This window comes from Paraburkholderia sp. BCC1886, from assembly GCF_900996245.1.
Classification (GTDB): Bacteria; Pseudomonadota; Gammaproteobacteria; order Burkholderiales; family Burkholderiaceae; genus Paraburkholderia.
In genome coordinates this window covers 115344-169967 of the sequence record NZ_CAAJGK010000042.1, presented here as the reverse complement: position 1 = coordinate 169967, position 54624 = coordinate 115344, and the positions used below count along the sequence as shown (strand labels likewise).

Here is a 54624-nt window from a genome sequence, read left to right as displayed (position 1 = left end):
TCAGCGTAGCGGAATCTTCCTCGCTGATCGGCCTGAAGATGTTGCCGATCGGCGCCGCGCCAAAACCCATCACCGTCGTTTCCAAGCCTGAACGCGGCCATTTCCGCTTTGCTACCGGATCCATCCCACTCTCCTTATAACCGTTGGATTGCGCGCCACCCAAACCATCACTTCACTTTCGCCGCGGCGGCAAGCTTGCGTACGCCTTCTTTCGCGTCTTCACTGGAGTTCATGAAATTGGTGACGACATCGCTGATCGCGCCAGCGGTCACCGAAGACTGCAGTTCACCGAAAGCAAGCGACGGCAAAAAGCCACCCGATTTGATCGTAGCCTGCTCGTCTGCCCGCGATTTTTTGGCGCAGCTATCGAACTTGTCCATCGGCACGTCAAGCCGCACCGGAATCGAACCCTTGTAGAGGCTGAACTGCTCCTGGAAGTCGGGCGACATGATCGTCTTCGCGAGCGCAAGCTGACCCGGCGTCGCGTCCTTCTTGCCGTTCTGCTGGAAGAACACGAACGCGTCCGCGGTGTACGTATAGGCGTTTGCCGTACCGGGTGCGGCTGCGCAGACGTAGTCGACATCGGCCTTCCTGTTCGCGTTCGCGAACTCGCCTTTCGCCCAGTCACCCATGAACTGCATGCCACCCGAGCCGGAAATCACCATCGCCGTCGCGAGATTCCAGTCGCGGCCGTGATAGCCCTTGTCGAAGTACGTGCGGATCTTCTGCACCGTTTCGAACACCTGCACCATTTGCGGCGAGGTCAGCGTTTTCTGATCGAGATCGACCAGCGCCTTGCGATAGAAGTCCGCACCCTGCGAGAGCACGACGGTCTCCCAGATCGTCATGTCCTGCCACGGCTGGCCACCGTGCGCGACCGCGGTGATGCCTGCCGCGCGAAACTTGTCGGCCAGCGCGAAGAACTCGGGCCACGTCGTGGGCGGTTTGCCGCCGACCTTGTCGAGGTCCGCCTTGTTGATCCACAACCAGTTGATCCGATGCACCGAGAACGGCGCGGCGACGTAGTGGCCGCCGGCCTTCATCGCCTGATCGATTTGCGCGGGCGTATGCGCTTTCCAGTCGCTGGCGGACTGGTCGATCGTCACCAGCGAGCCCTGCTCGGCCCAGTCCTGAATCAGAGGCCCCTTGATTTGCGCTGCCGAAGGCGCATTGCCTGAGATGACCTGGGTCTTCAGCGCGGTCATGGCCGCTGCGCCAGCGCCGCCCGCAATCGCGAAGTCCTTCCACTCGTAGCCCTGCTTGCTCATGTCGTCCTTGAGCACGCGAACCGCTTTCGATTCGCCGCCCGAGGTCCACCAGTGCAATACCGAAAGCTGTTCGGCGGCAACGGCGCCGTGCAGGCCGGTGACGAGCAGCGTGACAGCCGCCGCAACCGATGTCAGTGATCGTTTCATTGCAGTCTCCGTATTTTTCATTTTGGATAGAGCGACGCATGCGCGACCTGTGCAGTCGTGCATGCGCGCGGTGCTTCACACTACAGATTGAACCCGAGTTGCGACTTGCCAAGCGGCGTCAGGTCGTCGGCGGTCGCACGGCCCTTGAAATCGACTTCGAAATGGTCGAGCGGAAAATCGGGTGGGCTTTCGCCTTTCAGGAAGCTCGGCAACTGACGCTTGAGGTAGGCGTCGTTCTTGGCGCACGCAGGGGCCGAAGAGATGTACATCACGTTGCTGTAGCCCGCGCCCTTGTGCTCGTCTTCGACCGCATGGATGACATCGCTGTGCCAGAAGACCGTGTCGCCCGCTTCCATTTTGGGAATCGACGACAACGCCTCGAACAAAGGCGCATGGAACTCCGGCTTGATCGAGAGCGCGCGGCCGGGCATGGCGCCGCAGAGGTCGTCGTCGGCCACGTCGTCCTGAAGGGCTCGCAACAGGATGTAGACCATCGAGTTTGCGATAGGCACCAGTTGCAGCGTGCCGTCGCCTGGACCTTGCGGTGTCAGTGCCGTCCAGCCCTGAAAGGTGCGGAACATCGAACAGACGGCCGGCGATGCAATCTCTTCCACGTCGGGGCGGAAAGCGGCGTCGAAGGCATCGTATTCGCGCCAGTTCCCGGCGAACACATGGCGATAGACTTTGCGGAAATTGCCCTCGATCCAGCGCTCGACCGAGCCGCCGTCACAATGCGCCGACAGCCCCAGCGATGCCGAACGCGGCGGACGGCGACGCAGACGGTCGGCATAAACCGGCACGTTTTCCGGGTCGAAGTGAACACGGCCGTCGCTCTCGTTGCGCCACAGTTTGTTCAGGAACACGCGCGCCCTCGTGAGCGATTCCGACTGCCGCGCGAGCACCTGCGGCTTCGACCAGTACACACCATAAATTTGCGGCTTGCTGGAAGCCAGCTGGCCGAAGTACTTGTCTTCGGCCCGGTTCTCGAGGCGCCGGTCGAGATCGTTGGTCTCGACATAATGGGCGATATCTTCATCCCAGCCTTGCACGAGCGCGCGGGGAAACACCTGCCGAATCACGCAGGCGCCGCGTGCCTTGACGAGTGCAATCTGCTCGGCCGTGACACGTTGATCCGTGATGTCCGAAAACTGAAGTTCGGGTATGACGTTTTCGCCGCGATCGCGCTGCGCTGCAATCCGCTTCGCTTCGTCGACGATCGTTGCTTCGACTTCGGCGAACACTTCCCGATAGTTCGGCAACGCCGCACGCAACTCTTTTTTCGCTTGCCGGATGGCTCCCGGCAAGTCGGTAATGTTCAACGCCATGACTGTCTCCGTGAAGAAATTCTTATGCGCAAGCATAAGACGCGTCGTCATGACGTGGTGATACTATCCGGGCAATTCATTTGCTTTTTCGGCCATGAAACCAGCCTACGAGCACGTCGAGTTTGGCGAGGACTGTTCCGTTCGGGTTTACCACCGGCGGCTTCCGCGCATTCCGTTCGAGTGGCATCACCATCCCGAATACGAGTTAACACTGACGATGAATAGCCACGGCAAGCGCTACATCGGCGACTCGGTCGAAAACTATGAAGCGGAAGATCTTGTGCTCGTGCCACCGGATCTGCCGCATACGTGGGCCTCCAACCGGTCGATCGAGCCGTCGGCGCCGCAGGTCGCCATCGTGATCTGGTTCGACGGCGACTGGGCGCGGCGCATGGCCGACTGTTGCCGCGAATACGAACCGCTGCGCAAGCTTTTGCGCCGGGCGGCGAGCGGGTTGGCGTTCGATCCGGCTTCCGGTGAATGGATGCGCGGCCGCTGCGACGCGTTGCTCTCGAGCGTGCCGCGCGAGCGCCTGAGTGTTGCGCTCGATATTCTCTGCACGCTCGCCGATGCACCGGGACAACCGCTCGCGTCGCCGAGCGCTTTCAACGAGGCCAGTACCGGGCCGTCCGGTCATGAGCCCGAGCAGATCAACCGGGTGCTGTCGCTGATCGACGCGCGCTTTGCCGAGCCCTTGCGGCTGCCCGATCTTTGCGCGGCCGCCAGTCTGTCGGAGCGCACGCTCACCCGTTATTTCGTCCAGCACATCGGAGAAAGCGTGGGCCGCTACATCACCCGTGTTCGCATTGGGCACGCGTGCCGCATGCTCGCCGATACGTCGCTGCCGGTGGCGGTCGTCGCTGCGCGCTCCGGGTTTGCGAATGTCGCTAACTTCAATCGTCAGTTCAAGGCGGCGAGGCAGATTACGCCGGTTGAATTTCGTCGGGCGTATGCGGCTGCGGACCCGCTGGTCCAGCAGGATGCGGAGCCGAGTTTGACGGAGCGGTCCCCGTCGCTGCAAAGAGCGCGGAGATCGTCGGGGAAGGTATCGCTATAGCGATGAGTGTTGTTCCGCGTCGGCGCCGATCAGCGCACGCATCTGCGTGCCCATCACTGTCATGCGCGCAATCATCAGTTCGGTGAATATCGTGAGTCCGGCGATTGCCTGGTCTTTGCTTCCGGTGTCGAGCGGCACCGATTGTCGTGCGCGGGTTAGCGGTAGCGCTTCTCCGACCCACGCATGGGCCCGCGCGAGCGTGCGCTCGTGCTCTGCGCGCAACCGGCCCGCGTGCTGCGCATCCCGCAGCGAAGCGTAGACCAAAGCCATGAAACCCGGCCAGTGACACAGATGACGGTAAAGGCTGCCAACCGCGTCGCTCCCATCCACGCGACCGAAACGATCGAGTTCACGCACGAGCGTTTGTAAAGCAGGCGACAACTCGTGCATGGCCGGCAACGGCACCGTTTGCTGCACGGCACGCCGGGCCGTCGCGGCTTCAGGCGTGAGCGCACTCAAATCGAGTGTGTCGCCATTCAGCAGCCGTCGAGCCGCGAGCAATCCGAGCAGGTTCAGCGCGTTGGCGCGGTTGTATTCGTCCAGTAGCGTGGCAATTGCGCGTCGCGCCTTCACGTCCAACCTTGCCGCATCAAACACGTACTCAGGCAAAGGCACATCGCACGGTACCGCGATGCCTGCCCGAAGCTCATCGGCTGCGACGCTTAGATTCGTCGACAGATACAGCGGTTTTACCGATTGCCAGATAAACGGCAGCGCGTCCGGAATCGTCGCGAGATGTCGCCAGATCAGATTGACGAACGGCACTTTTAGCGTCGCGCGCAGCTCCGCGAACAGGGCTGCGGTTTCGCCAGTGGCGTCGCGCTCCGGCACGGCGTCGATCAGATCGGTCGCGTTCATCTCGCGCAACCGCTTATACCTGGGACGGCTGGTTCAACTCGCCCAGCACGTCCGCATTGTCTTCGCCGAGCGATGCGCACACGCGTTGCGGCAGCCGCGCGCCGTTGATTTTCAGCGGATTGGACAGCATCCGGAAATCCGCGCGTTCGGGATGGCCGACGGCGTTGATCATCCGGTTCGCCACGACGAACGGATTGTTCAACGCCTGATCGATCGTCAGAACCGGGGCGACCGGCAACAGTCCCTGCAACTTCGCGAGCCAGTGCCGCGTCGACTGCGTGCGGAACACTTCGTCGAGCGTCCCGCTCAACTCGCTGCGATGCGCGATGCGCGCGCCCGCCGTCGAAAAACGCGGGTCGTCCGCGAGCGAAGGCCGCTCGATCGCGCCGATCATCGCCGCCCAGAACTTCTCGGTCATGCACATCACGAAGATCCAGCCATCCGAGGTCGGGAAGGTCTGGACCGGCGCGATCGAGAAATGCGCGCTGCGCGGCTGCCGCGTCACCGCATGATTTTCGTTGAGATTCCAGATCGCGGCGTAGCCCAGTTGATGCAGCGCCACGTCGAACAGACAGGTGTCGACATCGCAGCCCTTCCCGCTCGCGCGTGCCTGGATGATCGCGGCGAGCAGGCCTACCGCGCCGGTTAGCCCCGTCATCTGGTCGATCATCGACGGTGCACCGAGACGCGAAGGCGGGCCGTCCGGCTCGCCCGTGAGATCCATCAGCCCGGATTCGGCCTGCATCAGGTAGTCGTAGCCAGGCCAGGACTTGCGCTCGTTGTCGCGACCGTAGGCCGAGATATGCAGGCAGACGATGGCGGGATTGGCCTTCGACAGCGTCGCGTAATCGAGTCCCATCTTCGCCGACAGATCGCCGCGCAGGTTGTTCACGACGGCGTCGGCGGTGTGGATCAGGTGAGTCAGCGTTTCCTTGCCTTCGTTCGATCGCAGATCGAGCGTCACGCTGCGCTTGTTGGCGTTCCAGGTCTGGAAGTACTGGCTATCCGCCTCACCCAGACGATGCGGCCCGGTATAGCGTGCCGGGTCGCCGCCAATCGCGCTGTTTTCCACCTTGATGACCTCGGCGCCCAGATCGGCGAGAAACATCGAGCCATACGGCGCGGCGCCGAACTGCTCGACCGATACGATACGCATCCCGTGGAGGGGTTTCATGTCGATTGCGTCCTGTGCTGTGAACGGTTGTTGATCGCTTGCCAAGTGGATTCGCGCATCTGTCAGCCAGCCTGCGCGTGCTGATGCGAATCCGAGTGCGAATCCAGGTGCGAATGCGCGGAGGCCATGATGTCGCGACGTGTGCCCGAGTGCGCGACGTGGCTGCGCGGCTCGATATCGAGCCATCCTGCGATATCGCGTGCGGCGTCCTTCACCGCATCGGTATCGATGCCGGTTTCGACGCCTGCATCGTTGAGTAACTGGACGATGTCCTCGGTCGGCAGATTGCCGACCGCACCGAGCTTCGACGGCAGGGTCATGCCGCCGCCGATGCCGCAGATCGATCCCTCCACGCTGCTCGCGCCGCCATCGAGCGCGGCCAGCAGATTCGCGGTGCCGGCGCCGGACAGGTTATGCACGTGATAGCCGATCTCGATGTCCGGCCAACGATCGCGGATCCCACTGAACAGGCCATTGACGTGCCGCGGGTCTTCCATGCCCACGCTGCCCGCGAGATAGAAACGCGCGATGCCGAACGCCCGGAAACGCGTCAGCAGGTCGAACACCTGCTGCTCCGGGATGCGGCCTTCATACGCGCACCAGAACGACATGCCGAGCGCCATCACGAAACCAATGCCGGCTTTATCGGCGATACGGAACGCGAGGCCCGCCTGCTCGACGGCCTGATCGATCGTCATGTTCTGGTTCTTCTGCGTGTACGTGGCGCTCACGGTGATGAGACCGAGAATCTCGTCCGCGCGAGCCGCGACGGCACGCTCCGCGCCCTTCGCATTTGGCGCGAGCGCGCGATAGACGGTGCCCGGGCGGCGTGTGATACGCGCCATCACTTCTTCGGCGTCACGCAGCGTCGGGATCGCACGGGGATGCGCAAAATTGGTCGCCTCGATCACGGGCAATCCCGCATCGCTCAGCCGATCGATCATGCGGACCTTGACGTCGGTATCGATCCAGCGATGAAAGCTCTGCAAACCGTCGCGCGGACCCACTTCGATCACTTTTGTCTGGCGGGGAAAGTTGATCACGTTGATTCCTCAATGTTGTCGGGAGCATCCAGTCCGGCTACGCCTTACTCGCGCCTTCAATCGTGACGGGCTGCGCCGATCGATCCATGACGGCCGCATTGTCTTCGAGCGACGTGGCGCCGGCTTCGATTCGCGCGAAGTAGACGCCCAGGCCGAGGATCAGCAACAGGCCTTCGACCATCGCGAGCACACCCGGCAGACCGAAGTGCTGATAAAGCGCGACCACCGCATACGGCGACACGATCGCGGCGCCGCGACCGCAACTGCCGGCAAAGCCCGCGCCACGCAAGCGCAGGTTGGTCGGGAACATCTCCGGCACGTACGCATACACGCCCATCGCCACCATCGTGTAGATGCTCGTCACGAGAACGAAGCCGACGATCACGATCGCGACATCGGTATGCACGAACGCGTAGCACAGTCCCAACGCCATCACGCTGACGACGCAGCCGAGCATCGCCTTGCGGCGTCCGAGCCGGTCGCCCAGCACGTAACCGATCACGCCGCCCAGCGGCCCGCCGACCGACATCAGCGTGCTGAAGCCGAGCGACTTCACGACCGAATAGCCTTCCTTCACCATGAAGCTGGGCAGCCATGCCACGAAGCTGAAAATCGTGACGAGGATCACCACCATCACGAGCGAAGCGAGCCAGGTGCGGCGGCGCACGCCGGGCGCGAAGAGCGCGGAGAACGGCACGCGTTCGGTACGCAGGTTTTCGTGACGCTCGACCGGCGGCAGCGTGCCATGGCGAGCGGTGACGCTGCGCTCGATTTCGGCCAGCGTCGCCTCGGCCTCGGCCGTGCGTCCGACGGACTCCAACCAGCGCGGCGACTCCGGCATGTTTTTACGGGCGATCCACACGACGAGCGCGCCGACTCCCGCGATGCCGAACATCCAGCGCCAGCCCAGCGTCGGAATCACGATATAACTCGCCGCCGTCGCCGCGAGATACCCCAGATTGATCACGATGGTAAGCAGCGACGCCCAGCGTCCCCGATGCGACGGCGGAATGAATTCGCACAGCGCGCCCGCGGCAACGACGAGTTCGGCGCCGAGCCCGAGACCCATCACGAAGCGCAGTGCCGACAGCGCCTGGATGTTCGGCGCGAACGCGCCCGCGAGCGACGCGACGCCGAAAATCAGCAGGTTGGTCTGATACGAAAAGCGGCGACCGTAACGATCGCCGAGAAAGCCGGCGAGAATCGCGCCAATGAGCATGCCTAAAAATCCCACCGACATGAACGTGGCGTTCCACGAGACCGTCGAGAACCCGTCGGAGTCCATCTTCGCCATGACGCCGCTGGCAAGATAGAGGTCGAACGCATCGACCAGCGACCCGGCACCGATCAGCCACAGCATCTTCCAGTGAAAACCGGAGATCGGCAGGCGGTCGAGGCGGGCCCCGGAATTCACTGCTCCGTTGAGGTTCATCTTGCGTCTCCTGTGCGCTCATGCGCATCGTTGCGGCCGCTCGATGCCGGCCGTCCGGCTCGGTGCTAGTCGTTGCTGTCGAGACCTATGTCGAGGTCCAGAAGCGGCGCATGCTGCTGCGCGCCATATACATCCGTGTCGAAGCGCGCGCCCGACGGTTGCGGACGACGGATCGAAAATTTGACGGCGCGCGCAAACGGGTAGTACGCGAAGTCGATCACCGCATCGGGCTCGATGCCATAGCGCGCCGCGACGCTCTCACGCGTGATCGCTTCGCTGCGGCGCACGCGCTCCAGCGTGGCAGCGTCGGAAAAGATGATGTCGAAGGTCACCAGATACGGACCGGCATTCTTGCTGCGCACGACCTTGGCGAGGCGGGACAGTTGCATCAGAAGGTCTCCAGTCGGAAGGGAAAGGCGGCGGCTGGGTCGTCGAGTTCCATCAGGTGATAGATGTTGAACTCATACACCTCGCCCGCAGCGAAGTCCGCCGGCGAGAACGGCACGGCGAGATTGCCCGCGGTTGCAATGCGCCCTTCGTAACCCCAATGCAGGGTCAGGCTGCGCGCCATCGCGCACACCGTCTCCGCAATCTGCGGCGTGTCGCCCACGACGTCGATGATCAGACCGATCTCATGCGGGCGCGCCTTCACCGGTTCGAGCGCGCCCATCACGCCATCGATACCGTAGCGGCGGAAATTCACCGAGAACGAGGTCGGGGCAATCGCACTGCCCTGCAGATTCGCGTGCAGCCGCTGCGTGACCCCTTCGCCGATCGCGTCGATCTGCGCGATGGCGAGCGGATCGCGCATCCCCGCAATCGTCACATGCCGGTGGCCGATAAAACGCGCGCCTTCCAGCTTCACTGTCTTGACCGGTTCACGATGAAAGCGGCTGCCGGTAACCCGGACGCGCGTCGCGTCGATCTGCTCGAACGAGGACTCGCGCAGATCGACGATCCCGCCAGGCCCGGGTAGCCACACCGGGTTGCTCTTCTCGTAAAGCGTATGCGCGGAGACAGATTCGATCGTGCAAGCCTTGTTGGCGTGCGGCGTCTCGACAATGAAATAGTCCGCGCCGAGGCGTCCTATCAGCAGATCCGAACCTTCGACCGGCAACGCGGCCTGACCGCCGCATTCGAGAATCTTGCCCAGATGCATCGACAGGCCTTCGGGATAGCCGAGCATGACCGGTAGCGCCGCGACGTTGCTCACGTCCCATGCACGACCGGCAATGACGATGCGCGCCGGACTGTGGAGCGCGGCGATCATCGGATCCAGTCCGATCTGCGCCACGATATGCGTGGATTCGTCGATGTCGTGTTCGCTTAGCGCTACGCCGGTTTCGAAAGTGCGGATACGTCCCGCGCGCAGGGCGTCCTTGAGGGTCGATTTGTCGAGCTCGCTGTCGATGATGGCGACTGGCGTACCCGTGCGACCTTGTCGCGCCAGCACCTTGCGCACGATGTCCGTGACGAATTCGAGTTGAGCGCGGGTGCCGGCGCCGCCCGCCGAGCCGATCACCATGCGCGCGTCCGCACGGAACGCAGCGTCGATCAGCAGATCGAGATCGCGCTCGACCATCGTGCTGCTCACGAACGGTTTGCCGCTGCCGAGGTAATACGGACCGGGGTCGGTGCTGCCGGCATCGACGGCAATCAGCTTGAAACCGCGGCGCACCGCTTCGTCGAGCGACGCTTTGGGAAACCCATAACCCAGCATGCCGTGCGACACGATACCGAATTCATTCGAACTCACGAGAATTGTCCTCCAAGGCAGGAACGAGTCCATTCTAGGAATTCTGTCGACTGTCCTACAACTCACGTATACCCGGAAACTCTTCTATGCGGCGACGCAATATAAAGAGTGAATTGCTCTTTCTAAGGAATTCTTGAGTGAATATCTAGCGCAAGCCCTTCGGGCGCATCGATCTTGAGAATGCGGTAACTGCTTTCGAGAATGGTGTTCCGGAACATCGCTTCCGCTTCGTCAGGCGAGCCCTCGCGCAACACCGCAAGCATCTTTTCCTGGTTCGAAATGACGCGCGCCGGGTCATGCTCGAACGCGACATGCTGCCGGAGAAATACGCGGATCAGGTTGCTGATGCCCGACCACGCGCTCAGCAGAAAATCGTTTTGAGCGCTGCGGCAAACGGTTTCGTGGAAGAGCCATACGAGTGTGCGCATCTCGTCGGCGAGACCCGCTTGCGAGGCGGCCAGCAGCTTGCCATGCGTCTCTTCGAGCAGCGCGATGACCTGCGGCGAACGTGTTCTCACGACCAGTCGCGCAGCCATGCCTTCGAGCGTGGCGCGCACCACCATCATCTGCGAAATCTGCGCGGGGGAAATGTTCGCGACAAAGGTGCCGCGCGATCGCTGCGACTCGACGACCTGGGCCGCTTCGAGCATCTTCAACGCTTCGCGCAACGGTCCGCGACTGACGCCCAGTTTTTTAGCCAGTTGCACTTCGACGATGCGCTCGCCGGGCTTGAGTTCGCCATGCCGTATCGCGTCGATGACCCGCTCGGCCAGGATATCCGGCAGCGATCGTTGTGCGGGCAACGCCCAGGTGTCTTCATCGGCAGTTGGCAAGGTCATAGGGCTCCTGTTCGAAATCGCGAACAAGTATACGCTGCGACCTGCTTCCTCAATGCGTCGATGCGAACCTGCGGCGCAGTCGATCCGCCGAGAGCCACAACGCGGAAATCAGGAAATAGATCGCGCCGATGCTGGCGTAGCCGGCGAGCTTGACGATTGCGGGCGGCATCGCGGCATGAGCCTGCGCGATGAAAAACACACCCGCGACCGCCGACTGGGCGCCGCTCAGAATCATGGCCCATTGCGCACCGAAACGCTTTTTGCGGCGGATGGCGGTAGCCAGTTGAAGCAGGCCTGACAGAAAGGCCCAGACTCCGAATACATCGAGCACGTGACTCGTATCGCGCTGCAGGACCACGATCACCGCGACCGCGATGGCCGCGCTGGCGAAGACGTTGAAAGCCTGCGTCGGGTTTCTGCGCATGCCACCGCTACGCGACATATCCACGTAATTGGCCAGCGCGTCCCATAGTGGATAGGCAACGAGCAGAAGCGCGCCGATCGTCGAGACATGCTGCCCGATGGTGAACGCGAGCGCGACCCACACGACGGAGAACACAGCACGGGTGAAGTAATAGTGTTTGAGCCACCGCTCGTTCTGAACGCGACTGGTGTCTGGGAGATGCGTAGCCATTGAAGCTCCTCGAAAATGTTTGCCGGCGTGCCGCCTCGTGCGACGCGCCGCTACCCTGTTGCGATGAAGACATCATGGCGGTTTGACCGCCATGGCAACATCGGTCGAATGACCGATGGGTTCGAAAGCGTTGGCGTATAGTTGGCGTTCTTTCCGACCTGCACTTCCCCGTCCATCCCGATGACCGACGACAACGTCACCCTTTCTACGGTGCGCGTGTTCGATGCTGTAAAAGCGATCGCCTTTATCGGCGATCTGAGCATGGGACAACCCACCGGCCATTCTCATCGCACTGCGTGGCTCGCGACCCGACTCGCCGAGGCAGCTTGCGTGGACCCCGCGACGAACGCTGCGGTTCGCGAAACCGCGTTGCTGCGCTGGTCCGGATGTACGGCGAATGCAGCGGGTTTTGCCGATGTTTTCGGTGACGATATCGCCATCCGTATCGCGATGGTCGAAGACCGCCCCGGCTGGACCCAGCCGCTCGCGGAACTGGGCGGCGCGAGCGTCGTGCTTTCTCCGCTCGCCCAGATTCACTGCGAGGTGTCCGGCGAGGTAGCCAGCATGCTGGGCCTTGCGCGCTCGACGGAAACCGCGCTGCGGCGCATTTTCGAAACCTGGGACGGGCATGGCGTGCCTGCCCATCACGCCCGTGAAGCCGTGCCGGAGGCGGTGTTCATCGTCTCGCTAGCCGGCGATATGGAAACGTTCAGCCGCATCTACGGGATCGGGCAGATGCTCGAACTGATCGCGCAGCGCGCCGACACACGGTATCCGGCACGACTCGCCGACATCGCCGTCTCCCATGCAGCACGCTGGTTAGCGGAACTCGAGCAGGCATCGAGCGCGGATCTCGACGCCGCGCTGACGACATCCGGCATGCAACAGAACACCTCCGCCGAATTGATCGCCGATGTCATCGATCTCAAGCTGCCCTGGATGACCGGCTTCTCGCGTGCAGTGGCTGCGACGGCCGCGCAATGTTGCGCGCGGCTCACGGCGGACAGGTCGGCGCACGCACGCGTCTATCGCGCGGGTTTGATCCACGGTATTGGCCGGGCATCCGTGCCTAACCAGATCTGGGAAACGGCCGGGCGTTTGTCCGCAGGGGCATGGGAAAAGGTCAGGCTGGTGCCGTACTGGACGTCCCGTGCCGGCAAACAGGCCGGCTCGCTCGAAGAAGCGGCCGAACTGGCGTCGTATGCGTTCGAGAAGTCGGACGGCTCGGGCTATTTCCGCGGAGTGCGCGATCAGGCGCTCTCGCTGGAAGCCAACATATTGGCGGCAGCGGTGACCTTCGTCGCGTTGCGTGCCGCCCGTCCGTGGCGCGCGGCGCTGTCTGCCGAAGATGCCGCACGTGAGTTGCGTAACGAAGCGGCGTGCGGCCGCCTGAACGTCGAAGTGGTCCACGCGTTGCTGTCCGACGACGCGCTCGTCGTCCGGCGGCCGGTCGGCAACCCGTCGCAGATCGCGCGATTGACGGCGCGCGAAATCGACGTGCTGCGGATGATTTCGCGCGGCGCCAGCAACAAGGAAGCCGCACGTGAATTGACGCTCAGCCCGAGCACGGTGCGCACGCATGTGGAGAGCGTGTTCCGCAAGCTGGAATGCTCGACGCGCGCGGCGGCCACGCTCAAGGCATCGTCAATGGGTCTGCTTTAACGCCCATTGACCGATGCGCCGCTACGCCCGCGCCATTACATCGGCGGCGCTACGCCGTCCTTTTCGACCACGACGAATTGCGCGTTATGCGCGCTGCCAGCCGGCGCAGCGATGACGAACACCTTCTTGCCCGCAACCAGATCGGCGCGCGTAGCCGGTGCGAGTGTGACGACCGGCGCATTGGCCGGCACGGTCACGACGTTGCTGCCACCCTTGTACGACAGTTTCAGATCGCGCCCGCTCGTGCCCTCGACGACGGTATCCACGTTGGCATTGGTCATCGAACTGTTCGCGCCGAGATCGTACGCAAAGTGCCCTTCGCCCGTCCCGCGCGCGACATCCGGAAACACCAGCACTTCCGTGGCGGTCAGCTTGCCGTCGGCACCGGGCATGGCCGCGGCGCCCACATACGAGCCCTTCTTGATATCGGAAAGCTGGATCGTCTTCACCGCGCTGACCTTCGACGCATCGCTCAAGGTGATCGTGACGGTGTCGCCGCTGCGACGATGGACCGTCAAGGTATTGTCCGAGAACGACACGATGTCGCCGCGAATGCGCTCGGGTTTGGTCGCAGGCGCCTGGGCGAACGATGCACTCGCAAACGACAGTGCAATGAGAGAAGCAGCAAGCTTGATGCGAAAGGACATGATGACTCCGTTGACAGGATGATATTGAAGCTGCTGGTGGCCGGCCGGATCACGATCCGCCGAACCAGTTGTAGCCCTGGTTTTCCCAATAACCGCCGGGAAATTCGTTGGTCACCGTAATGGCGACGATATGCTTCGGGTTCTTGTAGCCAAGCTTGGTCGGCATGCGCAGCTTCATTGGAAAGCCATACCTGGCCGGCAAGGTCTGGCCGTCGTAGGTCAGCGTGAGGAGCGTCTGCGGATGCAGGGCGGTCGGCATGTCGATGCTCGTCCAGTAGTTGTCGGCGCAATGCAGCGCGACGTATTTCGCCGTGGTATCCGCGCCGGCCAGCGCCAGAAAATCGGAGAAGCGCACGCCGCCCCACTTGCCGATCGCACTCCACCCCTCGATGCAGATATGCCGCGTCACCTGACTGCGCATCGGCAACGCGCTGAGTTCAGCCAGCGTCCAGATGCGTTTGCCTTTAACCAGCCCGGTGAGTTCGAGCCGATAGGTATTCGCATCGACGTCGGGCACCTGATCGATGTCGTAAAACGCGTTGAACGGGAAAGGCCGCGTGATCATCGAATCCGGATAGGTCGGCGCGAGGCGCCGTGGATCGAACAGCAGGGCCTGTGCGCCGTCGTTGAACGAAGACACGGTGCGCAACAACTTATTCACCGAGCGGTCGCTGGTCAGGTCGCAGCCGGACAGCAGCGCAAGGCCGCCGAGCGTCAGGATGCGCTTGCCGAACAGGCGCCGTGAGGCCGAGCCCAGTTCTTTCTGCACGTCCTTGATGATGGATGCCGCGTCGGGCGTTCGCTCTTCTTTGGTCGACGTCATGGTCATCGTCCCCGGATCATGGTGAGCAAGGACCGCGGTACTAGCGCCACCATGACGACGTGGATCGCGAAGAAACCGGCGAGGACGCTCATTGCGGCGAAATGGACGACGCGTGCGTTGTCGTAGCCGCCCATCAGCGCTCGGAGTACCGGGAACTGCACCGGCTTCCAGAGGGTGAGACCCGACAGGATGATCAGCACGATGTCGGCAATCACGACGAGATAGGCGAGCTTCTGCACGGCGTTGTACTGGCTGGGATCGCCGTGGCCAAGCTTGCCGCGCAGCGCCGCGGCGAGGTCGGTTGCGACCGTGCGAATGCTGAGGGCAAACAGGGTCCGGCCGAGCCGTCCCGTCATGATCCCGAGAACCAGGTAGGCGATGAAGTTGGCGACGAGTATCCACATGACGGCGAAGTGCCAGAGCAGCGCACCGCCTAGCCAGCCACCCAGCGTGATCGATGCGGGAAACCGGACGAAGCTGAATAGCGGCGACGCCTCGTACACCTGCCAGCCACTCATGCACATGAGAATGACCGCCGCGGCATTGATCCAGTGGAATGCGCGGACCCATGCGGGATGAACGGTTGGGTTGGTCAAAACGATCTCTTCGTCGAGGATGGCCAGGCGATGGCGACCCGCGCTGGCATAGCCGGTCGTGCAACGCGTGTCCTGCCGGATTCCCGCTGTGATGCGAGGGCATCGTTCAGTCGGGGCTTGCGATTCGTGTGGACGAAGCATCGCAAGGAAGAGATCGCTGGGGTATCGGTCAAATGACCGATGGGAAGTACGGAACCGGGGCGACAGGGTCACCCCGCGGCGAAAAGGCCGCCGTGTCTAGCCGTGCTGCGCGACAAGCGCGTACCACAATGCGTAGATTTCCCGCATGCCTGGATCGTGATCGCTCGTCCATACCGCCGTTTGCACGAGGACGAGTTTCGAGCGTGGATCGACGATGATGCGCTGGCCGTCCATACCTTGAAGCGCGAACATGCGGCGCTCGCCCGGAAGCATCCAGGTCTGATAACCGTAGCCGAAGAGTGGCGTGGCCTTGCCCGGTGCAAGGAAGTCGTCCGGCGAGACGACGCTGGTCGCCTGCAACACCCAGTCGCGCGGGACGATCTGCTGCCCGTTCCATTTACCGTCGTAAGCCAGCATCAGGCCGAAGCGCGCCCAATCGCGCAACGTGGCGTTGAAGCAGCAGAACGTGATGTCTTCCCCGGACGCATCGCGTCCCCACGCTGCGTCGGACTCCATCCCCATCTTTTTCCAGATGCGCTCGCTCGCATACTGCGCGACCGAGCGATGCGTGGCGTGACTCAGCACCAGACCCAGCACTTCGGTTTCGCTGCTGGCGTAGCTGAAGTGCGTGCCGGGTGGGCGTTCGCGACGATCGAAGCGTTCGACGGCCGCGACAGCGCCTGGGCCGTTGGGGTTGAAGAGATCGCGGCCCAGCTTGTCGCGGTCGTCGCCGGCATTGTCGTCCTCGAAGAAGGCGACACCGGACGACATATGCAGCAGATCGCGAATCGACGTCTGGCCATAGGCACTGTCGGCCAGTTCGGGGACGTATGCAGCCACAAGATCGTCGATGGAGTGGATCGAGCCATCCGACACGGCAATGCCGATCAGCATGCCGATAATCGTCTTCGCCATCGACTGCGACATGAACCGGTCACTGTCTTTGCGGGCATAGCGGTAATGCTCGTAAAGGATCGTGTTGCCACGTGCAACCAGCAGGCCCGTTACCGGGTTGCGGTCCAGATAATCGCCGATGCTGCGAATCCGGTCGCCGTACGGGTACTTCAGCGTCAGTTCGTGCGGAGCGTAATCGAGGGGTGACGGCGTGCCCGCTTTGGCGATGGGATCGACCGGACGGACATCGGCGTAATGCGTGTAATAGCCGACAAACTGCTTCTGCGTTCTGGCGTGGCCGGGTTCGGGCAACGGATAGTGCTCGGCCGCACCGTAAGCGTCGGCGGCATAACCGCTATCGGAAAAGCTGGGGCCCGAGTGCGCCACGGCGCACCACAAGGCCAGAAGGGAACCTGCAACGATTGCTTTGAAACGATGCGCCATAGCTGCATTCCTCGTTCCGTCGGGGGGCTGTGCGTTGCTACATGCTGGTCGCTCTCCAACGCACGTGACGCCATGTTGTTGACGAAGACCGGGTTTCGGTTCGTCAGGCCCTTCAGAAACGGGAAATCGGAGTCGAAGTGCAGAGACGCGCGCAGGCGCTATGCTGAACCGCCTGATCAGCGAGCCGTCGTTTGCAGCAGGTCACGCGCGCTGCCGAGCATACCGTCGGCGATCCTGCTCGAATCGATGGTGTAGCTGCCGTTACTCAACGCAGCCTTGATCGACGCGACCTTCGCCATGTCGATATCCGATCCGTCCGTCGGGCGCAGCGCCGCCAAGGATGAGAGACTCACCGTCGGGTCCTGCGCATTCTCGGCATTGTCGGCGCTGTCCTGCTGTGCGGATTCGACGGCGTTCTTCACATCGCCACTGCTCGCGCCACGTTGCGCGCCGTTCTGCGGCGCCGCGATCGGGTAATTGCCGGATTCGATCTTCATGTCATGTGCCTCCCAAGCTGTTAAATCCTTTAACGGTTCATCACTGGCAATCTTCACCCGCTTGCGGGACCGCCACCGTGCCCTAAAATACATAAACGCCACGAAAACCATACTGGGCGGGCACCCTCACCATTTGCAACAATTTGAAACAAAGTGTGAGTATCTGGAAGCGAGGGCGATAAGCTGGCCAGGCCGGCCGAATCGCGCCCCTGCCAACAACTTGAAAGCGAGCCGCCGCACACCATCTACCCACAGTGAAAAAACGTATCCACCCACCTCTGACACCGCGATGGCCCTTTCCCCCGGGCCGCGATGTCACTGGCCGTTCTTTCGGCGATCTCGTCGCGCTCCAGTACTTCGGCGCGGATCTGTGGCAATGGCAATGCCGGTGCGGCAATCAGGTAAATGCGCCACTGAGGATGGTGGAAGACGGCACCATTACCGACTGCGGCTGCCGTGAGCAGCGTCGGGTATGGCGGTCACGCCCGGGCTCGCGCGCGCTGAAGAGCGGCGAACTTTTCGGCCAGCTGACAACCGGGCGCTACGCAGGCGACGGCATGTGGGTGTGCCGCTGCGAGTGTGGCCGTGAGACGACGGTCAGTGCCGGGCGCCTGCGGCTCGGCAAGGCACGCTCATGCGGCATCTGCATAGCCGCTTCGACCGACCGAGCGGCCTAGGCCAGGCTCTCAGGCGGCGCCCGCCTTGCGCGCGGGTTCGGCGTCTCCGGTTGGCAGGTTGAATGACGCTTCCTGCGCCACCGCCGCGTCCAGTCCAACGAAGCGGTTGAAGTCCTCGAACGAGGTCATGCGATCCGCGACCGCATCGGTCGACCCCTCGCGCATGAAAATCTCCATCATCTCCTTGACGGCCTTGTGCATCGCGAACATCGGCTCGATGGGACACAACGCGTAGTCGAAGCCGAGTTTGTAGACCTCGTCGAGCTTCAGATAAGGGCTCTTGCCCGAGCGCGCCATGTTGAACAGAATCGGCTTGCCCAGCGGCTTGAGCCTACGAACCAGTTCCTGCATCTGCTCGATGCTTTCCGGCGCGTCCGCGTACAGGCCATCCGCACCAGCCTCGGCGTACGCCTGAAGACGCTCGACCGCATCGTTCAGGCCGGTCACCGCGATTGCGTCGGTCCGCGCGACGACGAAGAAATCCGGATCGCTGCGCGCCGCCAGCATCGCGCGCAGTTTGGCCTGCATCTCCTCTTTCGGAATGACCTGCTTGCCCGCGAAATGGCCGCATTTTTTCGGCACGGCCTGATCCTCGAGATGCAGCACGGAGGCGCCCGCTTCCTCCCACAAGCGGATCGTGCGCTGCACGTCGAGAATGCCGCCGTAGCCCGTGTCGGCATCGGCGAACACGGGTAGCGACGTCACCCGGCAAATCCGGCGGATATGCTCGAACATTTCCGTTTGCGTGAGCAGACCGACGTCGGGCTGTCCGGCGACGATCGCCGAGGCCGCGAATCCGCTCACGTAGATCGCTTTCGCACCGGCCTGCTCGGCGAGCTTCGCCGTGACCGCGTCATGCGCGCCAAGACAGACGAAGGGCGGCGACTTCAACAACTCTCTGAAATGCGCGGAGCGGCTCACGGATGATTCTCCCAGTGGATCGTTCAACTTCTTCGATTCGTCATCGCGCGAAGCGCGCCCGGCGACGGCAGGATGGCCGCGTCTATCGCGACATGTAAGCCCATCCCCGTCTGGTCCGATCCACTCGACGAAACGCGTCGATCCGATCGGCCAGCCGCAGCGTCTGGTCGACCTCGTCGAGGCCTTCGAGCAGAATCGCCTGCCGTGCGGGATCGAAGTCGAACGGAATTGGCGCGAGTCCGCTCGCACGAATCTCCAGCGCGCGCAGATCTACTTCGACGGGCGCACCATCGGCCGACGCCGCGGCAAGCCGTTCAATCGAAGCGGCATCGAGACAGATGGGCAGCAAGCCGTTCTGCAGACAGTTGTTGAAGAAGATGTCGCCGAACGAAGGCGCGATCACGCAGCGAATGCCAAACTCTTCGAGCGCCCAGACCGCCATTTCGCGCGAGCTGCCGCAGCCGAAATTCGCACCGGCGAGCAGCGTGCACGCGTGCCGGAACGCAGGCTGGTTGAGCACGAACTCTTCGCGCTCGCCCTGCTCGGGGCCACCCTCGCGATAACGCAGCGTTTCGAAAAGCCACGGCCCGAGTTGTCCACGCACGAGTTGCGAAATGCGCTCGATGCGGATGATGAGATCGGTGTCGACGTTATTGCGCAGCAGTGGCGCGGCGGGTCCTTCGACCACGGTGAAAGGTTTCATCGCACCACTCCTTGCGACCGCCAGTTGGCCGGCGACGCGATATGTCCGGCCAGCGCGCTGGCCGCGGCAACCGCGGGACTCGCGAGATGCGTGCGGGCGCCAGGCCCTTGCCGTCCGATGAAATTGCGGTTCGACGTGGACACACAGCGCTCGCCGCGTCCCACCACATCGCCGTTCGCGCCCACGCACATCGAACAGCCCGGCTCGCGCCAGTCGAAGCCGGCCGCGCGGAAGATCTCAGCAAGCCCTTCCTGTTCCGCCTGGCGCGCCACGCTCAGCGAACCGGGCACGACCCAGGCGGTCACGCCGTTCGCGACATGTTGCCCATCGACGATTCGCGCCGCCGCCTGCAGATCCTCGATACGGCTGTTCGTGCACGAGCCGATGAACACGCGATCCACCGCCAGTTCGTCGAGATGCTGGCCCGCATGCACGCCCATGTAGTCGAGCGCGCGCTGCATCGCTTCGCGCCGTGACGGATCGGTTTCGTCGATGGGGTCGGGCACCGCCCCGTCGATCGCGATGACATGCTCGGGACTCGTGCCCCAGGTCACCTGAACCGCGATCCGGCTCGCGTCGATGTCGACCTCGCGGTCGAAGTGCGCGTCGGGGTCGGACGGCAAAGCACGCCAGTCCGCAAGTGCCGCGTCGAAACTTTCGCCTTGCGGCGCGTACGGACGGCCTCGCAGGTAATCGAACGTCACGTCGTCCGGCGCAACGAGGCCGAACTTCGCACCGAGTTCGATCGTCAGATTGCACAGCGTCAGACGCGCCTCCATCGAGAGCGCCGTCATAGCCTCGCCCGCGAATTCGATCGCGTAGCCGGTGCCCCCCGCGGCGCCGAGCGTGCCGATCACGTACAGGATCATGTCTTTGGCCGTCACGCCTTCGGCAACCTTCCCCGTGAAACGGACACGCATGGTCTTCGGCTTCTTCTGACGCACGGTCTGCGTGGCGAGCACGTGCACCAGTTCCGTCGACCCGATGCCGAAGGCCAGCGCGCCCATCGCGCCATGCGTGCAGGTATGGCTATCGGCGCAGACGATCAGCGTACCCGGCAGCGACAGCCCCAACTCCGGGCCGACCACATGCACGATGCCCTGCTGCCCGTCTGCGCCGATGTCGAAAAGCGGAATCGTATAGCGCGTCATCTGCTCGCGCATCGCATCGACCATCGTCGTGCTCCAGGCCGCGTCGCCGGCGCGGCGGCCTGGCTGCGTCGAAATCACGTGGTCGAGGGTCGCGAACGTCAGTTCGGGATTGCTCACCGGCAACTCGCGCGCTTCGAGCACACGCACGGCTTCCACCCCCGTGAGCTCGTGCATCAGATTGCGGTCCACCTGCAGCAGATCCACCCCGCCGGGCAGATGCGCAATTGTGTGGCTGTCCCACAGCTTGTCGAACAGCGTGCGCGGCGTGGTCATGACAGCGCCTCGCTGTTTTGCGCGTGCCGCTTCTCGAATTCCCATACCTCGGGAAAGCCGACGAGTTCGTGCAGCTGGTCCATCGTGAACGACGGCGTTTGCAGGTCCAGCGAATCGCCATGATCCAGCAGATGACGATAGGCGCTGTCGAGCGCGGCCGTCGCCGCCGCCATGCCGATGGACGGATAAATGGCGATGCTGAAGCCCCACTCCTTGAGCTGGGTGCTCGCGACCACCGGCGAGCGTCCGCTCGGCACCATGTTCGCAAAGACGTAAGCGCCGCAATCCGCGAGCTCGCCGCCAATCCGCCTGAATTCCTCGGCGGTTTCCGGGGATTCGACGAAGACGATGTCCGCTCCCGCCCGCGCGAAGGCCTTGGCGCGCCGGATCGCTTCGTCGAGGCCGAGCGTCGTGCGCGAGTCCGTGCGCGCGATGATCAGCATGTCGTCGCTGCGGCGCGCTTCCAGCGCGACTTCGATTTTCTTCAGCATGTCGCCGAGCGGCACCACCTGACGGCCTTCCGTGTGGCCGCATTTCTTCGGCATGACCTGATCTTCCATCTGGATCGCCTGCACGCCGGCCGCTTCGTAGCCACGCACCGTGTGGCGCACGTTGATGAGGCCGCCAAAACCGGTATCCGCATCGGCGATCAGCGGCTTGCCGATGCCTTCGGCAATCTGCCGGGCACGGCCGACCATGTCCGCGTAGCTGACCAGACCCGCATCCGCGACACCGAGATACGAGCCCGACACGCCATAGCCGGTCATATACAGGGCGGCGAAGGGCAAGCGGTCGGCGACTCGCGCCGAGAACATATCGAAGACGCCCGGCGCGACGACGAAGCGACCGCTCTCGAGAATGGTTCGAAGCTTTTCGGAAGTGCTCATGACAGGCTCCTGCTCAGGTGCTATGGGTGAGCCGCCGCTGCCAGGCCAGCAACAGCAGATTGACGAGTGTGGCGAAGACGAACAGCATGAACGCGAGCGCCATGATCGTGCTGGTCTCGGCGCGGTTCATCGCGATCATCAGCATGTGGCCGATGCCGCTTTGCGAGGCGAACATCTCGCCGATCAACGTGCCCAGCAGCGTCAGCGAAAAGCCGATGCGAAGTCCCGAGACCACTTCGGGTATGCAGGCGGGCAACAGGATGTGGCGGGCGAAGGCAAACGGACTCAGCCGGTACGTGCGCGCCGCCCGCGTGTAAATGGGCGGCATGTTGCGCACCGCGCCCATCGTGAAGATGGTGATCGGCACGATGCCATGCATCACACCGAAGACGATCTTCGCCCACAGTCCCAATCCGAACGCGAGCAGCACGACCGGATATAACGTGACCTTGGGAATCGAGTAGAAGCCCATCATCAGCGGTTCCATTACGTCGCCGGCCAGCCTGCGCGCGCCGAGCAGCATGCCGAGACACACGCCACCCACCGCCGAGATGAGGAACGCGGAGCCGAATGCAAACGCGGTGACATAAAGGCTCGCCGGAAAATCCGGGTCGCTGACGATGTGAACCGCGCGCTGCAGCGTGCGCCACGGCGTGGTCAATGCATCGGGACCGAGCAGTTCGCTCAGCACCTGCCACAGCACCGCGAGCGCCACCACCAGCACGACGCTGTCGAGCCAGCGCCGTGCATGCCGGGGTTTGGCGATATGGGCAACCGCGATCGTGCTCATGCAACCTCCCTGCGAATGCGCCGGTAAAGGCGCGCTTCGGCCGTGCGCAGCAACGCGTTGAGGGAACCGACGAAAACCAGCATCAGCACCATCAGGCCATACATGGTCGGGTTGTCGAAGTTGTTGTATGCAAACGCAATCTGATAGCCGAAGCCCGAGCCCGACAAAACGAATTCGCCCGCGACGACCGCGATGAACGCATAGACGACGGTCAGCTTGATGCCGGTAAACACGAACGGCAGACTCGACGGCAAGGTGATCAGACGGATTTCGTCGAAGGTATTCAGCCGGCAAGCGCGTGCGGTTCGCAACAGCACACGCGGCACGCGTTCCAGGCCGTTCAGCGTATTCACCGCCATCGCCACCACCGCAAACAGAAAACCGATGCCCACCAGCGGCCAACGGTTCAGACCGAATACGACGATCAGGATCGGATAAAGCACGAACACCGGCACCGCGTAGTAGGACAGCAGCAACGGGTCGAGCACACGGCGTACGCGCGGCAGACGGAACAGCAGCACACCACCGACAAAGCCGACCACCACAGCCAGCACGACGGCAAGCATCGCGCTTCCTAACGTCTGCAAAATATCGGGCGTGTACTGCCCGGAGAAAAGCATTTGCAACGCACTCACCACCATTCGCGATGGCGGAATGAACGACACCGGGTTGATCCACGCAGCGCGGCTCGCGATTTCGAGCAGCAGTATCAGGCCGACGATCAAGCCGAGCCGCCAGCGGGCCGCCGTGTTCATTGCTGGCTCCCCAGCGCCTTCAGCGCTTCTTCGCGCAGGAGACCCCACACTTGCGCGGTCAGCTCGCCAAAGCGCGCATCCAGTGCCGTGGTACTGTCGCGCATGCGCGGCCAGCCGGTTTCGATGGTCGCGATAAAACGCCCCGGACACGCCGACATCACGCCAATGCGATCGGACAGCAGCACGGCTTCGTCGATCGAGTGGGTAATCAGCAGGATGGTGGCGCCGGTATCGCGCCAGAGCTTGAGCGTCTCGTCGCCCATTAGCAGACGCGTTTGCTGATCGAGCGCGCCGAACGGTTCGTCGAGCAGCATCAGGCGCGGCCGCACCACCATCGCCCGCGCGATACACACGCGTTGCCGCATGCCGCCGGACAGCTGCGCGGGATAGGCGCCGGAAAACGACCTGAGTCCCATGAACGACAGCGCATGCTCGACCCGTTCGCGCACTTCGGTTTCGGCGACACCCGCCTGACGCGCGGCGAACGCCGCGTTGTCGAACACGTTGAGCCACGGAAAGCTCGCGTCTTCCTGAAACACGACAGCGACACCGTCCGGCACCTGGTTGCCGACTGCCTTACCTTCGAACGTCACCGTGCCGCCGCTCGCGGCATTCAATCCCGCCAGCACGTCGAGCAACGTCGACTTGCCGCAGCCCGACGGACCCACGACCGAGAAGAACTCACCCGCCCGCAACTCGAGACTGACCGGACCGAGCGCATGGAACGGCGGCTTGCCATCGCTGCCCTGGTAGATGCGCGTGACGTCGGTGAGCGTGGCCTGAATGCGCCGGCCATCCAGCGACAGCGCACTCGGCGCGACCACGGAGATATTAGGTTTGGGACGGGTTAGAGCGCTCATGCGTGCCTCACTTCTTCGTGCGCAAATCGGCCGGCAGCATCGACTCGTCGACGATCTTCTGCCAGTCGAACGGGCCATCCGGAATAGCTTTGACGAGCACCAGGCCTTTCAGCACTTCCTGCATGCTCTTGTAGTCGAACCCGCCTTCACTCCAGTACTTCGGATCGGAGTCGAGCACGTCGTTGATCGCCGAGGTCGCCACCGCCGGGTCCATCTTGTACTCCTTCGCGAGGATCTGGGCCGCTTCCGCACGATGCGTCGCCATATAGATCACCGCCTTGCGGCGCGCGGCGATGATGCCGCGAATCACATCCGGATGCGCCTTCAGATAATCGGTGCGTACGATGCCGACCGTTTGCGTTTCCGTCGGTACGACGTCGGTGGAACGGAAAGCGATGCGCAAGCCGTCTTTCTTCGCGCTATACGAAGGCTCGGTCATGTAGCCGACGTCGATCGCACCCTGTTGCAGCGACGTCAGCATGCCGCTGGAACTGCCCACGGGTTTGCGCTGAACCTGACCCAGCAGACCGACGCGATCGAGCGCGATGGTGGAGATGATGTCGGTGGTCGACTTGGGGCTGCTGTAGCCGATGGTCTTGCCCTTCATCTCCTTGATGTTATTGATCGTGCCGTTCTTCAGCTCGACCCACACCAGGTCGCCCAGACTCTGCACGCCGCCGTGCACGATGGTCAGATCGACACCCTGCTTCACCGCGGCGATCGCGGCGGGCAACGCGACTTCACCGTATGGAATCTCGGACGCCATCGCGTTACGGATACTCGTGCCGCCACCTTCGGACGTGATGAAGCCCGTCACGTCCACCTTCTCTTCCTTGAAGAATCCCTTGTCGAGCGCCACTGCGAACGGCACGCCATACATACCGTCACCCCAGTGCGTGACGGTCAACGAAGCAGCGTGCGCCGCGACACCCGTCAACGACAGAAGCGCGCACAGACAGATACCCCGCGCGACATTACGAATCGCATCCATGTGGTTTGTCTCCATCCACGATGACGGTCGACCAGCCGTCATTTTCGTTATGTCGCCGTGCGCGATGTACGCCGGCGACGGGTCAGCAAACGATCGCTTCGAGTCGCATCCGCCCGTCTGCTGTGTTGATTAATGTATGCATTAAATTGTCGAAAGTACAGGACGTCCGCTGTGTTTTGCGAGTGGGTTTACCCGCTGGGACCCGACACTTCGTACTGCGGATTCCTCAGCTTTTACGCCTGATCGATACCGTGTTGCTGCAGCACCGCAGTCTGTTCCCGCCAGCCTCTCAAGCGGTGTGCACGGTACAGACGACTTGCTCGCGCTGCATCGCCGCGACGCATGGCGTCGATGATCTGGTAATGCTCGGCAATCGATTTTGCCGGTTGAGGATGAGGTCGCATTTGCTGCGTGAAGCGGCGCACGCGGTGCACCTGATCGCGGCAGTTGGTCACGATCTGCGCGAGCCGCGCGTTGCCGCCGAGTTGAATCAGCGCTTCGTGAAAGGCTTCATCGGCGACGGCCCACGCCTGCATGTCTTGCGCTTCCAGCGCGTCGGTCATCTGGCGGCAGGCGTCTTCGAGCGGACTCAGATCCACGTCGGCGCGCGAGGCCACGAGCCCCGCAGCGGTCGATTCGAGGCTGATGAGCACCTGGTAGATGTCGCTGATATCCGTCACCGAAGTCGGCACGATGCGCACGCCGTGTCGCGGAACGATTTCGACGAGACCCTCGCCTTGCAGACGGATCGCAGCTTCGCGAATCGGCGTGCGGCTCACCCCGAGCATCAACGCGAGTTCCTGTTCGAGCAGATACGAGCCCGGCGCCAGTTCGCTTTCGATGATCTTGTGCCGCAGCGCTTCGTAAGCCTGTTGCGACGAGTTGGCATTGCGCGCTTCGGGCTTCGGGTCTGTGTGCGCGATGCTCCCAGTGCGCTTGAGTGTGGCGCGTTTGACGGCATGCGCCGGCGTGACCGACTTTCGTACTGGCACGGCGACTCTCCTTGCGGCGAACGCGGCAAACCGGCAACCTGGCACGACGATACGCACACGACGCGTGAGGCCAGGAGCCAGGCGTCGTCGAACCGACGCCCGATCCTAGCACCATGGATCGCCCAGCGACATGAGGGAAACGCTCACTCGCCACGCAGGTGTGCAACGAGCATGCGGCACGCAGCCGGCAATGCATCGAGCGAGCGCACGGCCAGCAGCAGATCGCGTTCGGCCCAGGAATCGGTAAGTGAGACCAGGGCAAGGCCCAGACTCGCCGCCTGCTGTTGCGCGACGGCGTACGGCATGACACCGAGGCCAAGTCCAGCCGCAATCATCAGACATTGCGCGTCGTAGCTCGTCACCTGAATGCGCAGATTGACTGGCCGCGCCTGCGCGTGCGCCGCCCGGGTGAGTTGCTGGCTGATCGCCGTGTCGGGCGGCAGACCGACGAATTCGAAGTCGAGCGTATCGGCGAAAGCGATCGCTTCATGCTGCGCGAGCGGATGACTGGCCGGTGTGACGAGCGTCAGCCTGTCGTGCCGGTAGGGAAAAGTTTGAACGTCGTAGCCGTGCGGCACCGACGTAAAAATGCCGATATCGACCGCATTGTCCGCGACGGCTTTGACCACGGCCGCGCTCGCTTTTTCTTCGAGCTGAATCTGGATGCGCGGATGCTGCGCCGCGAAAGACGGGATCTCCTGCGGCAGGAACTGCACCACCGACGAGACATTGGCCGCAATGCGGATGAGTCCGCTGACCCCGCTCGCGTAGTCGCGCATCTGCACGGCGACGTCGTCGAGTTGATGCAGCGCCCGATGCGCCAGCGCCACCAGCCGCTCGCCTGCGGCGGTCGGCGCCACGCCTTTGTTGGTGCGCCTGAGCAGAGCCACGCCGAGCGTCGCCTCGATCTCGCTGATGCGCTTGCTGACGGCCGCCGCCGCGATATGCTCCCGCTCCGCGGCGGCCGCAATGGTGCCGGCTTCGGCGACGGCGATGAAGAGCTTGAGCGACAGCGGATCGAGCGTCGTCATAGTGGGCGTCATGAGTGGACAGGTCACGCCATCGTGATTCGCGATGACGGCATGGTCAAGCACTGCTTTGCACGTCTTCACGACACGGCAACAATGGCATCACCCGGCGCCCTGCCCGAGTCGAACTGTCCATCAGGAGCGAGCGATGCAAACCGCGACCCACGCAAAGATCAAAGTGTTCTGGCAACCCGGCTGTTCGTCGTGTCTGCGAACCAAGGAGTTCCTCACGAAGCAGGGCATCGAGTTCGAATCCATCGACGTACACAACGATCCCGACGGGCGCGGACAGCTCGAGGCGCTGGGCGCGCGCAGCGTGCCGGTGGTTGCGCTGGGCGGCAGGTACACGTTCTGTCAGTCGATTAACGACGTCATCAAGTTTCTCGATCTGAAGACGAAGATCATGGAACCGTTGCCACCCGCCGACCTCGTCGACCGGCTCGAACTGGTGCTTGAATCGAACGCGCGATATGCGCGGCAATTTCAGGGCGCGGCCTTTCGCGAGCCGTTCAGGAACCGCAACCGGACGCCTGCCGGTTTGTCGTTTCATGTGTTCCGCGTCGCGGAGATGGGCATCGAGGCGGCGCAGCAGATCGAGTTGCGTTTTGAAGGTTTCGACGAAGTGCCGCCTGCCCATTGGGGACCCGAGGAGATCGCCGCCTGGGGCGAGGGCGTGAGGAAGCGCCTGCGCGCCTGGTGGGAGAGCGAGACGGACAAATCGCTGGCGTTCGACGTGCCGACGTATTACGGCCGGCGGCCCATGCATGAAGTGCTGGAGCGCACGGCGTGGCATAGCGCGCAGCATACGCGACAGGTCATGCTGATGCTCGAGAGCGAAGGCGTGAAGGTGGATCGGCCGTTGACACCGGAGCAGCTGGCAGGTTTGCCGTTGCCGGATGAGGTGTGGGACAGGTGAGGGATGGGCTCCGTCCAGGTAGGTGAAGCCGCCATGTGTCGCTCCATCACACCGGTTTGAACTGCGTCCGTAAGACGTCCTCGAGGGGTAGCACTGTTACGCGTGTACCAGACATCGACGAATTTGCCCAGACGAAGTTCTGGTGCTCGATAATCTGGTCGGCGGTGAGATGAGGCTTGCTATGCGTAGTGTGAAGATCGGACACTACGGTCGTGCGCAAGCCAAGCAGTTCCGCCCGGCGAGCGGTAGCGTTGACGCAGAACTCCGACGCATACCCACACAACAGCACGTCCTCAATTCCGTCGTCATGGAGTTGCTCTGCAAGGGAAGTGTTTTGAAACGAATCGCCAACTGTCTTGAAGATAGACCCATCATTCGGCTCGCGGACCAGCCCGTCGGGTAATTGCCATGCGTCGCTGCCGTGTGCCAGCGGCCCGTTTGCATCACTCTCGTGTTGAACGAAAAAGACAGAGGCATCCTCGCGGCGTGCTGTTGCCGTCAGTCGATTAATGCCATCGATTACATCGCCGGCGCGAAATGCAGGCGTTGGGCCGCTAAAGAACATCTGCTGAACGTCGATAACGATGACAGCAACACGGGACATGCAAGCCTCGCAATTCAGTAGTCAATGGGGTGGCTTCGGCGACGCTGGATTCTGCGAAGCCTCATCCGCGGGAGAGGCGAGACCTCGCTCCGGCAGCGCTGTATAACGATGAACCGTGCGTAAGCTGGTTTCGCGCCTGCCATTGTCGGCGATCTGGCTGGGGCCGTCCAACGTTTGTTCCTGGCCCGAACCCGGCGAACCGACGCCCGGCGAAACGACGCCCGGCGAAACGACGCTCGGCTCTGACGGACCATGACAAACAATCCGGATCGACACGAGCATTTCAGACCAGGATAGGCGGAGTCAATCCAGACAGACGCGCCTCGCGATGACTTATAACGGCGGCTGACTGACTGAGATCAATCCATTCACGCGAAACTTGTCCAGAAACTGAAACCGGGCCGTCCCCTCTTCCGCTCCAGGCTCGATGACATTGCCGATCCGCATGGTCTGGCTACCGGCGCCCGCGTATTGTGGCCATTGCGGTAACCCCGCCCCGTTTGGATTGCCCGACCGCGCAAAGTTCGTCCAGTACGACTGCAGGGTGTCCGACACCGTCAGATCCTGCGCGCTTGCATTCACCGTCCCTTTCGCAGGCAAATTTCCGAACACATAGGGCACTTCAGTGGTATGCGTGGCGACCGGGTTATACGCCGATGTCTGCTCGAAGTGATAGACAAATACCGGTGAATGCCCCGTCCTTTGTTGCTGCGTGACCCAGCCCCATGTCTGGTACTTGATCACCTGGTCGCCGATCAGGGCCTGCGCCGATTGTGTCGCCTGATCCACCGAGCTAGCGGGATACGCCTGGTCGAAAGCCGCCTGGTTCGTCGCACCGAATTCGGCGCTTGCGGCATCGTTATAGGCTTGAATCGTCGAATGAGGGAGCGCGCGATCGAAGAACGCCAGCCCTTCATCGGAGTTCCATCCTGCCAGAAGTGGCACATCGTTCTGACGACCGTTCATAAAACGGACATAGGGATTCTCCGGCAGAACGTAGCCGTCCACGATCGGAGAAAAGTTGGTCAGGCCGGGATCGGTCGCGACGGTCCAGTTGGTTGCTGTTTCGAGCTGGAGAGCCGGCACGGCTCTCAATTGATCCAGCGTCGTTGCGTTCATCTGGCTACCGAGCGCGGTGCCCATTGCTTGCGCGTCGGCGTACGGCTTCATTTCGCCATGTTCGCTTTCCCAGAACGCGCCGCTTTCGCCGATCGCTTTCTGGAACAGTCCCGTCGCCAAAGGCGATGCCATCAGCAAGCCGATTGCATGAGAGCCAGCCGATTCACCAAACACAGTCACGTTGGCAGGATCGCCACCAAACGAAGCAATATTGTCCTTCACCCACTTGAGCGCCGCGATCTGATCTTCGATGCCGTACATGCCCGACTTGTGACCATTCGACTCCGCGTCGAGATCCGGCCTCGACAGATGACCGAACACGCCAAGGCGATAGTTGATGGTAACTAACACCACGCCTTTTTTTGCGAGCGACGTTCCATCCAGCGAACTGTCCGAGGCCGTGCCAAACTGAAAACCGCCGCCATGAAGCCAAACCATGACAGGCAGTTTCGCGCCGCGTGTTTTTGCGCCACTCCAGACGTTCAGGAACAGGCAATCTTCGCTTACCCCGTCTGTGCTGATCGGGCCGCCGAACGCCGCAGCCGCCCAACACTTCGCGCCGAAAGTCGTGGCGTCGCGTGCGCCACTCCATTTCTGCACCGGCTGAGGCTCTTTCCACCGCAGGCTGCCCACGGGAGCCGCAGCATAGGGGATACCTTTGAAACTGACGATGCCTGATGCGTCTGCAGCGTTGCCCACAAGACTACCCGACGAGATCGTCACGTGATTGTCGAGCGGCGTCGCGGATTGATCCGGCGTTATTCCGTTACCGCTGCACGCCGACAGAATCACCGACGCGAGCGCTAGTGCGGCGCCACTGTGAACGATGTTTCCTTTCAACTTGTACATTGTCTCGTCTCCCGATCAGAACGTGTGTTTGATGCCGACCATGACACCGAGCTGCCCGATGCCCGCCGCTGGCGTTGTACCTGGTCCACCCTGGCTCAGCGTGTAACGCGCTTTGGCGCTGTTGAAGAGATACCCGCTCTGTAGATAAACACTCGTTCGTTTCGACAGCAGATACGTGCCGCGGAGGGCCGCGAGTGTCGCGCGGGTGTCCTGCTGCTTGTCAAGGGTCCGGTAAACGCCGCCGTCGAGAATGACGTAGGAGGTCACGAAATACGTAGCGGTCAGGTAGTAAATATTTGTTCGAACGTCGGGCACCGCCGGTGCCTCCGTGTCGACGAAGCGTTCCAGCCAGCCCCCGCCTAACTTGAGCTGCCCCACCTTCACATAGCCGTTGAGCTGCATGCGGGTGTCCTTGTCGCCGCTTTGCGTCAACGCAACCGGCGCTACTCCGTTGAAGAAATTCGCCGCAGCGCCAGGACCGCCTCGCTGTTCGTCGTAGGAAGCCGCCACGCCAAAGGCGCTTGCGTCATAGCGCAGCAACGCGGACCATTGCCGGCATGCCTGCGAGTTGCCGGGAATCGATCCCGCGCACGTACCCTGGCCGGGCGAGTTACCGGTACCGGCCGAATCGCGCCCGAACGAATACGTTGCGCCGAGCGTGACGCCACCAAAAGTGCCCTTGTAAGCCACCGTGTTATCGCTGCGCGAGTTCGGGATGTAGGCGTCGAGGGAGCCAACGCCTCCGTATATATCAGGACCCAGCGCGTCTGCGTCGCTAATCGCCCAGAACGACATCGTATATTGGCGGCCAAAGGTCAATGCGCCGTATGAATTCGACAGGCCGACCCACGCCTGCCGTCCGAAGAGCCGGCCGCCCTGATTCACGTCGCCTGCACGCACGTTGAATCCGTTCTCCAAAGTAAAGATCGCGGCAAGACCGCCGCCAAGATCTTCCTTGCCGCGAATTCCCCACCGTGACGGCACGGAGCCGGTTATACCGGGCATGCGGATGACCTTGTCGCCGGCAGCATCGGCGTGCGTCACCAATTCGATACCGGTGTCGAGAATTCCGTAGAGCGTGACGCTACTCTGCGCAAAAACCGGGCTGCTCGATACGAGCGCGGCAGCCGCTGCTATCGTTTTTAATTTCATGTCTCCAAACCCTTTGTCTAGTTTTAGTTTCTTATGAACCGCACCTCACATGCCCTCACGCATCGTCATGCCTCCGTGTTGGAAATGAAGTAGTCGGGTACGTCGGGCCCCCATTGATAGAGCGAGTCCTCGGGAGCGAAATCGCCCGCCGGCCACTCGGTTCCGGCTGAAACGAAATCGATATCGGCGGAGTATTCGGAAAACGAACCCCACGGATCGCGCACGTAGTGGAAGTAGTTCGAACCCAGCACGTGCCGTCCCGTGCCCCATCCGGCCTTGAAGCCCGCCGCGGCCATTTGCGTCGCACCGTTGCCGACGTCATCGACACTCGCCACGTCCCACGCCACGTGATGCCATCCTTTGGCCGAACTCTTCGCAAACGCAACGAGATGGTGATCACTGCCATGACGCGCATGCGTGAACGCAATGACCTCGCCGGACCGGTCCGACAGTCGCAACCCCACCGCCTTCTCGTAGAAGGCCACCGCGCGCAGGACATCGGGCGTGAAGAGCAGCACATGCGACATACGTCGCGGGTGCACGGTCTTCACCTCGGAGCGCATATGCGAACCACGGCGATCCGCGCCGACGCCGGTCGGCACGAGCGGCGCTTTGGCATCGGGCGCGGTCTTTGGACCGACTCGCACTTGAAGCAGATTGCCGTCCGGATCGCTGAACCAGATCCCTTCGGAACGGGTCGCATCGTTTGACGAAACAATCGCGGCGCCTGCCGCGCTCACCTGCCGCGCGATTCTGGGCAGATCACCTTCAAAGCAGTTGAAACTCAGCCACGCAAGCGACTTCCTGTCGGCCGGAAGGATGCGGGCCCAGCGATGCCCGTCTGCGGCGCGAAGATCAAGCGCGCCGCTTGTGCGTGTGACATCAAGTCCGAATGCCGTGAAGAAATGTTCGGCTTCGGACAAGGATGGGACGTTTAGCGCGAAGTGATCGATCGAATGCACGCCGGCAGGCGGTGAATCAGGAAATGCGGACATGGTGTCTCCCCCAAACGCCGAACCGTGGATCAGGCTGCCTCGTCGACGATTTCGTTGCGCAGCGTGCCGATACCCTCCACCGATACCTCGCACACATCGCCATGACGCATCAGCAGCTTCGGATTGCGCGCCCAGCCCACACCGGACGGCGTGCCCGACACGATCACATCGCCAGCTTCCAGCGTGACGGCCTCGCTCAGCAAAACGATCAGGGTTTCGACGTCGAACACCATGTCGTCCGTACTGGCCGATTGCACGACCTCGCCGTTCAGGCGCGTTTCCAGACGCAGGCCTTTGACGCCGGGCGGCAACTCGTCGGCCGTCACGAAGTCCGGGCCGAATGCCCCGGTGCCGTCGAAGTTCTTGCCCATCGTCCATTGCGGGGTCTTGAACTGGTACTCGCGCACCGAGGCATCGTTGAACAACGCGTAACCCGCGACATGAGACAGCGCGTTTTCCTTGCGGATATGGCGGCCGCCCTTACCGAGCACCACGGCAATCTCGCCTTCATAGTCGAGGCTGTCCGAGACACGCGGCCGAACGATCGGTGCGTTGTGCGCGACGAGACTGGTAGTCAGTCGCAGGAACATCGTCGGGTAATCCGGCTGTTCGAAATTGCTTTCCTTCGAGTGGTCCTTGAAGTTCAGCCCGACGCACAGAATCTTGGCTGGCCGGCGCAGTGGCGGCAGAAACTTCAGGCCGTCTTCCGCTTCCACCCGGCCGCCTTCCTGCGCGGCTGCCCACGTCTTCAGGTCGACGCCCTGAGCGAGCAACTGTTCCAGCGCAACCTCGCCGAGCGTCCGGATCGCGCCGTTCTCACGCACGCCGAGAAATGCCTTGCCGTCCTTTTCAAAACTCAAGTACCGCATGTCCTTCTCCTGAATGAATGCGGCGTACGCGCCGCAGTGAAATCAAATCTGTGATGCGTCGCGCCCGCGATAAAGCCAGCCGTTGGCGAGCATCGCGATGCCGGCAATCACGACAGGCGCGGCAAACGCAACGAATGCGACATCGACCGTGTGAAACGCCACCAGCAGCACGCCGCCCGTCATCGAGCCGATGATCGAGCCGATGCGGCCGACGCCCAACGCCCAGCTCACGCCGGTAGCCCGCGCGGCCGTCGTATAGAACCCCGCGACGAGCACATTCGCGCCGGTCTGCGCGCCGGAAAGGCCAAGGCCTGCCATGAAGACGGTGACGTACACCCACGTGGGTTCGTTGATCGAAAAGCCGATCAGCGCAATGGAGACTGCCGCGACGGCGTAAGATCCGGCGAGCACGAAGAACGGATTGAGCCGGTCCATCAAACGCGCATTGATTAGCGATCCGATAGTTCCGCCGAGTGGCAACATCGCGCCGACGCGAGCCGCATGCGACGGTTCGATACCGGCACCGGTAATCACGGTCGGCAGCCAACTGCTGACCTGGTAGTAGACCCACAGCGTGCAAAAGAACGCGAGCCAGAGAAGTAGCGTGCCGCTCCGGTAACGCTTGCCGAAGAGCGTGCCAACGGCGGTTTCGCGGGTCGTGCCCGCGTTGGCGTCTTCGGGGATCACCTCGTCGATCGGCGTGTCCGCATTGCCGGTCAGACGCTCGAGCACCCGACGGCTCTCGCGCTGATAGCGAGGCTTGCCTGCCATGAATCGCAACGATTCCGGCATCCATATCCAGACGATCGGTGTCAGCAAAAGCGGGAATAGGCCGCCGAACATAAAGACACCCTTCCAGCCGAATGCCGGGATCAGCAGCGCGGCGACCGCGCCGCCAAATGCCAGCCCGAGCGTGAAGCCGCAGAACATCAGCGTGACCATCAACGCACGGCTACGCGCGGGGCTGAATTCCGACGACAACGTGATCGCATTCGGCATCGCGCCGCCGAGCCCCGCACCCGTTGCAAATCTCAGCACGATGAGCCACATCGGCGAAGACGCATACGCACACGCGAGGCTGCCTATCCCGAACAACACGAGCGAAATCGCGATTACGCGCTTGCGCCCGATGCGATCGGCGAGCGGCCCGAACAGAAAGCTGCCGATCGTGAGACCGGACAGACCCGCGCCGAATAGCGGGCCGAGCTGCGCCGCGCTGAGTGACCACGCCTTCTTGAGCAACGGCGCGACGTATCCCACCGACGCCACGTCGAAGCCGTCGGCGGCAACGACCAGAAAGCAGAGGACCAGTGTGAGAATCTGTAGCGGCGACGTCTTCCTGTCGTCCATGACGCTGTTCGGCGTAATTGCTTGCGCGTGCATTTGTCCTGTCTCCGAAGGATGGGTTCGCTTGGTTGCGAAACTATTTCCGTTTTGATTTTTGTGGAGATCCATTGGGATCTCGATGTTGCTCAACTCATGGTGCGATCGCCATCGATGGAGCTGTCGCGACGTCCTGCTTCGACATGTGGCCGATTGACCTGCGTACCGCCGCGTCGAACGCGTCGTCCAGCGCGTTGCCGCGCCAGGCGATGTGCTGGTCCGGCCGGATCAGCACGAAGTCGGCTTTGTAGAGATCGGCCACCGCGGCCTCGCTGATGTGCACGATTGCCAGTTGCGTCAGAGCGGACGCCGCCCGATGCAGCGCCTCGTCGTGCGATACGTTGCTGCCTGACGGTGCCGTGCAGAGCAGCGTGAAGCCGCTGCCGAACCGGTCGTATAACGAACGCCCGTCGGTGAGCCACGCATGCGGCGCTCGATGTCCGGCGCGTGCGCACGGCACGTAGAGGTTGGCACTATCGGGCGAACTCGCGCCGGCTTCGGTTTCGACCAGCGGCGATGTCTCGTAGCGCGTGCCGAGATGTACACCCGGTATAACGAATTCGGCGGTGGCGTGAAACTTCAGATAGTCGCCGACGGCTTCACGCGCGGCGTCGCCGTAAGGACCGTCGTCGTATGCGATTGCGGGCACCTGCAGATGGCCGATGCTGTCAGCGAAACCGCGCGCAAATGCGGTGTTTCTCAACGCTGCCGGCCGGCGCTCGGCTTCATAGCTCGCTGCGAGTTCCGCGCCCGCGAAGCCCTTGACCATCGCCTCGAGTTTCCACGCGAGGTTGGCTGCGTCGTCGATGCCAGTGTTGTAGCCAAGGCCGCCCGTCGGCGTGAAGAGATGCGCGGCGTCGCCGGCAAGAAACACACGGCCCACGGCGAACTTCTCGGCGACCAACGTAAAGCCGGCCGTCCATGTCGACGAGCTTTTCAACTCGAACTGAATATCCGCGCCGATCGCTTCGGAGATACGACGCCGGACGCTGTCGTCATCGGGCAATTCATCTTCGCGCATCTGGACGTTCATGATGAAGTGACCCTTGCCATCGACCGCGATGATCAGCGCGCGTTGTCTCGCGCTGAAGGTCCAGTATTGCCATGCGGGCGCATGCGGGCTGATCTTGTAGATGTCGGGTGCAAAGAAATAAACGGCGTCCATCTGGCCACCCATGAACTCCCGCTTCTCGCCGGATACGCCCTCATAACGCACCCCAAGCGATTTGCGCACGAAGCTGCGGGGCCCATCGCAACCGATCAGATAGCGCGCCGTTACCTTGCGGGTTTCGGCGTCACGTACGGGTGTTGCGGCCAGTTCGACCGTTGCTGTGACTGAGTCGTCGCCTTGCGAGAAATCGACCACGCGCGCATCGAAATGCACGCGGCAAGCGCCGTTGTTACGCGCGGTCTCGAGCAGAACCGGCTCGACGTAGAGTTGCGAGCAGCGATGTGGCGGCTCAGGCGTGGCCCAGGTGAAGGAATGCGCTTTCGCCCATTCGACCGCATCGCGGGAAGCCGGCTGGGCTAGGCGTGCGAGTTCATGACCAGCGATCGACGTGAAGTACGCCACATCCGGTGCGTAGTCACCGGGCAACCCCAACGTGCGGATCGTCGCCGATATACCGATACGGCGAAAGTGCTCCATCGTGCGCGCGCTATTGGCGTTCGCCGCAGGATGCCTGCTCGTGCCGGCTTTCGCATCGAACACTTCCGTGCTGATGCCGCGCTGCCCGAGCTCGGCCGCGAGGAACAATCCAACCGGGCCACCGCCCACGATGATGACGTCGCAATCCACCACTTCTGTCTCCTGATTCTCTTTTATCCAGCGTGGATGCAAAGTTAATCGCTCGAAGGGTATAAATCTATACAATGACTTTCATACCCATAATGAATCTGGTGCATACATGAAGACGCCCGACCTCAACTTCCTGTACGTCATTCAGGCGCTAGGCGAAGAGCGAAGCGTTTCCCGGGCCGCGGACCGCCTGGACTTGACGCAACCGGCGGTCAGTCATGCATTAGGGAAACTACGCACGCAGTTTCAGGATGATCTGTTCGTGCGGGCTGGCCCTGTGATGGCACCGACCCCGGTGGGCGAACGGCTGATCGAAGCCGTGGCGCACGTACTAAGCGTGGTTCAGCAGGAGATATGGGGTGCGAAGGCATTCGACGCGGCCACTACCACGCGGACGTTTTCCGTCTGTATGAGCGACATGGGTGTGATCGTCCTGTTACCGCGGCTTCTCGCAGCGTTGCGGAAACACGCGCCGCTGGCATCGCTCAAGCCTATCCAGTTGCCCTCGCTCGAACTGGCGAGCGCGCTGCAGGATGGCGCGCTCGATCTGGCGATCGGCTATCTCGGCAGGATGGGCGATAACCTGCATCAGCAGCCACTATTCCGCCGCTCGCTGGTCGGCATCATACGAGGAGGGCCGACGCGCAAAAAAGTCCGAATGACGCTCGCACAGTTCATTGAGAAAGAGCACGTGGTTGCCGACACACTCTCTCTCACCAACCAGTTACTCGAGAAGGAAATGCGCCGGCGTGGCGCGCGGCTGAAGGTCAGCGTGGATGTGCCCTACCTGCTGGCCGTGCCGAGCCTCGTCGCGACATCGGATTTCATCGCGGCGGTTCCTGATGAACTCGCCGACCTTTTTGCACGTCTGGCGGATGTCGATGTATTTCCACTGCCAGTCGACTTACCTGATCTGACCGTGCAGCAGTTCTGGCACGCGCGTCATCACAATGACGCGGGGCATCGATGGTTTCGCGCGCTTGTCGCGACCACGTTGCGTCACGATGGCGGCGCAACGACCGGGCGAGGGAAAACCTAGCGGGCCGCGTGGGCGATGCTTTAAACCGCCGGGCTCCGGGCTTCGTCAAGTATCCATTTTGCAAATGCCTGCAGTGGCCCTTCACTCAACTCGATCGGCTCAGGAAGAACGAGGCAGAAGTTTTTGGTAATCGCCTTGCCGTCGGGCCAGGGCGCGACCAGACGACCTTGTTGAAGCTCTGCTCCGATGTAGAGACGCGGCACCAACGCGACTCCCAGGCCAGCTATGGCTGCCTCTATCAGCATGGAATGGAGATCGTAACGTGCACCTACCGCAGAATTGGTCAGCTCGATGCCGACCTCTTGTGCGTAAAGCTGCCACGCGTCCGGGTTTTGCCGCCTGTGAAGGCGTGGCAGCTCGTCTAGCGACAGGTTCTCACCGGCGTGTGCGACGAGCGTCGGACTACAGACGGGCACCAGCACCTCCTCCAGCAGCTCATGGAGATGCATACCCGCCCAAGCGGGATGCTCAAAATGGATCGCTGCGTCGAAACCGCTGCCGGCAAGGATGAAGGGCTCCATGCGTTCGGAGATATGAACGGTAATGTTCGGATGCTTATGCTGGAAGCGCTTCAGTCGAGGGATGAGCCAACGGGTCGCGAAGGTTGGAATTGCGGCGATATCAATGCTTGCGCCTTCGACAGGTTGTCCCATGAGATACAGGCTGTCCCGCTCCAGCCGATCTAGAGTCTCGCGAACCTGCACGGCGTACCGCGTACCGTTGGGCGCAAGTCGCACCCGATTTCCAGTTCGCTCGAACAGCGCAACACCCAAAAACGATTCCAGGCGACCGATCTGACGACTGACAGCGCCCTCGGTCAGCGCCAGTTCCTCGGCCGCGCGGGCGAAGCTGACGTGCCGGGCCGCTGCCTCAAAAGCGAGGAGCGCGGAATTGCTTGGAATTTTACGTCGCATCGAAATCTCGCCAGTTGGAACGCCCTCCGCGCCAGCTTGATCAAATGTCACCGAAGACTGACTTTATATCGCTGTAGGTGCGGAAAACACCAGATTATCATTACGTTACTGCAGTGACTATCGATTGTCTGCAGCAATGTGCCCAGCCGTCATGAAGGATAATCTGATGATCTACACCGTCGAATGCAGCTTCGCCGATCTCGACACCGAAGCCGAATGGAATGACTTCTACAGCCTGGAAAAGCTGCCCGCCCTCATCTCGGTGACTGGCTTTCACACGTCGCAGCGCTTCAAGGCGCTAAACGAAGGTTGCCCGGTCTACCTGGCCATCCACACGATTGACGGTCCCGATGTCCTGACGGGAGAGGAATATCGGCAGAAAGGCGGCGGCAATTTCGCAAAGTGGCAGCAACACATTGTCGACTGGCACCGCAATCTTTACAGCGATATCGGACTTGCGCCGGCGGTCAAGGCTGACGAACTCCTCGCACTGTGTGCAAACGGCCCCGAACCGCTGTTCCAGATGGGCCTTACACCGTTGGCCATGCAAGCCGTTGCGCTCGAAAAATTTCCGGAGCGGCGTTGGCTCGCAAAATTGCCTCGGCGAAATGCTCATCTTGTCGAGAGCAGCCCCGGGAGCGTCCACCTTTACTCGCCAATGACGGAGCAACTGATCGGCGCCTGCGCCGAGCGGACCGAACAGGAAAAATAGGCCCGCGATGCCCAATGTCACCCTGCACATTCCTGCGGCGCACATGCCGTCCGATGAGACGCTTGCCGAGCTTACCGGCGACTGCATCAAACTCTGTACAGGTGTTCTCAAAGCGGCGCTCAAAAATGTTCATGTGATGTATGTCGAAGTTCGCCGGGGGCACGGACATCCCGTCTTCGCGGAAGTGCAATATCGCCTTGAAACGTTTCGCACGCCTTCGGTAATGAACCAGTTCATGGAAGCCCTGGACGACGCCATTGTGCGCCGCACGGGTTTCACGGCGCGCATCCGTTGTTTTGGTCATGCCGCGCCGAACATTCACGCTCGCAATTAGCGGGTATTCTGGAGAAGAGTTGTGTCCACCATTACGTTTCCGAGTCAGCGCGCCGGAGATTTCACGATCACTGCAATCAGCGACGGCTATCTCACTGCCAGCCTGGACTTCCTGTCGAATATCGACCCGTCCGAGGCCTCAAGAATGCAAAGTGACGCAGGGCAGAAGGAGCCTGCCGCCGTGCATATCAACTGCTATGTGGTACGCGGAGCGGGCCGCACAATTCTCATTGACGGTGGAGCGGGAGGCATCAAGCAATGGGGCGGCAACCTGAGAACCAATTTATCGCTTGCTGGCGTCGAGCCATCCGAAATCGACACAATCTTGCTCACTCACGCCCATCCCGACCATGTCGGAGGGCTGGCGGACACCAATGGACAAGTTGCCTTTCCGAATGCGGAGCTCGTTGTTCATCAGCGCGAGGTCGCATTCTGGCAGGACGACGGAAATCTGAGTCGTGCCAGCGAGCGTGCCCGCGGTAACTTCCTGATCGCGCGTCAGGTGTTCGACGGCTACAGCGACAGGCTGCGCACTTTCGGTGATGGCGAAGTGCTTCCCGGTATCAGAGCGGTGCCGCTACCGGGACATACTGATGGACACTCCGGATATCTTTTCGAATCCCCTGATCATGGCCTTCTCGTTTGGGGAGACATTGTTCATTTCCCGCACATCCAGATTGAACGGCCGGATGTATCCATTGCGTTCGATCAGGACCCGACTCTCGCAGCCACCACACGATCGGGGCTTCTGGACATGGTCAGTTCGGAGAGGCTTTTGATCGCAGGTATGCATTTGGGTGAGCTCGGCTTCGCGCGAATCAAGCGAACGGGCGAGAGCTACGGACTGTTTTACGAAACCGGAGCATGAGGTCGCGCACAGCAGCAAACACATCTGATGTCACGGTGGCACTTAGCACTCGAGCAACTACGATGATTTCAGTGCCGCGAGGACGGCGTTGGCCGCTTCGGGCAATGAAGGGACATTCGTTTTGTCAGTCCGATGGCAGGTCATGGGACGAAGCCGACGCATGAACGTCCGACCGACAACGCTTGCGATATCGACCTCGATCCCGAGGTATTGGACGGTACTTTCGAGCCTGGTATGGCCCGGTAAAAGCTGAACGGCGCGCAGGTTTCGCGTCCGTCGATAGATTAGCAAAGCCTCGGTGCGGCGCATCGTGTGAGAGCCATAAGCGGTGTCATCGAGGCCAATCGATGCAATCCATCGGTGAACGAGTCCGGTGATTTCGAACTATACGGACCGTTGAGCCTTTTGCTGCATCATGTCCTGAAGACGCCGCCCCGTCAGATCTCCCGCCCGAACTTTACTGTTGATCGCCAGGTTGAACATCGCCACCTCTCGAACGTTGCACGACATCTGCAGTCTCGTTCGAAACGCCTGGATTCCGTTCCACGGCACCCGACGAGCATCGGAAGAATATGCGCTGCTATGACGAGCTTCTTTCGAAGAAAGGGAGATCGATTGTGCGCCTGATGCAGCGGTCGATCTTCGACCCTAAACGGACTGTCGCGTGTCTCGACAACGGCCACAAAAACGAACTGACGGGACATGGATCGTTAACAATCCGTGCTACATCGAGAACGCTGTGCCGTACTGTTTGATCAAACCATTCCAAAGGGCGTGTAGTTCTACCTCTCCGGGCGATCCCACTGCCTGTGTGCGGACTGCGGTATGTACGAGAACAAGACCAGACTCGGGATCAATGAAGATGCGTTGACCGTACACACCTTCCAACGCGAACATCCGGCGCTCTCCGGAAAGCAGCCAGACCTGGTATCCGTATCCGCTCGGGTGTTCTCCCTTGCCAAGCGCGAGGAACGATCCTGGGCTGGCAGGTCTGGTGGCATCTAACACCCACTGCCGCGGGACGATCTGGCGGCCATTGAATGATCCGTCATGAGCAAGCATTAACCCGAAGCGAGCATAGTCTCGCAAGGTTGCGTTGAAGCAGCACGATGCGATCTCCTGGCCGGTGTTGTCCACAATCCAACTCGCGTCCGCTTCGGCCCCCATCGGCTGCCAGACGCGAGTCTGCAAATACTCCGAAAGGCTCATGCCAGTGGCGCGAGTTAAAACTAGTCCCAATACTTCGGTATCGAGACTGGCATAGCTGAACATACTTTCTGGTTCTGCGACTCGCGTGTTGAATGTTTTTACTGTGGCGATCGGCCCCGGCCCGGTGGGAGAGAGCAGAAGATCATGGAGTTTCGCGTTGTCGTCTGTTTTGGAATAACTTTGCGTGTACCCAATACCGGAAGCCATATGCAGCAACGCACGGATCGAGGTTGTTCCGATTTCGGTATGCTGAAGCTCTGGCACATAGGTCTGAACCGTATCGTCTATTGCGTGTATCTTGTGCTCTGCCACCGCGACTCCAACCAACATCGAAACGAATGTCTTCGCCATGGACTCCGACATGAAACGCTGCTGATCGGTGCGACCGTATTGGTAATGTTCAAAAAGGATTGAATTCCCCTTCGCGATCAACAGACCCGTAGTTGGATTACGCGCAAGATAGTCTTGAACTGTCAGCGTTTGATCTTTGTATCGGTAGCTCACGGGCAATTCAGTTGATGCGCGCGCGAGGGTTGATGGCGTCTCAGCCTTCGCCACAAGATGAGAAGGGTGCAGGCTATCGTAATGCGAGTAATTTCCGACCATGTACGGCTGACGCAACAACGGTAAACCGACTGGATAGCCCAGATTTTGCCCATATCCATTCGCCTCCGGCCCGGTTGCGGAATAGACGGGGTTTGCGCTCTGACCTTCGTCTGCGAAGACGGGCATGGATGCGGCGATCAGAGCGACCGGGAGTGCGAAGGCAATACGGCAAAAGGAATGCAAAGCAAGTCTCCTTAGGGGCGTCGATAGGCTATACCGTTGTTTGTGCCTATACCAACGTCGTGCTATCCGACAGCGTTGACGGCGATACCAGTGGAAAGTTACTGAGAATTACCGAGAACGGCGCTTCACTTGTTGCGCGGATTTGTTCCGAAGCCGGTTGTTGACGATTCTCCCGTCCGACCGAGCGTCCCAAAGTGGCCGGACAGCGTCCCATCGTTGCCCGGCGTTCTGCCTTCACACCTCGGTCTGTTCCGCCATCTCAAGTGCATCGTCGACCTCGATGCCGAGATACCGTACGGTGCTTTCGAGCTTGGTGTGACCTAGCAGCAGTTGAACCGCCCGCAAATTCTCGATGCGCCGATAAATAAGAGACGCTTTTGTTCGCCGCATCGTATGCGTTCCGTAAGCCGTATCGTCGAGCCCAATCGATCCGATCCAGCGATGGACCAGTCGAGCGTACTGACGCGTCGAGAGATGCGGCGAGCCGTGGATCCTGCTCGGGAACAGATAGTCGCCCGACGAAAGTCCCGCCGCCCGTATCCGCGCTTCAGCACTTGCGCGAGTCTGCTCAGTGATTTCGAACTGAACCGGCCGCTGGGTCTTCCGCTGCATAAAACGGCCTCTCGGATCGCTCTACAAACCGCTCGTGGCCCTCGCGGAGGGCCACGAGGAACCAGCGATGAACGGGCTGAGCACAAAACGTGAGTGCGCGCTTACCTATCTGCTCTCACCGGACGAATTCTTGACCTCAACCGTGGCACGCAGATCCCGACTTTACAAAGCAAACTCTGCTCAAGCGCGGTCTTGACCATCGGTATTGCAGGTGGATCCGCTATCTGATGCCGAAGCGGACGCTCGGATGTCCTTATGGACGGACGCACGAACGGCTGCAACTGGCCGACCCCGGTCCAATGCTACGCATACGGTGCTCGCCAGAGATCGCCTCGCTTCGGACCGTGGTCGACCCGGAGCGGTCATTGCAAATTCTCAGAAACAGCCGTTCCGGAACGTATGTTCAGTCATCTTCCAGCGCTTCTTTCGGGCTCGTCTACCAATCCAAGGCCATTATTCCTGACACGAGCCGCCGGACGCGTATGTCGCCAAAAATCCATGCAATAGCCGATTCATTTCGATACCGCATGCACTGAAGGTGTCCGCAGCACTTTCCAGGTCGGAACTCTCGAACACTTGTTTGTCGCTCAACCGGGCCTCTCCGTTAGGCCCGGTGCAGGGCTTACCGTGTACGATGCTGTTTCTAATTTCAACCAGTCTGTTGAACTCCTGTGCAGCATCAGCTAGCTCCTGTCGCTGGATGGATTTCGGCAGGTTTCGCACCAAATCGAGAAATCTCTTCGCGATCTTTCCGGCGGTCAATTCATCGGCAACGATTTTTCGAAGAGAACCTGGGCTCATTCGCTCACATGCCCAAACCACGTTCCATTCACAAATGGCGAAGCAGAAGGTGGCTCTTCCCAATGCTTCTGCATAGTCGGCCTTCAGGGGCTGACGGAGCCGGTCATCTTTCATTGCAAGGGTCTCCAACGGTTGCATGCAACTCACTCGGATATCCGAAAGCTACGGGCTTGAGTTCAAAATCGCTTTTCTCTCGTCTGGCCTCTCGTCGTCGCACATCCAAATCTCGCCGAAGCTGCTTTCCGGGAGACTTTGACGGACTTTTCCAACGAGTTTGGTCCACTCATCGGAGAGATATAGGTGGTTCAACGAACATCGGACGATTAGCGTGAAGCCAGGCGGGTATCCCTTTGCTACCTTCCTCACGATCTCGTCAAGAATGAAGCCTGCCATGTCTTCAATGAAGCTGCCGTTAGAGAATACGACTGGCGCTGAGATTATCTTCCGGTGCGGGTTACGCTTCGTTGCAGTGGTCTTCAGGTCATGCACGCTGAATAGGAAGCCCTCTGTCTCGAGGCGTTCGCGTGCAAGGTGATCATTCGGATGTTGCGCTGTTGTGATTTCAAAGAAACCCGCTTTCGGCAATCCACGCTGCTCGACAAACTCGCCGCGTTGCCGAAACTCTGCATCGAAAGGTTGGTTGCCGCTGTGCCAGCAGACGTCAATATAACGCCCCAGCGAATACGAACTTTTAAGATAGTGCGCCAGCGGCAATATTTCCGTGATTAGCTTCCGTTCAAAGGGGTGTGTGCGAAGCCGCAATCTCTTCACGCCATCCGGCTCTGCCAATAATCGCTCAAAAAGTCGATATGCTTCGCGGCAAAACTGCAATCCATCAAGCCACACGCCGTCGACCGCGGTATACATGAGGTCTTCCATGAACTCTGTTTGGTCAAATAAAGCGTTGTCGATAAGTCCGCCAAGTGGCGACGATACTGTTGCCGGTCGAATAACCGTTCATCGGCAACAGTCAGAGAATGACTTGCGCGCAATTGTCAACCATTCAGGTGTCGTTGTCGAACGGCCGATTGTGGCCGAACTCAGGCAACCCCTCACACTTCAAGTCCATCCGAGGACATCCCAAACCAAACCTGAAAATCTCGACAGTATGCTCATCCGCCTGGCGGTCGAAACATAATGGGCGGTCAGCCTACAAATCGTAATGCACCTTGCCGTCTGTCACCTCGCCAGGTCGACAACTGCCCAACGGGTTATGCTGCTGCTTCATGTCTGCTGACTGGGGTCTAACTTCGGCATCGATCGAACGACCCGCTCCTATCTTCGGGCACCCGATCGCAGTCAACCTCTGGCCAAAACACTCGCATGTCTGAAGGATTAGAAGCCGGACCGGAAGCCGAAACCGCCGCCTATGCCACGCTCCGCCCTGCGTACCCCACAAACCCGGGGCAACACCGCACAGCACCGGTCGTGGTAATCACAGGCGGCTCATCGGGAATCGGCCGCTGCACCGCGGGCCTTTTTGCGCGTCACGGATGGAGCGTTGGTGTCATCGCCCGCGGCGAAGCCGGGCTGCAGGCTACCTGCAAGGATGTCGAACATTACGGCGCGCTAGCCGCGATGGCTCAAGCAGACGTCACCGACCCGATCGCACTGGAAACAGCCGCGACCGCTATCGAAGAAGTGCTGGGCCCCATCGACGTCTGGGTGAACTGCGCCGGCAACGGTACCTTCGGCCGGTTTCTCGATACGCCCGCCGAAGAGTTCCGGCGCGTGACCGACGTCACCTATCTCGGCACGGCAAACGGCACGCGAGTCGCATTGCAACGCATGCTGCCGCGCGATCACGGCCGGATCGTCAACGTCTGCTCGGCGGTCGCTTTTCATGGCGTGCCACTACTGTCTTCGTACTCGGGCGCGAAGCACGCGATTCGCGGCTTCGACCAGTCCATCCAGGCCGAACTGTCTCAGGAAGGCAGCAAGGTGTTTCTCACGACCGTGTTCCCGCCTGCGGTCAACACACCCTTCTTCGATCACGCCGTGTCTCATATGGGACGGATGGGCCGGCCGATGGCCCCGGTCTATCAACCGGAGATCATCGCCGAGGCCATTCATCTGGCCGCGATCACGCGCCGCCGGGAAATGTCGGTGACGTTCACCACGGTGCTGTTTTCCATCTTCTCGAGGTTACTGCCGGGCCTCGTCGGCCGCGCGATCCGCAGGCTGGGGTATGCCGGGCAACTGGCCACTCACGCCGAGTCCCGCGCGCGATATCGCCCAACCTTGTTTGCCGCTTCCGACGAAGCCTCTCCGGTCAGAGGCGCGTTCAACGAGCGGGCGCGTTCGACTAGCATCCACGTGGCCGTCCTGCGCATGCTGGCCAGACTGACCGGCAACGCAAAGCGCAAACCCGAAAGCGTGGGCGTGCAGCCTGCGGAAGACAGTTCGATCTGACATCCGGACCGCACATACCGCACAGACCGCACAGACGGTATTAACGCCCGCCGTCTTCGAGACCTTCCAGTGCCAGCTTGCGCGTAGCCGCGTCGACCCGGGCGACGAGTTCCGGGTCGAGCGCACGACGGTTCGGACGCACCGCTTTGCGGTCTTTCACGTAGCAGCCGGTGATATCGGCCCACCTGGGTGCAAGAGCGACATCGAGCGGCGTGTCGGCGCCTTGCTCTTCCGTACGGATGAACGGCGCCATCAGGCGCCATGCGAGACCGATCAAACCATGCTCCCGAATCAGCCCGGTCGCGACCGCGCCGGGATGGACCACATGAGCGACTACGCCCGAGCCGCGCAGGCGTTGCGCCAAGTCGAAGGTCGACATCATGATCGCAAGCTTCGACTGGCCATAGGCGCGCACCATGCCCCAGCCGCGAACGAGTTCGAGATTATCGGCATCGATCTTTGCGCGATCCGACGTCGAGGAACCCACGTTGATGACCCGCGATGGCGCGCCCGCTCGCAACGCGGCTTCGAGTTCATGTGTGAGGACATAAGGCGCGAGATGATTCACCGCCAGCACGCGCTCGTGGCCTTCGGCCGTGGTCTCCCGACGCGCGGTGAACATGCCCGCATTGTTGACCAGCAGCGCAATACGCGGATGTCGCGCGGCTATCTCCTGACCTGCGCGCTGCGTCGCGGCCAGCGAACTCAGATCGGCCAGTTGCACTTCGATGCTGCAACCCGGCACCTGCTGCGTGATCCACGCAGTAGCGGCCTCCGCTCGCCCGGCATCGCGCGCGATCATCACCACGTGATGCCCGGCACGGGCAAGTCCTAATGCGATCCAGCGACCAATCCCGCCGGTAGCGCCGGTGATGACGGCGACTATGCGCGTGCTTTCCATTACAGGCTCTGCTGGAAGCGAGTCCGGGCCATCTACGTCCACGTCGCGTTCGTCCTTTAAGTTGAAGATACTCACATCTCGCCACAGGCGGCGGTGACAGCATCGGGCATCGTTGTGTCACGCACCAGGCATCTTACCTTCTCGACTTCGCCATCGACCCACCGGTCATCGCCGGACATCGAGGGAACCGGCTCTATGACACGTCGCTCGCCGGTATCCCCAGTTCCTGCGCATACGCCAGAAGCTGATCGCCGACGCAGGCCTTCAGCGTCTCGACAAACCGCGCGATTTTCGCATCGACGAATTGCCGGGACGAATAAACTGCGTACACATTCCGTGCGCCGGTGAAATGCCGGGGCAGCACGCGAACAAGCGTTCCCTTGCGCAGATCGTCAATGGCGCAATAGCCCGCGAGCAATCCGATTCCCGCGCCGGCACGCAGCGCGACGGCCATGGCCTCCATGTCGTTCACGCTGAAATGCGCCCCGGAAGGCCGGTGAATATCCGTGCCGCCGGGATGTTCGAGATGCCATTCGTCGGGGGCGTAGTCCACGGTGCTCAGCAACACGCACTGATGGTCGCCGAGATCGTCAGCTTTAGTCGGCGCGGGATGCTGCGCCAGATACGCCGGCGAGGCGACCAGAACGCAATGACTACTGCCGATCCGCTGACTGACATAAGCGGAATCGGGCAACGTGCGGGCGATCACGATAGCCAGATCGAGCTGTTCCTCCAGCAGATTAGGCATGCGTTGGGAGAGCAGCATATCGACCGAAACATTGGCGTACTTCTGTCGGTACGCGAGAACCGTCTGTGTCACGAGATCACGCCCAAGACCGGGCACGGCGTGAACCCGTAGCGTTCCGCGTGGCTCGAGCAGCGCGTCGCGCGCCTCGGCTTCGGCATGGTCGATGTCGGCGAGAATCGCGACGCTGCGGTCGTAAAAACGCCGTCCCGCATCGGTCACGACGAGCCGTCGCGTGGAGCGTTGCAGCAGACGCGTATCGAGCCCCTCTTCGAGCATCGAGATAGCGCGCGAGACATTGCCGACCGTGGTGTCGAGGTGGTTGGCCACGGCGGTGAAGCTGCCCATCTCCACGACTCTCACGAACACCGACATGTTGTAGACCTTGTCCATTCCGACCATCCTCCCTGAGCTTCGATGACTCTTCCGGCGCACGCCGCATCATACCCACATGCTTTCTTCGTGGAGGCCCAGGCGTCGACCCCGAAACCCCGACCTGCAGCATTTTCCCTCTGGCGGAAAGAATCATTCTTTCCAGCCGGTCTAAGTGAAAAGAGCCTTCGCTCCTAGACTTCGTTGCGCACTCAGGCACTCCTGAAACACACAACGAAGGAACAACATGAAACCCGCTTACGAACCGCTGTACCTGTTCATTAACGGCGAATGGATAGCTGCGCAAGAACGTGACACCGCTCCCGTCGTGAATCCCGCCGACCGGCTTGAACTGGGCCGCGTGCCGCTCGCCACCCATGCCGATCTGGAACGCGCCCTGTCCGTGACACAAGACGCGTTCACGGTCTGGCGCAAGACGGTGCCCGCCGAACGCGCCCGCGTTCTCAAGCGCGCCGCCGATCTGATGCGCGAGCGTGCGCCGCGAATTGCCGAACTGATGACGCTTGAAGAAGGCAAGCCGCTCAGCGAGAGCCGCGACGAAGTGCTGCGCGCGGCGGATTACTTCGAGTGGTTCGCGGAGGAAGCGCGCCGCATCGACGGCCGCGTGGTGCCGTCGAATCGTCCGGGCGTCCAGCAACTGGTGAAGAAGCAGCCGATCGGTCCGGTGGCCGCCTTCACGCCATGGAATTTCCCCGCCATCACGCCGGCGCGCAAGCTCTCGGCGGCGCTGGCAGCCGGCTGCAGCGTGATCATCAAGCCGGGCGAGGAAAGCCCGGCCACCGCGCTTGCACTGGCCCGCGCGCTGGACGACGCCGGTCTGCCCAAAGGCGTGCTGCAAGTGGTATTCGGCGTACCGGACGAGGTCTCGGGACAGTTGATCGCATCCCCCGTCATCCGCAAGGTCACGTTCACGGGTTCCGTGCCGATCGGACGTCTGCTGTCGGCGCGCGCCGCGGCCGGCGTCAAGCCCATCACGCTCGAACTCGGCGGCCACGGCCCGGTACTGGTCTTCGACGACGCCGACGTCGAAAAGGCCGCTGTCGAGGGAGCGGCCAACCGCTTTCGCGGCACGGGCCAGGTCTGCATCTCGTCGACGCGCTTCCTGATCCAGCACGGCGTCTACGACCTATTCGCCGAACACTTCGTGCGGGCGACGCAGGCACTCGTGGTCGGCGACGGGATGGACCCGGCCACTCAGGTCGGCCCGCTCGCCAACCCGCGCCAGCTCGCGAAGATGGAAGAACTGGTGGCGGATGCCGTGGCACGCGGTGCAACCGTGCTGGCTGGCGGCAAGCGCATCGAGCGCGACGGTTATTTCTTCGAACCCACCGTTCTCGCCGACGTGCCGATGGACGCCCGTGTCATGCACGAAGAGCCGTTCGGTCCGATCGCCGTGCTGATGCGCTTCGACGCACTCGTCGATGGCCTCGCCGAAGCGAATCGTCTGCCCTATGGTCTGTCCGCCTACGCCTTCACGCAGGACGCACGCACCGCGATCGACGTGGGCGACGGTCTGGAAGCGGGGATGATCGGCATCAACCAGTACCGGATCGTCTCAACCGAACTTCCGTTCGGCGGCATGAAGGAAAGCGGCCACGGGTCGGAAGGCGGCGCCGAAGGCATCGGGTACTACCTCACGAACAAGTTCATCAGTCAGGCCTGAGAAGGATCGCAATCATGTCCCACCCAGACTTCAGCAGCCCGCGCGAAGCGGCACGCGCGTTTACGCCCGATCTCGCGGCGTTCGTCGATACCACGCTCTATTCGCAGATCTGGAGCGATCCCTCGCTCTCGCCGCGCGAGCGCAGCCTCGTGACGGTGGCGGCCCTGATCGCGGGCGGCCATCTCGACGAACTGCCTGCCCACTTGCGCCGCGCCGTAAGCAACGGCGTGACTCGCGAACAACTCGCTGCTGCCATCACGCACCTCGCGTTTTATGCCGGATTTCCCGCGGCAATTTCAGCGTCTGCCGTCGCGCAGGCAACGCTTGTTCAGACAGACGCGCAGGCGTCGGAATCGAATCGGTCAACCGGAGAATCGCCATCATGAAAGCCATCACATTCACGGAGTTCGGCGAAGCCGGCGTGCTCGAACTCACCGACGCACCCATGCCGGAAGTGCGCCCGACCGATCTGCTGGTGCGGGTGCAAGCCGCCGGCGTGAATCGCGCCGATCTCACGCATCGCAAGGGCGGCTATGGCCGCCCCAATTTCGGCGACTCGACCATCATGGGCCTTGAAATAGCCGGCGAAGTGATCGAGGTGGGTCACGAGGTGCAGGGTTATGCCGTTGGAGACCGCGTGATGGGTGTGGTCGGTGGAGGCGCCTACGCAGAGTTCGCGCGCATCGACTGGCGCATGGCGATGCCGATTCCCCGGGCGCTCGACTACGTGCACGCCGCCGCAATCCCCGAGGTCTTCGTCACCGCACACGAGGCGATGCTGCACCTGGGCGGACTGCGGCGCGGCGACTCGGTCCTGATTCATGCGGCAGCGGGCGGTGTCGGTTCCGCCGCGGTGCAACTGGCCTACGCGACGGGCGCGCGGGTCTTCGCGACAGCCGACGGCAACAAGCTCGAACGCGTCGTGCATCTGGGAGCGGAGGTGGTTATCGACTACCGCACCGAGGATTTCGCCGAGGTCATCGCGAAGACCACGAACGGTCGGGGGGTCGACGTCGTGGTCGACTTCGTGGGCGCACCCTACTTCGCGCGTAACCTGGCGACGCTCGCCAACGGCGGCCGGCTGATCCAGGTCGGCATCCTCGGCGGTGGCGGACAAGTCGCGGTCGAACTGGAGCAGATCCTGTATCGCCATCTGCAGATCAAAGGGACCGTGATGAAGTCGCGCCCGCAAGCGGAGAAACACGCGATGGTAAAACGCTTTCGCGAACATTGGCTCGACCGCTTCGACGGCGGCGCCCGTCTGGAACCGGTCGTGGACAGCACGTTTGCGCTCGCCCATGCAGCCGACGCACATCGGCGCATGGAGTCGGCGGCCAATGTCGGAAAGATCATCCTGACCATGGAAGCAGCCGATCTCGTGTGAGGATCCTCTGGCCGGGTGCACGAACCCGAGATTTACGCACTACCTTGTAGCGTTTCCGGCACCTCGCTGGGGCGTTTTAAGCGGAGGCTAAAGAAGTCCTGAAACAGGTCGTTAGCGTTATCAGGGGCCAATCCCCACGCCGGACTGATTCGGGTCCGGCGTCCTCGCATGGAGAAACGCTGTGATACGTCTGGCTTACCGCAATTGGGTCGAGCGCTATGCGATCGGACAGCAGCGGCCATGAAACCGAACCTGTTCTTCCGGTCCCTCGGACGCCTGCGCGTCGGTCGCAAGCTGCTGCTCATCTATCTGCTCGACCTGAGCGCGGTGGTGTTCATCAGCGGCATCCTGATCCACGAAAAATACATCGCCATCGACTTCTCCAAAAAGGAGCTGATCGGCAACGCCTACGTGGTCGCCGCTCATTCCGCGCTGATCGACTTCGCACTGGCGGGAGCCGGTCGACCGCAAACACCGGCGCAGCTGAAGCAGACCGCCGACCGGCTCGCCGATGCCGAACGGCGTCTGGGTGCGAACATGCAAAGCGCCGAGATCAACGAACGCGTGCTCGACGCGCTCGCCGCCAGCGCCGCCCCAGGCGCAACGGCGGTGACCGTGGACGGCGGCGTCGAGGCGACCCGCGCGCTGATCACTCGGGTCGGCAACCAGTCGAACCTGATTCTGGATCCGGACCTCGACAGCTACTACTCCATGTCCCTGTCGATCCTGCGCTTCCCCGAACTGCTCGGCGACGTCAACCGGATCGGCCGTCATCTGCATGCGGCCGGTGCGAGTCTTCGCACCGCGGGGTCGGGCCACGACGAGACCCGGACCCGTTATCTCGTGCTCGAAGGACAACTCGACGCGGTATTGCAGGGGCTGCGCTCCGACTATGCGGAAGCCTCGGCCGCCAACGCATCGTTGAGAGGTCCGATAGGCGCGCCGATTGGCCGGATGCTCGCTGCGATCGATACGTACCGGCATGTGGCGGGCACGGTGGTGGATGCCGGCCCCGATGCCATCCAGCTCGCCGCGCTCGACACTGCGCAGCAGCAGGTGGTGACGAGCGTGAGCGATGCGTGGAGTGCCACCAGCGACCAGCTTGAAACGCTGCTCCATGAACGGATTCGCGGACTCTTCGAACGGATGTGGCTGCACCTTGGCACCGCCCTCTTCCTGCTGTGCGGGATTCTGAGCATGGTGTACTTCGTCGCGCAGCAGATCTCGCGACCCCTGCGCCAGCTCGCGCGCGTGATGGATACCGTGCGCCGCACCGGCGATCATTCGTTACGCGCCAACTGGCAGAGTCAGGACGAGATCGGCCAGCTCGTTCGGGGCTTCAACGACATGCTCGAACAGCTCGACCGCGAACGCGACGTGCAAAAGGAACTCGCGGCGACTGCGCGCGCATCGGCCGCGCAACACGCGCTCGTGGAGGCGACCCCGGTGCCGATGGTCGTCACCGCCATTCCGGGACACGAGGTGCTGCACGCAAACCGGCCGGCGCTGTCGTGGCTCAACGGTTCAACGGTCGATCCGTGGGCTGCGAGTCTCGACTCGGAAGTACGCGCACGCTTTTTCCAGCAGCTCTCCGATCACAACGCGGTCAACGAATTCGAGGTCTACTGGAAAGGCGGCAGCGAACCGACCTGGGCGATGCTCTCCGCGCGGCGACTCGATTTTCAGGGCCGCGACGCGGTGCTGACCGCGTTCACGCCGATCAAACAGATCAAGCTGATGGAGCAGCGTCTCGAGTTGTGGGGCAAGGTATTCGAGTCGTCGTCCGAGTCGATCCTGATTCTCGATGCGCAACGACGACTCGTGACGGCCAACGCTTCGTTCTACCGCTCGACGGGTTATCGAGCCGACGACGTGGCCGACACCGTGCCCACGTTCCTCTTCGACGCGCAGCAGCAGGAAGACATATTCCCGTCCGTGATCGATTCGGTCGACCGCCTGAGCGTCTGGCATGGCGAAGCCCAGGTGCGTCGACGCGCGGGCAGCGACTACCCGGCATGGCTGATGGTCAGCGCGGTGCGCGACCGGCGGGCAAACCTGTCGCACTACATCTGCACGCTAATCGATATCACGGACCGCAAGCGCAGCCAGGCCCGCATCCAGTTCCTGGCCGAGCACGACGTGCTGACCGAACTGCCGAACCGCGAGTTGTTCGTGAAGCGCCTTGGCGTCGCACTCGGCAACGCGCGACGCGCGGGGCGACGCGTGGCAGTGCTGTTCATCGATCTCGACCGGTTCAAGAACATCAACGATTCGCTGGGTCATCATATTGGCGACAAGCTGCTGCGCTCGGTCGCGGGCCGGCTCGTGCAAGCCGTGCGCAGTCACGACACGGTGAGCCGTCTGGGCGGTGACGAGTTCACGGTGATACTCGACGGCGTCAGCGACGCGGCCGACGTCGCTCGCACGATCAGGGACCGGCTGATGCCGCTCGTGCGGCAGCCGCATGAACTCGGCGAGACCGCGTTGCCGGTGTCGTGCAGCGTGGGCGTCGCACTGTTTCCGGATAACGGTGAAGACATCGAGACGCTGATGCAGAACGCCGATGCCGCGATGTACCAGGCCAAGGGCGCGGGCCGAAATCTGGTCAAATTCTTCGCGCCAGAAATGGCCGAGGTCGCGCGCGTGCGACTGCAACTCGAAGCGTGCCTGCGAAGCGCCATCGCCAATCGCGAATTCTGGCTCGAGTACCAGCCGTGCATCGACGCGCACACGGGCGAGATGGTCTCCGTCGAAGGCCTGCTTCGCTGGAAGAGTCCGCAGATCGGCGTGGTATCGCCCGCACAGTTCATTCCGGTGGCGGAAGACACGCGGCTCATCATTCCGATTGGCGCGTGGGTGATCGAAGAAGCCTGCCGGCAGATCGCCGCATGGGACGCCG

The 54624-nt window shown here is 61.9% G+C and carries 50 protein-coding genes and 2 pseudogenes (1 of these 52 cut by a window edge); 12 read left to right on the top strand and 40 right to left on the bottom strand.

What is annotated here, in order from left to right; all coding sequences use genetic code 11:
- Positions 1–167: 167 nt before the first annotated feature.
- Both FQ746_RS13120 and FQ746_RS13115 read right to left on the bottom strand, forming a co-directional pair.
- Complete coding sequence (locus FQ746_RS13120) at positions 168–1415, bottom strand: ABC transporter substrate-binding protein (RefSeq protein ID WP_144109813.1); 1248 nt, start codon at positions 1413–1415, stop codon at positions 168–170.
- Between the two features lie 80 nt (positions 1416–1495).
- Positions 1496–2740, bottom strand: coding sequence for a DUF1479 domain-containing protein (locus FQ746_RS13115; RefSeq protein ID WP_144109812.1), 1245 nt, complete (start codon positions 2738–2740; stop codon positions 1496–1498).
- A 94-nt stretch (positions 2741–2834) separates the two neighbouring features.
- Between FQ746_RS13115 and FQ746_RS13110 the strand changes: the two genes are divergently transcribed.
- On the top strand, positions 2835–3797 hold the full coding sequence (locus tag FQ746_RS13110; protein ID WP_144109811.1) for a helix-turn-helix domain-containing protein: 963 nt from the start codon (positions 2835–2837) through the stop codon (positions 3795–3797).
- Here the strand turns inward: FQ746_RS13110 and FQ746_RS13105 are convergent.
- The 8 genes from FQ746_RS13105 to FQ746_RS13070 form a co-directional block, all read right to left on the bottom strand.
- Positions 3792–4655: a hypothetical protein gene (locus tag FQ746_RS13105; protein WP_144109810.1), complete on the bottom strand. Its 864-nt coding sequence runs from the start codon at positions 4653–4655 to the stop codon at positions 3792–3794. The genes FQ746_RS13110 and FQ746_RS13105 overlap by 6 nt on opposite strands.
- Positions 4656–4668: 13 nt before the next feature.
- On the bottom strand, positions 4669–5829 hold the full coding sequence (locus FQ746_RS13100) for a CaiB/BaiF CoA transferase family protein (RefSeq protein ID WP_144109809.1): 1161 nt from the start codon (positions 5827–5829) through the stop codon (positions 4669–4671).
- 62 nt (positions 5830–5891) lie between these two features.
- A complete protein-coding gene (locus FQ746_RS13095) occupies positions 5892–6872 on the bottom strand; it encodes a hydroxymethylglutaryl-CoA lyase (RefSeq protein ID WP_186310728.1) in 981 nt (326 codons plus the stop codon).
- A 37-nt stretch (positions 6873–6909) separates the two neighbouring features.
- The gene (locus tag FQ746_RS13090; RefSeq protein ID WP_144109807.1) at positions 6910–8304 is read right to left on the bottom strand and encodes an MFS transporter; all 1395 of its coding nucleotides are present in this window, start codon (positions 8302–8304) and stop codon (positions 6910–6912) included.
- Positions 8305–8369: 65 nt separating this feature from the next.
- On the bottom strand, positions 8370–8693 hold the full coding sequence (locus tag FQ746_RS13085) for a DUF4387 domain-containing protein (protein WP_144109806.1): 324 nt from the start codon (positions 8691–8693) through the stop codon (positions 8370–8372).
- Positions 8693–10060 (bottom strand): acyclic terpene utilization AtuA family protein, encoded by a 1368-nt coding sequence (locus FQ746_RS13080; RefSeq protein WP_186310727.1) that lies wholly within the window; start codon positions 10058–10060, stop codon positions 8693–8695. Before FQ746_RS13080 ends, FQ746_RS13085 begins: the two co-directional genes overlap by 1 nt.
- Positions 10061–10182: 122 nt before the next feature.
- Positions 10183–10899, bottom strand: a complete 717-nt coding sequence (locus FQ746_RS13075) for a GntR family transcriptional regulator (RefSeq protein ID WP_144109804.1) — start codon at positions 10897–10899, stop codon at positions 10183–10185.
- A gap of 49 nt (positions 10900–10948) precedes the next feature.
- A complete protein-coding gene (locus tag FQ746_RS13070; protein ID WP_144109803.1) occupies positions 10949–11533 on the bottom strand; it encodes a DUF308 domain-containing protein in 585 nt (194 codons plus the stop codon).
- A 180-nt stretch (positions 11534–11713) separates the two neighbouring features.
- Here FQ746_RS13070 and FQ746_RS13065 point away from each other — a divergent pair, with 180 nt between their 5' ends.
- The gene (locus FQ746_RS13065) at positions 11714–13195 is read left to right on the top strand and encodes an HD domain-containing phosphohydrolase (protein ID WP_144109802.1); all 1482 of its coding nucleotides are present in this window, start codon (positions 11714–11716) and stop codon (positions 13193–13195) included.
- 35 nt (positions 13196–13230) lie between these two features.
- Here FQ746_RS13065 and FQ746_RS13060 read toward each other — a convergent pair whose 3' ends face one another.
- The 15 genes from FQ746_RS13060 to FQ746_RS12990 form a co-directional block, all read right to left on the bottom strand.
- Entirely contained in the window at positions 13231–13842 is a 612-nt protein-coding gene (locus FQ746_RS13060) for a hypothetical protein (protein ID WP_144109801.1), read from the bottom strand.
- A 49-nt stretch (positions 13843–13891) separates the two neighbouring features.
- Positions 13892–14665, bottom strand: coding sequence for a molybdopterin-dependent oxidoreductase (locus tag FQ746_RS13055; protein ID WP_144109800.1), 774 nt, complete (start codon positions 14663–14665; stop codon positions 13892–13894).
- Positions 14666–14667: 2 nt separating this feature from the next.
- Positions 14668–15261 carry a cytochrome b/b6 domain-containing protein gene (locus FQ746_RS13050; RefSeq protein WP_260854014.1) on the bottom strand — a complete coding sequence of 198 codons (594 nt, stop codon included), beginning with the start codon at positions 15259–15261 and terminating at the stop codon, positions 14668–14670.
- A 237-nt stretch (positions 15262–15498) separates the two neighbouring features.
- Entirely contained in the window at positions 15499–16740 is a 1242-nt protein-coding gene (locus FQ746_RS13045) for a serine hydrolase domain-containing protein (RefSeq protein WP_144109799.1), read from the bottom strand.
- Positions 16741–16916: 176 nt separating this feature from the next.
- On the bottom strand, positions 16917–17237 hold the full coding sequence (gene flgM / locus FQ746_RS13040) for a flagellar biosynthesis anti-sigma factor FlgM (RefSeq protein ID WP_144109798.1): 321 nt from the start codon (positions 17235–17237) through the stop codon (positions 16917–16919).
- A 686-nt stretch (positions 17238–17923) separates the two neighbouring features.
- On the bottom strand, positions 17924–18835 hold the full coding sequence (locus FQ746_RS13035; protein WP_144109797.1) for an oxaloacetate decarboxylase: 912 nt from the start codon (positions 18833–18835) through the stop codon (positions 17924–17926).
- A gap of 82 nt (positions 18836–18917) precedes the next feature.
- The gene (gene leuD, locus FQ746_RS13030) at positions 18918–19538 is read right to left on the bottom strand and encodes a 3-isopropylmalate dehydratase small subunit (RefSeq protein WP_144109796.1); all 621 of its coding nucleotides are present in this window, start codon (positions 19536–19538) and stop codon (positions 18918–18920) included.
- Positions 19535–20962: a 3-isopropylmalate dehydratase large subunit gene (leuC, locus tag FQ746_RS13025; RefSeq protein WP_144109795.1), complete on the bottom strand. Its 1428-nt coding sequence runs from the start codon at positions 20960–20962 to the stop codon at positions 19535–19537. Before leuC ends, leuD begins: the two co-directional genes overlap by 4 nt.
- Complete coding sequence (locus tag FQ746_RS13020; protein WP_144109794.1) at positions 20959–21849, bottom strand: oxaloacetate decarboxylase; 891 nt, start codon at positions 21847–21849, stop codon at positions 20959–20961. Before FQ746_RS13020 ends, leuC begins: the two co-directional genes overlap by 4 nt.
- A 13-nt stretch (positions 21850–21862) precedes the next feature.
- Complete coding sequence (locus FQ746_RS13015; RefSeq protein ID WP_144109793.1) at positions 21863–22639, bottom strand: ABC transporter permease; 777 nt, start codon at positions 22637–22639, stop codon at positions 21863–21865.
- Positions 22636–23394, bottom strand: a complete 759-nt coding sequence (locus FQ746_RS13010; protein ID WP_144109792.1) for an ABC transporter permease — start codon at positions 23392–23394, stop codon at positions 22636–22638. The genes FQ746_RS13015 and FQ746_RS13010 overlap by 4 nt, the downstream gene beginning before the upstream one ends.
- The gene (locus tag FQ746_RS13005; RefSeq protein WP_144109791.1) at positions 23391–24254 is read right to left on the bottom strand and encodes an ABC transporter ATP-binding protein; all 864 of its coding nucleotides are present in this window, start codon (positions 24252–24254) and stop codon (positions 23391–23393) included. The genes FQ746_RS13010 and FQ746_RS13005 overlap by 4 nt, the downstream gene beginning before the upstream one ends.
- Positions 24255–24261: 7 nt before the next feature.
- Positions 24262–25245, bottom strand: a complete 984-nt coding sequence (locus FQ746_RS13000) for an ABC transporter substrate-binding protein (RefSeq protein ID WP_144109790.1) — start codon at positions 25243–25245, stop codon at positions 24262–24264.
- A gap of 233 nt (positions 25246–25478) precedes the next feature.
- Positions 25479–26237 (bottom strand): GntR family transcriptional regulator, encoded by a 759-nt coding sequence (locus FQ746_RS12995; protein WP_144109789.1) that lies wholly within the window; start codon positions 26235–26237, stop codon positions 25479–25481.
- Positions 26238–26380: 143 nt separating this feature from the next.
- A complete protein-coding gene (locus tag FQ746_RS12990) occupies positions 26381–27331 on the bottom strand; it encodes a LysR substrate-binding domain-containing protein (RefSeq protein ID WP_313955574.1) in 951 nt (316 codons plus the stop codon).
- A gap of 82 nt (positions 27332–27413) precedes the next feature.
- Between FQ746_RS12990 and FQ746_RS12985 the strand changes: the two genes are divergently transcribed.
- Positions 27414–28181 (top strand): glutaredoxin domain-containing protein, encoded by a 768-nt coding sequence (locus tag FQ746_RS12985; protein ID WP_144109788.1) that lies wholly within the window; start codon positions 27414–27416, stop codon positions 28179–28181.
- A 46-nt stretch (positions 28182–28227) separates the two neighbouring features.
- Here FQ746_RS12985 and FQ746_RS12980 read toward each other — a convergent pair whose 3' ends face one another.
- The 7 genes from FQ746_RS12980 to FQ746_RS12950 form a co-directional block, all read right to left on the bottom strand.
- Positions 28228–28785, bottom strand: a complete 558-nt coding sequence (locus tag FQ746_RS12980; RefSeq protein WP_144109787.1) for an isochorismatase family protein — start codon at positions 28783–28785, stop codon at positions 28228–28230.
- 333 nt (positions 28786–29118) lie between these two features.
- A complete protein-coding gene (locus FQ746_RS12975) occupies positions 29119–30753 on the bottom strand; it encodes a carboxylesterase/lipase family protein (protein ID WP_144109786.1) in 1635 nt (544 codons plus the stop codon).
- A gap of 15 nt (positions 30754–30768) precedes the next feature.
- Complete coding sequence (locus tag FQ746_RS12970) at positions 30769–31905, bottom strand: porin (protein ID WP_144109785.1); 1137 nt, start codon at positions 31903–31905, stop codon at positions 30769–30771.
- A 65-nt stretch (positions 31906–31970) separates the two neighbouring features.
- Entirely contained in the window at positions 31971–32900 is a 930-nt protein-coding gene (locus FQ746_RS12965; protein ID WP_144109784.1) for a VOC family protein, read from the bottom strand.
- Between the two features lie 29 nt (positions 32901–32929).
- On the bottom strand, positions 32930–33769 hold the full coding sequence (locus tag FQ746_RS12960) for a fumarylacetoacetate hydrolase family protein (protein ID WP_144109783.1): 840 nt from the start codon (positions 33767–33769) through the stop codon (positions 32930–32932).
- Between the two features lie 42 nt (positions 33770–33811).
- Positions 33812–35152, bottom strand: a complete 1341-nt coding sequence (locus tag FQ746_RS12955; protein ID WP_144109782.1) for an MFS transporter — start codon at positions 35150–35152, stop codon at positions 33812–33814.
- A 94-nt stretch (positions 35153–35246) separates the two neighbouring features.
- Positions 35247–36950, bottom strand: a complete 1704-nt coding sequence (locus tag FQ746_RS12950) for an FAD-dependent monooxygenase (protein ID WP_186310726.1) — start codon at positions 36948–36950, stop codon at positions 35247–35249.
- Between the two features lie 109 nt (positions 36951–37059).
- On the opposite strand from FQ746_RS12950, the gene FQ746_RS12945 reads away from it, so the two are divergent.
- Positions 37060–37989, top strand: coding sequence for a LysR family transcriptional regulator (locus FQ746_RS12945; protein ID WP_144109780.1), 930 nt, complete (start codon positions 37060–37062; stop codon positions 37987–37989).
- Positions 37990–38009: 20 nt separating this feature from the next.
- On the opposite strand, the gene FQ746_RS12940 is transcribed toward FQ746_RS12945, so the two are convergent.
- Complete coding sequence (locus FQ746_RS12940) at positions 38010–38903, bottom strand: LysR substrate-binding domain-containing protein (protein ID WP_144109779.1); 894 nt, start codon at positions 38901–38903, stop codon at positions 38010–38012.
- Positions 38904–39069: 166 nt separating this feature from the next.
- Between FQ746_RS12940 and FQ746_RS12935 the strand changes: the two genes are divergently transcribed.
- From FQ746_RS12935 to FQ746_RS12925, 3 genes are read left to right on the top strand one after another with little or no spacing between them, the layout of a single operon-like run.
- Positions 39070–39615, top strand: coding sequence for a sugar ABC transporter (locus FQ746_RS12935; RefSeq protein WP_144109778.1), 546 nt, complete (start codon positions 39070–39072; stop codon positions 39613–39615).
- 7 nt (positions 39616–39622) lie between these two features.
- On the top strand, positions 39623–39949 hold the full coding sequence (locus tag FQ746_RS12930) for a hypothetical protein (RefSeq protein WP_144109777.1): 327 nt from the start codon (positions 39623–39625) through the stop codon (positions 39947–39949).
- A 21-nt stretch (positions 39950–39970) separates the two neighbouring features.
- The gene (locus FQ746_RS12925) at positions 39971–40816 is read left to right on the top strand and encodes an MBL fold metallo-hydrolase (RefSeq protein ID WP_144109776.1); all 846 of its coding nucleotides are present in this window, start codon (positions 39971–39973) and stop codon (positions 40814–40816) included.
- Positions 40817–40999: 183 nt separating this feature from the next.
- On the opposite strand, the pseudogene FQ746_RS35200 reads toward FQ746_RS12925, so the two are convergent.
- From FQ746_RS35200 to FQ746_RS12900, 5 genes and pseudogenes are all read right to left on the bottom strand, one after another.
- Positions 41000–41368, bottom strand: a pseudogene (locus FQ746_RS35200) (integrase); the annotation flags it as partial.
- 171 nt (positions 41369–41539) lie between these two features.
- Positions 41540–42814: a serine hydrolase domain-containing protein gene (locus FQ746_RS12915; protein ID WP_144109775.1), complete on the bottom strand. Its 1275-nt coding sequence runs from the start codon at positions 42812–42814 to the stop codon at positions 41540–41542.
- A 234-nt stretch (positions 42815–43048) separates the two neighbouring features.
- Positions 43049–43438: pseudogene (locus FQ746_RS12910) on the bottom strand (tyrosine-type recombinase/integrase); the annotation flags it as partial.
- 441 nt (positions 43439–43879) lie between these two features.
- Positions 43880–44341 carry a hypothetical protein gene (locus tag FQ746_RS12905; RefSeq protein WP_144109774.1) on the bottom strand — a complete coding sequence of 154 codons (462 nt, stop codon included), beginning with the start codon at positions 44339–44341 and terminating at the stop codon, positions 43880–43882.
- Positions 44342–44389: 48 nt separating this feature from the next.
- Positions 44390–45094, bottom strand: a complete 705-nt coding sequence (locus tag FQ746_RS12900; RefSeq protein WP_144109773.1) for a hypothetical protein — start codon at positions 45092–45094, stop codon at positions 44390–44392.
- 456 nt (positions 45095–45550) lie between these two features.
- Here FQ746_RS12900 and FQ746_RS12895 point away from each other — a divergent pair, with 456 nt between their 5' ends.
- Positions 45551–46639, top strand: coding sequence for an SDR family oxidoreductase (locus FQ746_RS12895; protein ID WP_144109772.1), 1089 nt, complete (start codon positions 45551–45553; stop codon positions 46637–46639).
- A 40-nt stretch (positions 46640–46679) separates the two neighbouring features.
- Here the strand turns inward: FQ746_RS12895 and FQ746_RS12890 are convergent, their stop codons facing one another.
- Together FQ746_RS12890 and FQ746_RS12885 are read right to left on the bottom strand one after the other, a co-directional pair.
- Complete coding sequence (locus FQ746_RS12890; RefSeq protein WP_144109771.1) at positions 46680–47540, bottom strand: SDR family NAD(P)-dependent oxidoreductase; 861 nt, start codon at positions 47538–47540, stop codon at positions 46680–46682.
- Between the two features lie 193 nt (positions 47541–47733).
- Positions 47734–48678 (bottom strand): LysR family transcriptional regulator, encoded by a 945-nt coding sequence (locus FQ746_RS12885; protein WP_144109770.1) that lies wholly within the window; start codon positions 48676–48678, stop codon positions 47734–47736.
- Between the two features lie 226 nt (positions 48679–48904).
- On the opposite strand from FQ746_RS12885, the gene FQ746_RS12880 reads away from it, so the two are divergent.
- From FQ746_RS12880 to FQ746_RS12865, 4 genes are all read left to right on the top strand, one after another.
- Positions 48905–50341, top strand: coding sequence for an NAD-dependent succinate-semialdehyde dehydrogenase (locus FQ746_RS12880; protein WP_144109769.1), 1437 nt, complete (start codon positions 48905–48907; stop codon positions 50339–50341).
- A gap of 14 nt (positions 50342–50355) precedes the next feature.
- A complete protein-coding gene (locus FQ746_RS12875) occupies positions 50356–50727 on the top strand; it encodes a carboxymuconolactone decarboxylase family protein (protein ID WP_144109768.1) in 372 nt (123 codons plus the stop codon).
- Positions 50724–51725, top strand: a complete 1002-nt coding sequence (locus FQ746_RS12870; RefSeq protein WP_144109767.1) for an NAD(P)H-quinone oxidoreductase — start codon at positions 50724–50726, stop codon at positions 51723–51725. Before FQ746_RS12875 ends, FQ746_RS12870 begins: the two co-directional genes overlap by 4 nt.
- 240 nt (positions 51726–51965) lie before the next feature.
- Positions 51966–54624 carry the 5' portion of an EAL domain-containing protein gene (locus tag FQ746_RS12865; protein ID WP_144109766.1) on the top strand. 521 nt of this gene lie beyond the right edge of the window, so the window shows 2659 of its 3180 coding nt (coding positions 1–2659); it begins with the start codon at positions 51966–51968; its stop codon lies beyond the right edge, outside the window.

Coding starts and splice junctions, on each gene's coding strand:
- FQ746_RS13100 (WP_144109809.1), bottom strand. CDS start 5,829: ATGAAACCCCTCCACGGGATGCGTATCGTATCGGTCGAGCAGTTCGGC.
- FQ746_RS13105 (WP_144109810.1), bottom strand. CDS start 4,655: ATGAACGCGACCGATCTGATCGACGCCGTGCCGGAGCGCGACGCCACT.
- leuD (WP_144109796.1), bottom strand. CDS start 19,538: ATGAAACCTTTCACCGTGGTCGAAGGACCCGCCGCGCCACTGCTGCGC.
- FQ746_RS12980 (WP_144109787.1), bottom strand. CDS start 28,785: ATGTCCCGTGTTGCTGTCATCGTTATCGACGTTCAGCAGATGTTCTTT.
- FQ746_RS12970 (WP_144109785.1), bottom strand. CDS start 31,905: ATGAAATTAAAAACGATAGCAGCGGCTGCCGCGCTCGTATCGAGCAGC.
- FQ746_RS12965 (WP_144109784.1), bottom strand. CDS start 32,900: ATGTCCGCATTTCCTGATTCACCGCCTGCCGGCGTGCATTCGATCGAT.
- FQ746_RS12885 (WP_144109770.1), bottom strand. CDS start 48,678: ATGGACAAGGTCTACAACATGTCGGTGTTCGTGAGAGTCGTGGAGATG.
- FQ746_RS12870 (WP_144109767.1), top strand. CDS start 50,724: ATGAAAGCCATCACATTCACGGAGTTCGGCGAAGCCGGCGTGCTCGAA.
- FQ746_RS12900 (WP_144109773.1), bottom strand. CDS start 45,094: ATGTATACCGCGGTCGACGGCGTGTGGCTTGATGGATTGCAGTTTTGC.
- FQ746_RS12975 (WP_144109786.1), bottom strand. CDS start 30,753: ATGTACAAGTTGAAAGGAAACATCGTTCACAGTGGCGCCGCACTAGCG.
- FQ746_RS12935 (WP_144109778.1), top strand. CDS start 39,070: ATGATCTACACCGTCGAATGCAGCTTCGCCGATCTCGACACCGAAGCC.
- FQ746_RS12890 (WP_144109771.1), bottom strand. CDS start 47,540: ATGGAAAGCACGCGCATAGTCGCCGTCATCACCGGCGCTACCGGCGGG.
- FQ746_RS13015 (WP_144109793.1), bottom strand. CDS start 22,639: ATGAGCACGATCGCGGTTGCCCATATCGCCAAACCCCGGCATGCACGG.
- FQ746_RS12880 (WP_144109769.1), top strand. CDS start 48,905: ATGAAACCCGCTTACGAACCGCTGTACCTGTTCATTAACGGCGAATGG.
- FQ746_RS13045 (WP_144109799.1), bottom strand. CDS start 16,740: ATGGCGCATCGTTTCAAAGCAATCGTTGCAGGTTCCCTTCTGGCCTTG.
- FQ746_RS12875 (WP_144109768.1), top strand. CDS start 50,356: ATGTCCCACCCAGACTTCAGCAGCCCGCGCGAAGCGGCACGCGCGTTT.
- FQ746_RS13020 (WP_144109794.1), bottom strand. CDS start 21,849: ATGAGCACTTCCGAAAAGCTTCGAACCATTCTCGAGAGCGGTCGCTTC.
- FQ746_RS12930 (WP_144109777.1), top strand. CDS start 39,623: ATGCCCAATGTCACCCTGCACATTCCTGCGGCGCACATGCCGTCCGAT.
- FQ746_RS13065 (WP_144109802.1), top strand. CDS start 11,714: ATGACCGACGACAACGTCACCCTTTCTACGGTGCGCGTGTTCGATGCT.
- FQ746_RS12945 (WP_144109780.1), top strand. CDS start 37,060: ATGAAGACGCCCGACCTCAACTTCCTGTACGTCATTCAGGCGCTAGGC.
- FQ746_RS13000 (WP_144109790.1), bottom strand. CDS start 25,245: ATGGATGCGATTCGTAATGTCGCGCGGGGTATCTGTCTGTGCGCGCTT.
- FQ746_RS12985 (WP_144109788.1), top strand. CDS start 27,414: ATGCAAACCGCGACCCACGCAAAGATCAAAGTGTTCTGGCAACCCGGC.
- FQ746_RS13060 (WP_144109801.1), bottom strand. CDS start 13,842: ATGTCCTTTCGCATCAAGCTTGCTGCTTCTCTCATTGCACTGTCGTTT.
- FQ746_RS13055 (WP_144109800.1), bottom strand. CDS start 14,665: ATGACGTCGACCAAAGAAGAGCGAACGCCCGACGCGGCATCCATCATC.
- FQ746_RS12960 (WP_144109783.1), bottom strand. CDS start 33,769: ATGCGGTACTTGAGTTTTGAAAAGGACGGCAAGGCATTTCTCGGCGTG.
- flgM (WP_144109798.1), bottom strand. CDS start 17,237: ATGAAGATCGAATCCGGCAATTACCCGATCGCGGCGCCGCAGAACGGC.
- FQ746_RS12905 (WP_144109774.1), bottom strand. CDS start 44,341: ATGAAAGATGACCGGCTCCGTCAGCCCCTGAAGGCCGACTATGCAGAA.
- FQ746_RS13115 (WP_144109812.1), bottom strand. CDS start 2,740: ATGGCGTTGAACATTACCGACTTGCCGGGAGCCATCCGGCAAGCGAAA.
- FQ746_RS13005 (WP_144109791.1), bottom strand. CDS start 24,254: ATGAGCGCTCTAACCCGTCCCAAACCTAATATCTCCGTGGTCGCGCCG.
- FQ746_RS13010 (WP_144109792.1), bottom strand. CDS start 23,394: ATGAACACGGCGGCCCGCTGGCGGCTCGGCTTGATCGTCGGCCTGATA.
- FQ746_RS12955 (WP_144109782.1), bottom strand. CDS start 35,152: ATGCACGCGCAAGCAATTACGCCGAACAGCGTCATGGACGACAGGAAG.
- FQ746_RS12895 (WP_144109772.1), top strand. CDS start 45,551: ATGTCTGAAGGATTAGAAGCCGGACCGGAAGCCGAAACCGCCGCCTAT.
- FQ746_RS13085 (WP_144109806.1), bottom strand. CDS start 8,693: ATGCAACTGTCCCGCCTCGCCAAGGTCGTGCGCAGCAAGAATGCCGGT.
- FQ746_RS13070 (WP_144109803.1), bottom strand. CDS start 11,533: ATGGCTACGCATCTCCCAGACACCAGTCGCGTTCAGAACGAGCGGTGG.
- FQ746_RS13110 (WP_144109811.1), top strand. CDS start 2,835: ATGAAACCAGCCTACGAGCACGTCGAGTTTGGCGAGGACTGTTCCGTT.
- FQ746_RS13090 (WP_144109807.1), bottom strand. CDS start 8,304: ATGAACCTCAACGGAGCAGTGAATTCCGGGGCCCGCCTCGACCGCCTG.
- FQ746_RS13120 (WP_144109813.1), bottom strand. CDS start 1,415: ATGAAACGATCACTGACATCGGTTGCGGCGGCTGTCACGCTGCTCGTC.
- FQ746_RS13075 (WP_144109804.1), bottom strand. CDS start 10,899: ATGACCTTGCCAACTGCCGATGAAGACACCTGGGCGTTGCCCGCACAA.
- leuC (WP_144109795.1), bottom strand. CDS start 20,962: ATGACCACGCCGCGCACGCTGTTCGACAAGCTGTGGGACAGCCACACA.
- FQ746_RS12940 (WP_144109779.1), bottom strand. CDS start 38,903: ATGCGACGTAAAATTCCAAGCAATTCCGCGCTCCTCGCTTTTGAGGCA.